The organism is Plantactinospora sp. KLBMP9567 (genome assembly GCF_033446045.1).
Classification (GTDB): domain Bacteria; phylum Actinomycetota; class Actinomycetes; order Mycobacteriales; family Micromonosporaceae; genus Plantactinospora.
The window spans coordinates 115,344-172,869 of record NZ_JAWQRR010000022.1; the positions used below are offsets into that span (position 1 = coordinate 115,344).

45 protein-coding genes and 2 riboswitches (2 of these 47 only partly in view) are annotated in these 57,526 nt (G+C 72.2%); of the genes, 20 read left to right on the forward strand and 25 right to left on the reverse strand.

Annotation, left to right across the window (positions count from 1 at the left end; genetic code table 11):
• The 9 genes from R6Y94_RS18230 to R6Y94_RS18270 all read left to right on the forward strand — a co-directional run.
• Positions 1-81: the end of a MerR family transcriptional regulator gene (locus tag R6Y94_RS18230; RefSeq protein ID WP_318397066.1), read on the forward strand. It extends 627 nt beyond the left edge of the window; only the last 81 of its 708 coding nucleotides appear in the window; its start codon lies off the left edge, out of view; it ends in the stop codon at positions 79-81.
• Between the two features lie 272 nt (positions 82-353).
• Positions 354-818, forward strand: coding sequence for a bifunctional nuclease family protein (locus tag R6Y94_RS18235; RefSeq protein WP_318397067.1), 465 nt, complete (start codon positions 354-356; stop codon positions 816-818).
• A 216-nt stretch (positions 819-1,034) separates the two neighbouring features.
• The gene (locus R6Y94_RS18240) at positions 1,035-1,673 is read left to right on the forward strand and encodes a MerR family transcriptional regulator (RefSeq protein WP_412102800.1); all 639 of its coding nucleotides are present in this window, start codon (positions 1,035-1,037) and stop codon (positions 1,671-1,673) included.
• A gap of 117 nt (positions 1,674-1,790) precedes the next feature.
• Entirely contained in the window at positions 1,791-2,510 is a 720-nt protein-coding gene (locus R6Y94_RS18245; protein WP_318397069.1) for a vancomycin high temperature exclusion protein, read from the forward strand.
• Between the two features lie 349 nt (positions 2,511-2,859).
• A complete protein-coding gene (locus tag R6Y94_RS18250; protein WP_318397070.1) occupies positions 2,860-3,231 on the forward strand; it encodes a group 1 truncated hemoglobin in 372 nt (123 codons plus the stop codon).
• A 2-nt stretch (positions 3,232-3,233) separates the two neighbouring features.
• Positions 3,234-4,412, forward strand: a complete 1,179-nt coding sequence (locus tag R6Y94_RS18255; protein ID WP_318397071.1) for a globin domain-containing protein — start codon at positions 3,234-3,236, stop codon at positions 4,410-4,412.
• A complete protein-coding gene (locus tag R6Y94_RS18260; protein ID WP_318397072.1) occupies positions 4,409-5,128 on the forward strand; it encodes a DivIVA domain-containing protein in 720 nt (239 codons plus the stop codon). The genes R6Y94_RS18255 and R6Y94_RS18260 overlap by 4 nt, the downstream gene beginning before the upstream one ends.
• Positions 5,129-5,325: 197 nt before the next feature.
• A complete protein-coding gene (locus R6Y94_RS18265) occupies positions 5,326-5,910 on the forward strand; it encodes a hypothetical protein (protein ID WP_318397073.1) in 585 nt (194 codons plus the stop codon).
• Between the two features lie 222 nt (positions 5,911-6,132).
• Positions 6,133-6,474, forward strand: a complete 342-nt coding sequence (locus tag R6Y94_RS18270) for a hypothetical protein (protein ID WP_318397074.1) — start codon at positions 6,133-6,135, stop codon at positions 6,472-6,474.
• 131 nt (positions 6,475-6,605) lie between these two features.
• Here R6Y94_RS18270 and R6Y94_RS18275 read toward each other — a convergent pair whose 3' ends face one another.
• The 7 genes from R6Y94_RS18275 to R6Y94_RS18305 all read right to left on the reverse strand — a co-directional run bounded on the left by R6Y94_RS18275 (position 6,606) and on the right by R6Y94_RS18305 (position 19,281).
• Positions 6,606-8,708, reverse strand: coding sequence for a hypothetical protein (locus tag R6Y94_RS18275; protein WP_318397075.1), 2,103 nt, complete (start codon positions 8,706-8,708; stop codon positions 6,606-6,608).
• A 112-nt stretch (positions 8,709-8,820) separates the two neighbouring features.
• Positions 8,821-9,729, reverse strand: coding sequence for a carbohydrate ABC transporter permease (locus R6Y94_RS18280; RefSeq protein ID WP_318397076.1), 909 nt, complete (start codon positions 9,727-9,729; stop codon positions 8,821-8,823).
• The gene (locus R6Y94_RS18285; RefSeq protein WP_318397077.1) at positions 9,723-10,733 is read right to left on the reverse strand and encodes an ABC transporter permease; all 1,011 of its coding nucleotides are present in this window, start codon (positions 10,731-10,733) and stop codon (positions 9,723-9,725) included. The genes R6Y94_RS18280 and R6Y94_RS18285 overlap by 7 nt, the downstream gene beginning before the upstream one ends.
• 31 nt (positions 10,734-10,764) lie before the next feature.
• Positions 10,765-12,378: an extracellular solute-binding protein gene (locus R6Y94_RS18290; protein ID WP_318397078.1), complete on the reverse strand. Its 1,614-nt coding sequence runs from the start codon at positions 12,376-12,378 to the stop codon at positions 10,765-10,767.
• Positions 12,379-12,380: 2 nt separating this feature from the next.
• Positions 12,381-15,962: a hypothetical protein gene (locus tag R6Y94_RS18295; RefSeq protein WP_318397079.1), complete on the reverse strand. Its 3,582-nt coding sequence runs from the start codon at positions 15,960-15,962 to the stop codon at positions 12,381-12,383.
• Positions 15,950-17,518 (reverse strand): FAD-dependent oxidoreductase, encoded by a 1,569-nt coding sequence (locus R6Y94_RS18300; protein ID WP_318397080.1) that lies wholly within the window; start codon positions 17,516-17,518, stop codon positions 15,950-15,952. Before R6Y94_RS18300 ends, R6Y94_RS18295 begins: the two co-directional genes overlap by 13 nt.
• Positions 17,519-17,523: 5 nt before the next feature.
• The gene (locus R6Y94_RS18305) at positions 17,524-19,281 is read right to left on the reverse strand and encodes an FAD-dependent oxidoreductase (protein WP_318397081.1); all 1,758 of its coding nucleotides are present in this window, start codon (positions 19,279-19,281) and stop codon (positions 17,524-17,526) included.
• Between the two features lie 216 nt (positions 19,282-19,497).
• On the opposite strand from R6Y94_RS18305, the gene R6Y94_RS18310 reads away from it, so the two are divergent.
• Positions 19,498-21,060, forward strand: coding sequence for an FAD-dependent oxidoreductase (locus R6Y94_RS18310; RefSeq protein WP_318397082.1), 1,563 nt, complete (start codon positions 19,498-19,500; stop codon positions 21,058-21,060).
• The gene (locus R6Y94_RS18315; protein ID WP_318397083.1) at positions 21,057-22,103 is read left to right on the forward strand and encodes a LacI family DNA-binding transcriptional regulator; all 1,047 of its coding nucleotides are present in this window, start codon (positions 21,057-21,059) and stop codon (positions 22,101-22,103) included. The genes R6Y94_RS18310 and R6Y94_RS18315 overlap by 4 nt, the downstream gene beginning before the upstream one ends.
• 161 nt (positions 22,104-22,264) lie before the next feature.
• Here the strand turns inward: R6Y94_RS18315 and mgrA are convergent, their stop codons facing one another.
• A complete protein-coding gene (gene mgrA / locus R6Y94_RS18320) occupies positions 22,265-23,260 on the reverse strand; it encodes an L-glyceraldehyde 3-phosphate reductase (protein ID WP_318397084.1) in 996 nt (331 codons plus the stop codon).
• Positions 23,261-23,567: 307 nt separating this feature from the next.
• Here mgrA and R6Y94_RS18325 point away from each other — a divergent pair, with 307 nt between their 5' ends.
• Positions 23,568-24,203 carry a carbonic anhydrase gene (locus tag R6Y94_RS18325; protein ID WP_318397085.1) on the forward strand — a complete coding sequence of 212 codons (636 nt, stop codon included), beginning with the start codon at positions 23,568-23,570 and terminating at the stop codon, positions 24,201-24,203.
• Positions 24,204-24,215: 12 nt separating this feature from the next.
• Here R6Y94_RS18325 and R6Y94_RS18330 read toward each other — a convergent pair whose 3' ends face one another.
• The 5 genes from R6Y94_RS18330 to R6Y94_RS18350 are packed head-to-tail and all read right to left on the reverse strand — an operon-like array spanning position 24,216 to position 29,977.
• Positions 24,216-25,190: an ABC transporter ATP-binding protein gene (locus R6Y94_RS18330; protein ID WP_318397086.1), complete on the reverse strand. Its 975-nt coding sequence runs from the start codon at positions 25,188-25,190 to the stop codon at positions 24,216-24,218.
• Positions 25,187-26,392, reverse strand: a complete 1,206-nt coding sequence (locus R6Y94_RS18335; RefSeq protein WP_318397087.1) for an ABC transporter ATP-binding protein — start codon at positions 26,390-26,392, stop codon at positions 25,187-25,189. Before R6Y94_RS18335 ends, R6Y94_RS18330 begins: the two co-directional genes overlap by 4 nt.
• A complete protein-coding gene (locus tag R6Y94_RS18340) occupies positions 26,389-27,312 on the reverse strand; it encodes an ABC transporter permease (protein ID WP_318397088.1) in 924 nt (307 codons plus the stop codon). Before R6Y94_RS18340 ends, R6Y94_RS18335 begins: the two co-directional genes overlap by 4 nt.
• Positions 27,312-28,295: an ABC transporter permease gene (locus R6Y94_RS18345; RefSeq protein WP_318397089.1), complete on the reverse strand. Its 984-nt coding sequence runs from the start codon at positions 28,293-28,295 to the stop codon at positions 27,312-27,314. Before R6Y94_RS18345 ends, R6Y94_RS18340 begins: the two co-directional genes overlap by 1 nt.
• An 8-nt stretch (positions 28,296-28,303) precedes the next feature.
• Positions 28,304-29,977, reverse strand: a complete 1,674-nt coding sequence (locus R6Y94_RS18350) for an ABC transporter substrate-binding protein (RefSeq protein WP_318397090.1) — start codon at positions 29,975-29,977, stop codon at positions 28,304-28,306.
• A 327-nt stretch (positions 29,978-30,304) separates the two neighbouring features.
• A riboswitch (glycine riboswitch) is annotated at positions 30,305-30,401 on the forward strand.
• A gap of 80 nt (positions 30,402-30,481) precedes the next feature.
• On the opposite strand from R6Y94_RS18350, the gene gcvP reads away from it, so the two are divergent.
• Positions 30,482-33,349: an aminomethyl-transferring glycine dehydrogenase gene (gene gcvP / locus R6Y94_RS18355; protein ID WP_318397091.1), complete on the forward strand. Its 2,868-nt coding sequence runs from the start codon at positions 30,482-30,484 to the stop codon at positions 33,347-33,349.
• A gap of 54 nt (positions 33,350-33,403) precedes the next feature.
• Here gcvP and R6Y94_RS18360 read toward each other — a convergent pair whose 3' ends face one another.
• Positions 33,404-33,604 carry a DUF5999 family protein gene (locus R6Y94_RS18360; protein ID WP_101365960.1) on the reverse strand — a complete coding sequence of 67 codons (201 nt, stop codon included), beginning with the start codon at positions 33,602-33,604 and terminating at the stop codon, positions 33,404-33,406.
• A gap of 123 nt (positions 33,605-33,727) precedes the next feature.
• Here R6Y94_RS18360 and R6Y94_RS18365 point away from each other — a divergent pair, with 123 nt between their 5' ends.
• Positions 33,728-34,942, forward strand: coding sequence for a chorismate-binding protein (locus tag R6Y94_RS18365; protein ID WP_318397092.1), 1,215 nt, complete (start codon positions 33,728-33,730; stop codon positions 34,940-34,942).
• 179 nt (positions 34,943-35,121) lie between these two features.
• Here the strand turns inward: R6Y94_RS18365 and R6Y94_RS18370 are convergent, their stop codons facing one another.
• Positions 35,122-36,357 (reverse strand): SWIM zinc finger family protein, encoded by a 1,236-nt coding sequence (locus tag R6Y94_RS18370; protein ID WP_318397093.1) that lies wholly within the window; start codon positions 36,355-36,357, stop codon positions 35,122-35,124.
• A 61-nt stretch (positions 36,358-36,418) separates the two neighbouring features.
• Positions 36,419-39,268, reverse strand: a complete 2,850-nt coding sequence (locus R6Y94_RS18375; protein WP_318397094.1) for a DEAD/DEAH box helicase — start codon at positions 39,266-39,268, stop codon at positions 36,419-36,421.
• Positions 39,269-39,513: 245 nt separating this feature from the next.
• Between R6Y94_RS18375 and def the strand changes: the two genes are divergently transcribed.
• The 3 genes from def (at position 39,514) to R6Y94_RS18390 (ending at position 41,566) form a co-directional block, all read left to right on the forward strand.
• Positions 39,514-40,017 (forward strand): peptide deformylase, encoded by a 504-nt coding sequence (def, locus tag R6Y94_RS18380; protein ID WP_318397095.1) that lies wholly within the window; start codon positions 39,514-39,516, stop codon positions 40,015-40,017.
• A 130-nt stretch (positions 40,018-40,147) separates the two neighbouring features.
• Positions 40,148-40,927, forward strand: coding sequence for an endonuclease/exonuclease/phosphatase family protein (locus tag R6Y94_RS18385; protein ID WP_318397096.1), 780 nt, complete (start codon positions 40,148-40,150; stop codon positions 40,925-40,927).
• 216 nt (positions 40,928-41,143) lie between these two features.
• Positions 41,144-41,566 (forward strand): DUF6223 family protein, encoded by a 423-nt coding sequence (locus R6Y94_RS18390; RefSeq protein ID WP_318397097.1) that lies wholly within the window; start codon positions 41,144-41,146, stop codon positions 41,564-41,566.
• A 139-nt stretch (positions 41,567-41,705) separates the two neighbouring features.
• On the opposite strand, the gene R6Y94_RS18395 is transcribed toward R6Y94_RS18390, so the two are convergent.
• Complete coding sequence (locus R6Y94_RS18395; protein WP_318397098.1) at positions 41,706-42,368, reverse strand: response regulator transcription factor; 663 nt, start codon at positions 42,366-42,368, stop codon at positions 41,706-41,708.
• A complete protein-coding gene (locus R6Y94_RS18400; RefSeq protein WP_318397099.1) occupies positions 42,365-43,531 on the reverse strand; it encodes a sensor histidine kinase in 1,167 nt (388 codons plus the stop codon). The genes R6Y94_RS18395 and R6Y94_RS18400 overlap by 4 nt, the downstream gene beginning before the upstream one ends.
• A 295-nt stretch (positions 43,532-43,826) precedes the next feature.
• Between R6Y94_RS18400 and R6Y94_RS18405 the strand changes: the two genes are divergently transcribed.
• Positions 43,827-46,514: an Hsp70 family protein gene (locus R6Y94_RS18405; protein WP_318397100.1), complete on the forward strand. Its 2,688-nt coding sequence runs from the start codon at positions 43,827-43,829 to the stop codon at positions 46,512-46,514.
• Here the strand turns inward: R6Y94_RS18405 and R6Y94_RS18410 are convergent.
• The 5 genes from R6Y94_RS18410 to R6Y94_RS18430 form a co-directional block, all read right to left on the reverse strand.
• Positions 46,511-47,527: a tyrosine-type recombinase/integrase gene (locus tag R6Y94_RS18410; protein WP_318397101.1), complete on the reverse strand. Its 1,017-nt coding sequence runs from the start codon at positions 47,525-47,527 to the stop codon at positions 46,511-46,513. The genes R6Y94_RS18405 and R6Y94_RS18410 overlap by 4 nt on opposite strands.
• 782 nt (positions 47,528-48,309) lie before the next feature.
• Positions 48,310-50,685 (reverse strand): excinuclease ABC subunit UvrA, encoded by a 2,376-nt coding sequence (locus R6Y94_RS18415; RefSeq protein ID WP_318397102.1) that lies wholly within the window; start codon positions 50,683-50,685, stop codon positions 48,310-48,312.
• Between the two features lie 241 nt (positions 50,686-50,926).
• On the reverse strand, positions 50,927-51,337 hold the full coding sequence (locus R6Y94_RS18420; protein WP_318397103.1) for a VOC family protein: 411 nt from the start codon (positions 51,335-51,337) through the stop codon (positions 50,927-50,929).
• Entirely contained in the window at positions 51,334-51,792 is a 459-nt protein-coding gene (locus tag R6Y94_RS18425; protein ID WP_318397104.1) for a helix-turn-helix transcriptional regulator, read from the reverse strand. Before R6Y94_RS18425 ends, R6Y94_RS18420 begins: the two co-directional genes overlap by 4 nt.
• Positions 51,793-51,894: 102 nt before the next feature.
• The gene (locus R6Y94_RS18430; RefSeq protein ID WP_318397105.1) at positions 51,895-52,623 is read right to left on the reverse strand and encodes an SDR family oxidoreductase; all 729 of its coding nucleotides are present in this window, start codon (positions 52,621-52,623) and stop codon (positions 51,895-51,897) included.
• Between the two features lie 256 nt (positions 52,624-52,879).
• On the opposite strand from R6Y94_RS18430, the gene R6Y94_RS18435 reads away from it, so the two are divergent.
• Positions 52,880-53,611 carry a hypothetical protein gene (locus tag R6Y94_RS18435; RefSeq protein ID WP_318397106.1) on the forward strand — a complete coding sequence of 244 codons (732 nt, stop codon included), beginning with the start codon at positions 52,880-52,882 and terminating at the stop codon, positions 53,609-53,611.
• Positions 53,612-53,764: 153 nt separating this feature from the next.
• A riboswitch (ZMP/ZTP riboswitch) is annotated at positions 53,765-53,855 on the forward strand.
• A 19-nt stretch (positions 53,856-53,874) separates the two neighbouring features.
• The gene (locus R6Y94_RS18440) at positions 53,875-55,335 is read left to right on the forward strand and encodes a glycine hydroxymethyltransferase (RefSeq protein ID WP_318397107.1); all 1,461 of its coding nucleotides are present in this window, start codon (positions 53,875-53,877) and stop codon (positions 55,333-55,335) included.
• A 228-nt stretch (positions 55,336-55,563) separates the two neighbouring features.
• Here R6Y94_RS18440 and R6Y94_RS18445 read toward each other — a convergent pair whose 3' ends face one another.
• Together R6Y94_RS18445 and cydB are read right to left on the reverse strand one after the other, a co-directional pair.
• Positions 55,564-56,433 (reverse strand): siderophore-interacting protein, encoded by an 870-nt coding sequence (locus tag R6Y94_RS18445; protein WP_318397108.1) that lies wholly within the window; start codon positions 56,431-56,433, stop codon positions 55,564-55,566.
• A gap of 171 nt (positions 56,434-56,604) precedes the next feature.
• Positions 56,605-57,526 carry the 3' portion of a cytochrome d ubiquinol oxidase subunit II gene (gene cydB, locus R6Y94_RS18450; protein ID WP_318397109.1) on the reverse strand. 74 nt of this gene lie beyond the right edge of the window, so the window shows 922 of its 996 coding nt (coding positions 75-996); its start codon lies beyond the right edge, outside the window — the gene reads right to left on this strand; the stop codon is at positions 56,605-56,607.

A 57,526-nucleotide genomic window follows, 5' to 3' on the forward strand; every position in this document is an offset into this window, starting at 1 on the left:
GCGCGGGAGCTGGTTGGCCTGTCGCAGCGGCTGCACGCGGCGCTGGTCCGGGTGGGGCTGCGCGGAACGTTGGGCAGGTGACTCCCCAGGGCGGCGGATGTGCCGCCCTGGGGTGGTTGTCCGGTGGCTTGCCGGGTGTGGCCTGGCGCACTCGGCCGGTAGGAAAGATCTGCGGCGGCGGGCGTGGCGTACGCTTCCCGGGGTAACCGGTGCGGTGCGGCGGTTGCGGGTGGGGCGGTGTTATCCGAGCCCGTGTACCGTGCAGGGAAGGGGCATACCGGCCCCGGCGGCGGGTAGCATCGGCCGCCGCAGGACGGTGGTGGGGAAGAGACGACGGCGACACGGAGGCGGCGGTGCGCGAGCTGAGCGTGGTCGGGGTTCGGGTGGAGCTGCCCACCAACCAGCCGATCGTCCTGCTCAGAGAGGTCGAGGGCGACCGCTATCTGCCGATCTGGATCGGGGCGGTGGAGGCTACCGCGATCGCCTACGAGCAGCAGGGGGTCAAGCCGGCCCGGCCGCTGACCCACGACCTGCTGCGGGACATCCTCTCCGCGTTGCAGGCGCCGCTGCGGGCGGTGGAGATCGTGGAGTTGAAGGAGAACGTCTTCTACGCCGACCTGCTGATCGGGGACGGTCTGCGGGTGTCGGCCCGGCCGTCGGACTCGATCGCGTTGGCGTTGCGGGTGGGTGCGCCGATCCGCTGTGCGGAGCAGGTGCTCACCGAGGCCGGGATCATCATCCCGGATGAGCAGGAGGACGAGGTGGAGAAGTTCCGGGAGTTCCTGGAGCAGGTCCGCCCGGAGGACTTCGCCGGCTGACTGCGGCGCCGTGGTGACGGCGCGGACGGCGGGTCGTGCTTCTGCCGGTCGGGTAACGATCGATTCGTCCTGGGGTAACCCTGCGGTGATCCCCGTGTGCGGCGTGTCGCGGCATTTCCTGCGGGGCAACCCTCCAGCCGGGCTATAGGGTTGGGCCTGTCGAGGGGTGCACGTCCCGGAAACGACGTGTCACCGCACGGGCGGGGAGGTTGTCCGATGCATGAGCCACAGGACCCTGATCCGGGTAGGTCGAATCCCCAGGGTATGGATCAGCGGCACGTCGAGGGGCCTCCTGGGGTGGCGGAGGATCACCCGGCCGGCGGGGCGTCGGTGGAGGACGGTTCGGTCGGCTATCGGGGTGTGACGGCGTGCCACGCCGTCGGGATCAGCTACCGGCAGTTGGACTACTGGGCGCGTACGGCGCTGGTGGTACCGAGCGTGCGGGATGCCTCGGGGTCGGGGACGCAGCGGCTCTACTCGTTCCGGGACCTGGTGGTGCTGAAGGTGGTCAAGCGGCTGCTGGACGCGGGGGTCTCGTTGCAGAACATCCGGCGGGCGATCGACGCGCTGCGTTCGCGCGGGGTGGCGGACCTGGCCGGTATCACGCTGATCTCGGATGGGACGACGGTCTACGAGTGTCGGTCTCCGGAGGAGGTCGTGGACCTGTTGCAGGGTGGGCAGGGGGTGTTCGGGATCGCCATCGGTGGGGCGTTCAAGGAGGTCCAGGGCTCGCTGTCGCATCTGCCGGCGGAGCCGGCCGGGGAGACGCCGTTGGCGGGGGAGACGCCGGAGCCGGCCGTGGTGGAGGCCGGCGACGAGTTGGCGGCCCGCCGGGCCCGGCGGCGCGCGGGCTGACCCGGCGCCGGTCCGTCCGGGTCGGGGTTGTCGGGGTGTACCGGCCCAGCGCCGGCAAGGTGCGTGGCTCGGGTCGCCGCCGTCCGTCCCCTTGATCGTTATCGCATACTTGGCGGTATGCCGTCTGCTTCGTCGCCGGAGTCGTCTGGATCCGACCGTCCGCGTCGGGTCGCCGGGCGCGGCTGGCGTCGCCGGTTGGTGCTCGGGGCCCTGGTCGTGCTGCTGCTGGTGCCGGTCTCGGTGGTCGGCAGCGTGGTGTGGGTGCGGCAGTCGGCGCGGGAGCACGTGTACGCGCTGGCCGACGTGCCGGCGGCACCGGTCGCGTTGGTGCTGGGTGCCCGGGTGTATCCGGACGGCACCCCGGCGCCGTTCCTGGCCGCGCGTCTGGAGTTGGCGAAGGAGCTGCTGGCGGCGGGCAAGGTCCGGGCGATCCTGGTCTCCGGCGACCACCGGAGCGGGGTGTACGACGAGCCGGGCGCGATGAGCCGCTGGCTGGTGGAGCGGGGCGTGCCGGCCCGGTTGGTGGTGCAGGACCATGCCGGTTTTGACACCTACGACTCGTGTTCGCGGGCCCGTCGGGTTTTCGGGGTCGATCGGACCATTGTGGTCACCCAGAGCTTCCACATCGAGCGGGCGGTCACGGTGTGCCGGCGGGTCGGTCTGGACGCGGTCGGTGTCGGCGACGACTCGGTACGCCGGTTCGAGCGGGCCTGGCGGTGGGGCGGGTTCCGGGAGCACTTCGCGGCGGTGAAGGCGGTCTACGACGTGGTCAGCGGGCGGGATCCGGTGTTCCTGGGTCCGGCTGAGCCGGGGGTCCGGGACGCGTTGGCCGGCTGACGGTGCGTGCGGTGGAGTGGTTCGTCGCGCAGCGTGACCGGGGTGGCCGGGTCGGCGTCCGATGGGGATGATGGTCCGGATTGGATCGAGCTCGATGATTGCCCAGCCGGTTGGGTATGGATGACACCGATTCGGGTTGGATGACACAGAACGGGTGGGCGCGGTAGTGTCCCCACCCAGTGTCACCCGTCGGCCATCCGCCCGACGGCCGGCACTGTTGGTGTTTCGCCCCCACACGCCGCGCGATCCCCCTCGCGCCGGAAGGAAGACCGTGACGGATCCACATGACAGCGCCGTGTCGTCCCCCGCGGACGGCGCCACGACCACCGGTAACGGTGCAGCAGCCCGCGTGACGCACTACGACCGGATCGGCGGGGCGGAGTCGGTCAAGGCGGCCGTGCGGCTGTTCTACGACCGGGTGCTCGCCGACCCGGAGCTGGCCGGCTATTTCACCTCGGTGAACATGGAGGAGCAGCGGCGGCACATGGTGTTGATGCTGACCGTGGTGCTCGGCGGGCCGAACAACTACGCCGGCCGGGGCCTGGCCGAGGCGCACCAGCCGCTGAAGATCCCGGACGAGCACTACGCCCTCGTCGGTGTGCACCTGATCGACACCCTGACCGGGCTCGGCGTGCCGGACGACATCCTGGACGACGTGCGGGCGACGCTGGGTTCGGTGCGCGACCAGGTGGTGGCGAGCGGCACCTCCGCGGGCGTCTGACCGTGGACGTCGCTCGTCTCAAGCAGAGCTGGCACCTGGTCGCCGGACATGGCGACCAGGTGCCGCTCTACTTCTACTCGACCCTGTTCCTGGCGCATCCCGACGTCCGGCAGATGTTCCCGACGAACATGGCCGGCCAGCGGGATCGGCTGGTCACCGCGCTGGGCCACATTGTGTCCAACGTGGACCAGGTGGACCAGCTCGTCGGCTTCCTCTCCTCCCTCGGCGCCGACCACCGCAAGTTCGCGGTCCGGCCGGAGCACTATCCGGCGGTCGGGGAGGCGCTGCTGGCCACCCTGGCGCACTTCCTCGGCGAGCACTGGACCGAGGATCTGGCCAAGGACTGGACGGCGGCGTACGGGCTGGTCGCGAAGGTGATGACCGACGGCGCGACGGCGGCGGAGAACGTCAGCCCGCCGTGGTGGGTCGGCGAGGTCGTCGCGCACGAGCCGCGGACGTTCGACATCGCGGTGCTGACGCTGCGGCCGCAGTATTTGCTGCCGTTCGAGGCGGGCCAGTCGGTCGGGGTGTCGAGTCCGGCGACCCGGGCGTGGCGGTACTACTCGCCCGGCAACGCGCCCCGCACCGACGGCACGATCGAGCTGCACGTGCGGGCGGCGCCGGGTGGGGCGGTGAGTTCCCGGCTGGTGTACGGCACCAGCGTCGGTGACCAGGTGCATCTGGCGGCCCCGGTGGGGGAGCGGCTGACGTTGCGCCGGGCGGCCGGCGGTGGCGACCTGCTGCTGCTGGCGAACGGCACCGGCTGGGCGCCGTTGAAGGCGCTGGTGGAGCAGGTGGCGGCCGAGGGCGGTGGTCGGCGGGTCGACGCGTACGTCGGCGCCCGGTCCCGTACCGAGTTCTACGACGTCGACGCGACCGAGAAGCTGGTGGCGTCGTATCCATGGTTGCGGGTGACGTACGTGGTCAACGCCGACCCGTCACGGCCCGGAGAGTTCGTCCAGGTGGTGGACCGCGCCCTCGCCGACGGCGACTGGCGCAACCGGCACGTTTTCGTCTGCGGGTCCGATCCGATGGTGTCGGGCGCGGTCACCGGACTGGCGCAGGCGGGTTACCACGCCGGGCAGCTGCACTACGAGGCGCTGGGTGGGCAGTGGTATGCGCCCGGGCGGCGGATCGGCGAGGTGCAGGAGCATAGGCCGGCAGACGGAGGTACGCAGTGAGCGCCAGCCCGATCAGCGAGTACGACCGCGCCACGGCGCTGTCGGGTCCGAGTCCCCGGGTGCGGATGACCGCGGACCGGGTCCGGCGGTGGGAGTTCAGCACGTCGTCGTTCACCCGGCGCGGCTACGACGACCGGGACGTCGACCGGTTCCGGCACCAGGTGGCCGACGAGTTGGACCTGTTGGCGACCCAGTTGGCGGATCTGCGGGCGGAGAACCAGCGGCTGCACGACCATGTGGAGCTGCACCGGCACGGGGTGCTGCCGAGTGCCAGCAACCGGCCGCAGTTGCCGGGGGCGAAGGAGGTCAACCTGCTGTCGGCGGCGCAGCGGGAGGCCGAGCAGATCATCGCCCAGGCGCACGACTACGCCCGCCGGGTCGCCGAGTACGCCCGGGTGCAGTACGAGAACTATCTGCGGGCGGCGGCCGAGGATGCCCGGAACGAGGCGGAGCGGGCGGTGCAGGACTATCGGGCGTCGGCCGGGTCGAGTTTCGACGACACGGTCGCGACCCGGGAGGCGCTGCGGATCTTCGGCGAGATGATGATCTCGCACATGCAGGCGGCGGCCCGGCATCTCGACGACGGCAGTGAGCATCTGGCCCGCACCATGGACCGGATCGCCCGGGAGTCGGGTGCGGGGATCGGCGGTGCGACGCCGCCGGGTGCCGGCCGGCCGGCGCTGTCGCCGCGTCCGGAGCAGCCGCGGCAGATGTAGGGTGCCGGCCCTGGCCCGGTCCGTCGGCGTGATCGGGTGGAGTGGCCTGCGCGGTGTGCCGGCGACCGTGGGGGGTCGCCGGCCGGGCGCAACCCCACCGGTGACTGTCGTCGAAACTACGGCGACCCGGGAGGGGTCCCGGCGTGGAGGTGGTACACCGAATGAGTTTGACGAGCAAACATTGAGAGGGGCGTCGGATGCTCGGGCGACTCAGATTGGTGAGCCTCACGGTGTCGGTGTCGGTGCTGGTCGGGCTGGTGGCCCTCGCCGGCTGCTCCGAAGGTCCGTTCGGGCCGGATGTGACGGGCTCGCCGAGTTCGGCCGCCGACCCGGCGGTGCTCGACTGGGTCGGCAAGGCCTGCACCGCCCACGATTCGCTGCTGAACCTGCCGGAGACCTCGCTGACCGGAAACAGCGCCTTCTCGCAGCGGGAGCGGCCGGAGCTGGTCCGGCACCTCGCCGCGCTGCGCGACAGGTTCCAGACGGCGCGGAGCATGCTCGACGGCCTGCGGCCGGCGCCGGTCCCCGGCGGTGACGACCTGATCGCCGTCGAACTCGCGCCGCTCGACGAGTCCCTCGGCAAACTGAAGGAGTACGTGGAGAACGCCAAGGTGTTCCCGTCCGAGGGCATGGCGGCGGTGTTCCGCCTGGCGCAGGTCGAGGCCGTGACGTTCAAGCGGGACACGGCCGGCGTGCGCCGGGTACTCGACGCGAACCCCGCCCTGGCCGCCGCGTACGGGCAGCACGACGAGTGCCTCGTTCCCGACCCGACGTCCTCCTGACGGTGCCAGTGCACCCGTGGGCGAGACGCGGCTACCGGAAACGATGGCTGAGCCGTACGAGCCGGGCTTCTACGAGCCGCCAGGTTTCACGGTCGCCTATATCCTCAGTCCGTCACCGCTGCATCGTTGCGATGGGGGAGACTGACTATGCCGGATCCGCAGCAGGATTCTGGCCCACCCACCCGAGTCGCTACCTCGCGCCCGAGTCCCCCGTGGCCGGTCGTGGTCGCCGGACTGCTGGGTTTGACCGCGACGGCAGTGTGGTTGGTGGGCACCTACTTCTTCTGGTACTACGAACCCGCCAAGCCTGCTATGGGGAGCCTGGTCTTCGGCATAGCGATCGTCCTGGCGTGCCGGGGTAGCCGCTTGGCCCGCATCGTGGCCACCATCGCCGGCGTGGTCGAGAGCGTCATGTATGGGCCGGGCGGTCTGGTTGCCGCAGCGCTTTGCCTGGTAAGTCTTGTCATGCTGTACACGCCGCGAAGCAATGTCTACTTCAGACGCCGCGACGGGCTGCCCCGGGTTGGTTGGCGACTCCCGCCCGGGCAGGCCGGGGGGCCTTGATAGCGAACGTCCTGCTGACGATCTTGGCGCTTTGTGCTGATCCGGGGACTCCATACCGAGATCGCGATCCACTCACCTGATGGCACTGGCGGTCTGCTGCCTCCCCGGCCGGGGAGGCAGCAGACCGTGGATCAACTGATCAACTGGTACCCGAACTGCACCTCCAGGCCGCTGGCGGCGGCCGCGTCGAGGACGCGGACCTGTAGCCGCGGCGCGTCGCCGCTGCCGTCGACGGTGAACGGCGCGACGAGTGCGGTGGTCTGTACGGCAGTGGTCACGCCGACGGCGTTACCGCCCGCGGACTCCCCGTCCGCGTCCAGGCGTACGGCGCAGGCGCCGGCGGCGAGCGTACGCGTCACCTTGACCACCCGGATGCGCTGCCCGGCAAGATAGAGCAGGTTGCCGAAGTCGTACAGCCCGTCGCCCACCGGACCGGTCACCCGGGCCGCCAGCCAACCGTCGATCTGCTCGACACCCTTGTTGCCGGTGAACCGGGCCTGGCCGGTGGACGTCCCGGCGAGCAGATACGGGCCGACCAGGTTGCCGTTGAGGTCGTTGTCGGCGACCAGCACGTCAGCGGCCCCGTCGACCACGCCGTAGTCCTGCCGGTTGATGCCGTCGGCGAGCGAGCCGACGGCGTTACCGACGATGACGACCCGGCTGGCGCCGGAGCGGATGTTGATGCCGGCACCGTGCCGGTAGCCGCTGCCGCCGCCGGCGTACCCGTGCTCGACGGTGACCGGCAGGTCGAACTGGGTCGGGCTGACCACCTCGATCCGCCATTTGCCGTTCGCCTCGGTGCTGCCGGTCGCGCCGGAGATGGTGATCCGGTCGCCGGTCTCCCAGCCGTGTTCGACGGCGGTGGTGACCCGGGCCCGGCCTCCGGGGCCTGCCGTGATGCCGCTGATCAGACGGGCGAAGCTGGGGTGTGCGGTACGGCCGTTGTTGCCGATGATGCAGCCGGTGACGGTGACCCGGGTGGCGGCGATGTCCAGGCCGTTGCGCCCGCAGCCCCGGATGACGCACCCGGTGAAGGTGGCCATGCCGGTGAAGCCAGGATTTATCCGGACGTTGTCGTGCTCGTTGTCGGCCGAGATGTAGACGTTGGTGAACTGGGCGTGCGCGCCGGCGTCGAGCAGCACCGGTGTGCCGTGACCGTTCTCGAAACCGCCGCCCTCGAAGTAGACGAACTTCGGGTAGGACCCGCCGGTGGTGTTCTTCAGCCACAACCCGTGCCGGCCGAACAGCACCGCGGTCGCGAAGAACTTGATCGACCCGCCGAGGCCGTCGATGACCAGGTTGTCGGTGGTGGTGTTGCCGGAGCCGGCGGCGATGCCGCACTGTACGAACTCCACCGGGTCGGCCCGGGACGTGTTGCCCACCCCGTTGAGCAGGATCACGTACGGGCCGGTGAACCCGTTCCAGACGCAGTTGCGGAATCGGATGGTGTTGCAGGAGCGCAGGGTCGTACCGGTGTAGCCGTTCTTGAACCGGACGTTGACGAACGACACCATGTAGTTGCGGCCGCCGTCGACCGCCTCGGTGGCGACCAGGCTGCCGCCGGTCAGGCCGTCGCCGCGTACCACGAGGTCGCGCAGCCCGCCGCCGGAGACGTTGGTGAGCAGGAACCCGTGCCCGGTGCCGGTGGCGACGACGTACTGGGTGGCGTACTCGTCGTTGTCGGTCGGGCCGGCGCCGGAGAAGGTGACCGGCACGTCGCGTACCCGGATGGTGCGCTCCAGGCGGATCTTTCCGGGACCGGCCTCGATGACGCCGCCCGTGCGCAGGGTGTCGACGGCGGCCTGTACCCGCGCCGAGTCGTCGTCCACCCCCGCTCCGGTACAGCCGAACCAGGCCAGGTCGAGGCGGGTGGTCTGCGGCCGCTTCCACCGGCCGGTGGCGGTCCCGGCGACGGCGAAGACGGTGCCCCCGTTGTCGGGTTCGGTGCTGTCCGCGTCCCAGTGCAGCAGGCCGCTGCCGACGCCGGGCGCGTCGGCGTGGTAGCCGAGCAGTCGCACCTGCTGGCCGTCGGTCCGGCCGGGCGTGCCGCGCAACTGGTCGACGCTGGCGATGCCGTCGCCGGTGACGGGGGAGGGCTTCGGCGGTGCGGCGTGCGCGGCGGTGGCGACGGCCTGGCCGCCGGTCATGGCGAGACCGGCGAAGCCGAGGGTGGCCAGGGCGCGGCGGCGGGTACCGGCGGATGGCGTGCCGGTCGGGTCGGGACGGTCGGGCATCTCGGGCCTCCTGTTGTCGGCGTGGGTCCCCGGGCGGCGGGCGCGCACCACCGCGTGACCGGCGCCAATGCCGGCCACGGCCGGGGTACGGGTGGGGGACGTGCGGGAGGGGTCAGCCCTTGACGGCTCCGATGACCACTCCCTTGGCGAAATGCTTCTGCAGGAACGGGTAGACGAGCAGGATCGGGACGAGCGAGACGACCAGGATGGCCATCTGCAGGGACTGCTGCGGTGGGACCACCTCGCCCGGCAGGTCGGTGCCGATCGCGGCGTTGTCCACCACGTAGGTACGCAGCACCAGTTGCAGCGGCCACTTCTCGGTGGAGTTGAGGTACAGCAGCGCGTTGAAGAAGGCGCTCCAGTAGGCCACGGCCTGGAACAGCGCCACCACCGCGAGCACCGCCTTGGACAGCGGCAGCATGATCCGGGTGAGGATCTGCAGCTCGCCCGCGCCGTCGATGCGGGCGGCGTCGACGATCTCCTTCGGCACCTCCAGGAAGAACGCGCGCACGATGATCACCTGGAACGCCGAGACCAGTGGCGGCAGGATCAGCGCCCACCACGAGTCGATCAGGCCGAGCTGCTTGATCAGCAGGTAGTTGGGGATCATGCCCGCGTTGAAGAGCAGGGTGACCAGCACGAGCATCAGCACCGGACGGCTGCCGAAGCTGCCCGGCCGGGACAGCGAGTACGCCAGCAGCGCCACCACGGCCACCGACAGCAGCGACCCGACCAGGGTGACACCGATCGAGACGAGGGTGGCGCGGGTGACCACCCCGCCCCGGAAGATCGCGGCGTAGGCGTCGAACGTCGGGTCCTGCGGCCACAGGACGTAGCCGCCGGCCCGGGTGATCTGTTCCTGGTCGGCGAGAGAGGTGGCGACGACACTGAGGAACGGGACGATCACCACGGCGCAGCACAGCGCCAGCACGATGCCCTTGAGGCCGCGTACGGCGGGATGCGGAGGTGCCATGCCGTTGACCATCCGGCGACGGCCGCGGGCGGCGGTTGTGGTCACCATCGGGAGTAGATCCCCCTCTCCCCGAACAGGTGCGCGATCTTGTTGGCGGCGAGCACCAGCGCGAGCCCGACCACGCCCTTGACCAGGCCGACCGCCGCCGCCATGCCGAAGTCACCGTCGATGATGCCGCGGTTGTAGACGTACGTGTCGAGCACCTCGGAAGCGTCCTGGCCGACGGCGGCCTGCTGGAGGATGATCTGCTCGAAGCCGACGGTCAACACGTCACCGAGCCTCAGGATGAGCAGCAGGACGATGACGGACCGGATCGCTGGCAGAGTGACGTGCCAGAGCTGGCGTAGCCGTCCACCGCCGTCGACCGCGACCGACTCGTAGAGTTCCAGGTCCACCCGGGAGATCGCGGCCAGGAAGATGATGGTGCCCCAACCGGCGTCCTTCCAGATCGCCTGCGACGTGATCAGGGTGAGGAACAGGTCGGGGTTGCCGATCAGCTGTAGCAGCGGCAGGTCGTGGGTGCGGGCCCAGGTGTTGTAGAGCCCGGCGTTGCCGAGGAGCTGCTGGAACAGGGCGACGACCACGACCCAGGACATGAAGTGCGGCAGGTACAGCACCGACTGCACGACGCGCTTGAGCCGTTCCGAGAGCAGGCTGTTGAGCAGCAACGCGACGGCGATCGGGATCGGGAAGACCACGATGATCTGGAGCAGCGAGATGATCAGCGTGTTGGTCAGCGCGTTGAGGAACGCCGGATCGGCGGTGTAGATGACCTGGAAGTTGGCCAGGCCGACCCAGGGCGCCTCCCAGATCGTCAGGTACGGCCGGTAGTCCTTGAACGCGATGACGTTGCCGGCGAGCGGGACGTAGTGGAACAGCAGGATCAGCGCCAACCCGGGCAGGCCGAGCAGGAACAGGAAGCCGTCGCGGCGCAGCCGCTGCCGTGCCGACGGCCGCCGGCGTGGCCGGTCCGGCGGCGGCGCCCCGGGTGGACCCGTCGCGCCGGGGGCGGCCGGAGCCGCCGCACCCGGGGCAAGCTCGGTCGATGCCATCGCCTCTCCTCCTCCTGCCGCGACCGGCTGGTCAGCCCTGCTCGGCCAGCGCCTTCTCGTACTCGGCGCGGGCGGCGTCGCCGCCGGCCCGTCGCCACCGGGCAACCGTGTCGTCCCAGGAGCTGACCGGCTTGCGGCCGGCGACGATGTCCAGCTCGGCGTCGTCGATGATCTTGCTCATCGCGCCGGCCTTGTCGACGGCGGTGGCCGAATAGTGGCCCTCGGCGGGGTTGCGCAGGATGCTCGGGACCACCTTCTCCTGGTACGCCCGCTGGGCGTCGATCCGGGTCCGGTCGCCGGGGCCGAGTACGTGCGGGGCGTCCGCGACGTACTCCAGGGGCAGCTTGACCTCGACCTTGCCCTTGTCGGTGAGGACCGGCCTGCCGTCCTGCACCGTGTGGTGGCTGCCCTCGACGCCGAACTTGCGGAACATGTACTCGGTGGTGCCGACCGGCGCGGCCAGCCAGTCGCAGATGCGTAGCAGTTGCTGGATGCGGCCCTTGTCGGCCTGCTTGAAGGCGGTGATCGCGAACGCCGTGGTACCCGCCCGGTGCCGGGCCACGCCGCCGCCGTCGTACCTGGGCGCCGGCACCGAGCCGACCTCGACCCGGTAGGTGTCGGCGAGGGTGTCCCAGGCGGCGTACCCGTCGGGGTTGAAGGCGAGGGTGCCGTTGCCGAACAGGTCCCGCAGTTGCAGTTTCCCGCCCATCGCGTCCGGGTGGAACAGCCCGCCCTTGACCATTTCGGCGGTCCGGGCGAGGGCCTCCTTGCGTTCCTCGGTCTCGTACTCGGAGGTGAACCTGCCGCCCTCCTCGCGCCACACGTTCGGCACGCCGAGCATGGTGCCGACGAAGGTGACGACCTGCTTCGCGGTGCCGAACGCCCAGCGGTTGGCGCGGGCGTCGGTCAGCCCCCGGGCCAGCGCCAGGAACTCCTGGTAGCTCGCCGGATTCGCATTGAGGCCCTTGTCACGGATCAGGTCGGCCCGGGCGAACATGATGGTCCCGACGACGGCGCGCGGGATCGGCACCGCGTAGATCCCGCCGCCGTAGGCGGTGGCCCGCCACGCGTCGGTCGGGATGTTGGCCAGGAACGGGTACTGCTTGATCGCCGGGCCGGAGACGAACTCGGAGATGTCGGCGCAGAGCCGGGTGAGCACGTCGGCCCGGTTCGCCAGCCGGGCGGAGATCAGGGTCATGTCGGGCAGGTCCCCGCCCGCGATGACGGTGGAGAGCTTGCTGAGGTAGTCGACCTGCCGGGTCATCGTGATGTCGAGGGTGGCGCCGAGCCGGTTGTCGAGCTCCTGCCAGTAGGCGTTGGACCCGGCGGCCGGCGGCACCGGCGTCAGGATGTTGGTCAGCACCGACACGGTGCCCGCGCCCTCGCCCGGCTTGCCGGGGAACGCGGTGACGAGGTCGGTCGGGTACCGGTAGAAACCGGCCATCACCCCGTCGGCGGTGGCGGGCAGATCCGCCCGGACGCCGGCATAGGGGAGGTAGTCCGGGAACGTGACACTGCCGGCACCGCCGGTGGTCGGCGTGGTCGAGCTGCCGCAGGCCGCGAGCAGGCCGGACCCGGCCGCCACGGCGGCCGCGCCGCCGGTCATCGCCAGGAACCGGCGCCGGCTCAGCTGGAGGTTGCGCATGGTTACTCCTTCGGGGGTGCAGCGGCGTCGTGGAGGCCGGCGGTCGGGGGAGCACCGCCGGGGAGGGTCAGCGTGGCGACCTGCCACGCATCGAGGCGTACCGCGAAGCGACCGTCGGCATCCGGGGGCAGGGTGGCCACCGGCCGCTCGTCGGCGTGGCAGAGCATGGCCTCGCCGCGCCCACCCGCCGGGTTCCGCAGCCGTACGGTGCGGGCCCGGCCGCTGAGGTCCTGGAGGCGGACCAGCAGCCCGTCGCCGGACCGGGGCTGGGCCACGGTGGCGTGTACGGTCTCCGGCAGGTCCAGGTCGAGCAGCGCACCGGCCGGTTCGGCCAGCGGCCTCGGGTCGAGGTCGAACTTGTCCAGCCAGGTGATCCCGGTGGCGACCGCCGCAGCCCGGACCTCCCGGCCGAACCGGCCGGCGGCAACCGGGTCGAACTCCGGCAGCGGTGTGAAGGCGTACCGCAGGGTCAGGTTTCCCTCCTGCTGCGGTGGTGTGTTGGTGGGCCAGTAGTTGTTCAGCACCCAGGAGAAGATCGCGGCCGAGGCGGGTGCGAAGCGCTCGAACCAGGCGCCCCGGACGATGTCCCCGGCGGTCCAGAGCGGCGCGTCGGCCGAGGACCAGGCAACGGCCGGCCCGGCGCCGTCGGCCACCACGACGCCGTACTGGCTGGTGAACCAGTCGTGGCAGGCGCCCGGCGCATGGTCGACCGCCGGGTTGATCCAGCCCTGCTGCCGGTCGTACCGGAAGACCGGGTCGGCGGCCACGAACGGGAAGGCGACGTAGACCGCCTCCTTGGCCAGCACCGGCTCCTTGTCGAACGAGACGGTGACGTCGACGCGGTCGTCGCCGTCGCGCAGCAGCACGTCGACCTCGACCCGCGGCAGGCTCGGCGCCCGGCCGACGGTCCGCAACCGCCACCCGTCGTAGGTTCGGCGCAGCCCGACCGGCCGCATCTCGGCGGCGTGCACGACCAGCGCCGGCGGATCCGCCTTCGGTCGCCGCCCGAGCAGCGAGCTGCGCGGTTGCGGCTCGTGCCGGTGCGGGCTGCCGCTGTGCCACGGGCCGCTGTCCGGGCTGCCGCTGTGCCACAGGCTGTCCGGGCCGCTGCCCTCAAGCCGCGGCAGCGGTGACCGCTCGCCCGGCCGGTCGACGTCGCCGCGGGTCAGTTCGACCGGACCGTCGAGCGCGTAGAGCACCTGACCCAACCGCCACGGCCCGGCCCGGTCCAGCAGGTCGCGTCCACTGGGCCGGTGGACCAGGCCGAGGACCGCGCCGGTGGCCGGATCGAGGGTGACCAGCCACCGGTCGGCCACCAGCGTGGCCGGTACCGGCCCCCAGTCCGGCGACTCGCCGGTCCCGGCGGTACCACCGGCCGCCGCACCGTCTTCTTCGCCCGGGGCGAGCGTCCGCGCACCGCCCAGCGGCACCGCCCGGTAGCCGAATCCGGGTACCTCCGGCACGGTGACCCGCAGCCGTCGCAGCCCGTTGCAGTCGGCGAGCGGTTCTGCCCCGAGGGGCTCACCGCCGGGCAGCGTCGGCGGCCCGTGCAGGGTTTCCACCTCGACCTCCACGTCGCGCCGCCAGCCCAGCGGGTTGTGCACGAGCAGGGTGGGTCCGCGCGTGCCGACCAGCTCGCCGAGCTGGCTGAGCGCCCGGTTGGCCTCGTCGACGGCGGTGCGGTGGGCGGTGTGCACCTGGTGCCGCTTCCAGTCGAGCTGGTCGCCGACCTGGTGTCCGTGCGGGTGGGCGTTGGCGTGCGCCCAGGTCCAGGTGTGTTCGCAGCCGATCAGTGCGCCCTCCCAGGCGGCGTCCAGCGCCGCCCGGTGCGGCCGGTAGCCGGGGTCGGCGAGCGCGACCAGCGCGGCCAGCCCCTCGGCCGCGGGCAGCGCCGTCTGGGCCCGGCGGTGCTCGGCGCTGACCGTGGCTCCGGTACCGACACCGTCCTCCCAGTAGCTGCCCCCGTCCCCGCGCCACACCGGGAGCCGGTCGGCGAGCGGGCGGACCGCCGCGAGATAGCCGGCCATCGTGGAGACCCGCATCCGGGGGTACGCGTACCGCGCGTTCCAGCGGGCGGCGAAGCCGGCGTCGCCGTCGGCCAGGTCCTCGTTGTCCGCGTGGGTGCCGATCACCGCCAGGTCGTGCGGCAGGTAGTCGGTCCGCTCGTAGCGGGCCAGCAGCCGGCAGAACGCGTGCGCGGCGCCGGGAACCGTCTGCGGATCGCCGGCCATGAACCGGAGCTGGGAGTACGTGTCGGAGAAGTGGGTGAGCACCCGGGATCCGTCGACGCCCTCCCACATCACCGGGCTGGCCAGGTGCTGCTCGTCGCTGGCGGCGTTGCCGCCCCGGTGGTGGTTCTCGATGCCGACGAACGCCTCGATGCGCAGCGCCGTCAGGATCGACGGCAGCGCCGCGCTGTACGAGGGGACGTCGGTGAGGTTGGCGTACCGGACCGGGACGCCGTGCTCGTCGCGCAGCCGTCCGGCGGCGTACGCGGCCCGGTAGATCTCCTCCAAACTGGCCACTCCGGACAGGAACAGGCTGTGGAAGGCGTTCACGGCGAGCCGTTCCGAGCGCAGCGCCGCCAGCACCCGCTGCGCCCGCTGGGGTGAGCGGGTGGCCAGGTACTGCGTCACGATCAGGGAGCCGTCGACGGAGAAGGCGAAGTCGGGGTCCCGGTCCAGCACCTCGACCGCCCGGTCCAGGTTGCGGCTGTGCAGCTCCAGGACCTTGCCCTGCACGTCGGTGTAGCCGACGTCCAGGTGGACGTGCGGAATGAGGTGCAGGGTCCACCTGCGGGCCGGGTGCAGCACGACCCGCGCCTCCGGCCCGTCGTCGACGGCGACCGTGGCCGGTGCGGGACCGGTGAACTCCGGTACCGGGAAGCGCACCCGTACCTGCCCGAAGGTCCGCCCGGCGCGGGTCAGGTCCAGTTCGTGGGTCCGCCCGGCGAGCCGTACCTCGGCCCGGGCCGGCCAGGTCGAGCCGGGCGGGACGGTGACGGTGACGTCGAGCAGCTCGTGCAGGGCGCCGTCGCGCGCGACGTAGAGCGGGGTCGCGTCGAGCGCCACGCCGAGCGCATCGAGTGCGGGCGCCGTGGCCGGGACGAGGGTCAGCTCGTGCCAGGTGATGCCGCTGCCGAAGTGGTTGCCGAACTGCTCGCGATGGCGGGGCCGGTCGGTGTCGGCCGGTACGGGTCCGGTGGCGGCCGGCCCGTCGAGGGTGGTGGTGATCGCCAGGAGGTGGTCGCCGGGGGTGAGCCAGGCCGCCGGCAGCGGCACCTCGAGCAGGACGTCGCCGGCGATCGGGCCGTGCCGGTAGACCTCCGACCGGTCGTCGCGGCGGACCAGGGGGTGGAACAGGCCACGGTGCGTACCGTCGAGTTCCAGCAGGAGGTCGGGGCAGGGCCCGTGGCCGGCGGCGAACGCCAGGCGCAGCACGGCGCCGTACGCCGGAACCTCGCCGGGCTCGATCCGCAGCGGCAGCTCGACCCGGTGCCCCCGCCAGCCGGTCGACGCGTTGAGCGGGCCGGGCTGGAACGCCGGCAGCTCGACGCCGGGGGTGGCGATGGTCAGCGGGAGCATGTTTCCGGCTCCAGTCCGGGCAGGGTCAACACGCTGCCGTGCTCCCGTAGCGCGGCGGCGAGGTCGGAGTGGTCGTAGTCCTGCACCGACCGGCCGGTGCGCAGCGACTGCGCCGCCAGTTCGCCGCTGGCCTCGCCGAGCATGCCGTAGTTCGGTTCCATCCGGGGCGAGGTGTAGCCCACGTGGCTGGCCGAGAAGCAGAGCGGTACGGCGATGTTCTCCAGCCCGCCGCGCGCCGGGAACAGCACCTCCGCCGGCATCTGGTACAGGTCCACCGGCGGGTTGAACTCGGTACCGCTCAGGGTGCCCTCGCCGACGATGGTGTCGTCGCCCTCGGCGTAGTACTGCACGATGTGGCTGTCCATGCCGTACTTCCAGCAGCACACCGGGGTCGCCTTGGTGTTGTTCGGGCTGACCAGGTCGTGCTGGGTCAGCACGTGTGCGCCGACCATCCGGCGCGCCTCGCGGACGTAGAGGGCGTGCGGGAAGCCGGTACCGTGCGGGCTGTCGGTGAACTCGTCCGGCGGCAGGCCGAAGCGGCGGGCGTCGGCGCGGAAACTCTCCGGCAGCGACGGGTCGTTGGTGAGCCAGTAGAGCATCCCCTGGTGCCAGCGCACCTGCTCGGCGATGATCTCGTCCCGCCGCCGCCAGCTGCCGTCCGGATAGTCCCAGGACGCGCCGGGCAGATCGAAGCCGATGAAGAGCGCCTGGTTGGTCTGGTACTTGCCGCCGGGCAGCAGCGCGGTCTCGGTGACGATCGACGACAGCCCGGGGATGCCGCGCTGGCGCAGCAGTTGCCCCAGGTAGCGGTAGTGCTCGGGGTCGTAGCCGGCGGGCTTCGGGAACGGCAGCCGATCGGCGTTGGTCGACAGCACGCCGCGGAAGTTGTACGCCTGGGTCTTCTCGTCGCCGTCACCGGCGTGCAGCTTCGGCGCCGGGCCGACCGGGTAGCGGTCGTTCGGCCGGAAGCTGCGCCGCCGGTACGCCTGCACCGGCTGGAACCCGGCCAGCGGCTCGTCGTACCGGGCCCTCGGCTCCCGCCCGACGGTGTAGGGCACGCCCGCGGCCGCCATCAGGTCACCCTCGTAGGAGGCGTCGATGAAGAAGTTGGCGCGCTGCCAGCCCTGCGCGGTACGCACCGCCCGCAGTCGCCGGCCGGAGACCTCGACGTCGGCCGGCCCGTGCAGCCGGTGGTGCACCAGGACCGTGGCCCGTGCCTCGGCGAGCAGGTCCCGGGCGACCCGCTCGGCCACCTTCGGCTCGAACCGGTACCGGTACCGGGACCCGTCGTCGCCGTAGGCGGCGCCGATCGCGGCGAAGAACCGGCTCGACGTCAGCCCGCCGAGCGCCTCGGTCACGTTGGGGGCGTCGGTCTTGACCAGGCCGCCGGCGACGATGCCGCCGACGTGCCCGGTCGGTTCGAGGATCACGCTGGACAGGCCCCGCAGGCGCAGCCGCAGGGCGGCCATGACGCCGGCCAGGGTGGCGCCGTAGATCACGATGTCGGCCGGAACCGGAGCGGTGGGGGTAGCGGTGGCGGTGTCGGGTACCCGCATGACCGTCACCGTCCCGCCGGGGTGGCCGACGCGGCGGCCTGGCCCGCCGAACCCGGCCGCTGCGCCGCCACCGGGTCCGCTGCCTGGGTCGCCGCCTTCTTCACCCGGCGTTCGGGTAACGCGAGCAGCGGTGTGGCGCTGCGGGCGGCCTGCGACGGGCGGGTCCGCCGGATGTCGTCCGGCCAGGCGATCGCGATGCCCAGGGTCTGGGTGAGCAGTGCCTGGTAGTCCTCGGTCAGCTCGGTGGAGTCGTGCACGGCGTGCGGCTCGGTGTCCCGGGACAGGCAGTACGCCGCCAGCGCCCCGACCGCCTCGCCGATGCTCCACTCGACCGGGTGCAGCCGGTAGCAGCCGTTGGTGATGTGCGTGGTGCCGATGTTCTTGCAGGCGGGCAGGAGGTTGCGCATCCGGACCGGGACGAGCGCGCCGAGCGGGATCTGGAACGGATAGCACTCCAGGTTGACGTAGTTGACGCCGGCGGTGCTGGGGTGCAGGTCGATGTTGTAGTGCCCTACGCCGACCGCGTCGGCGAACTGGACGGCCCCGGCGTCCTCCGGCCGGTCCACGACCGCGACGTGCTGTTCGAGCACGGTGAACCGGGCCCGGATGCGGCGGGACTCGCGGATGTAGACCGTCTTGGCCAGTCCGTCGGCGGTGCCGGTGAGGTCGGGCCGCAGCTTGAGGCCGGGGTAGCCCTGCCCGCCGTCCGGGCGGGGCGCCTCGGTCTGCATCCAGTGCAGGTAGGACAGGGAGAGTTCCCGGCAGCGTTGCAGGGCCCGCTCGCGGGCGTGCCCGTCGATGCCGGGACCGACCAGCGGCGCCTCCCAGTAGTCGACATTGGGCCAGTTCACCAGGCTGATGTCGGTGTCGACGAGGTCGGGGCGGAACTGGCTGCGGGCCCGGATGCGGCGGAAGTGCCACAGGTCCGGCACGCGTACGGCGTCCAGGTCGCCCTCGAAGATGCGGTTCTCCTTGCCCGCGTTCGTGTGGATGTCGATTTTCATCCAGGAGAGCTGCGGGCCCGGCCAGAACGGGTCGACGTGGGTCTTCCAGTGGTCGTACGAGGCCGGACGGTCGACGACGTGCTCCTCGCCGGGCCGGTATTCGAGCGGAAAGCACCAGGTGATCGCCTGCTGGTCGGTCCAGTCCGCCTCGGGCGCGGCGAACGGCTCGCCGGTCTCGTCCTGTGCCTCGGCGCCCAGCACGTGCTCGACGCCGGCCAGTTCCAGCAGGTCGCCGAGTTCGGTGGCGTCGGCGACCAGGGCGGCGGTGACGGTCCGCAGGTCGCCGCTGCGCCGGTCGCGCAGGGTCACCGCGGTGATCCGGTCGCCGTCGGTGGCCGCCGAGACCGGCTCGTGCTCGTAGAGCACGGTGATCCGGCCGGCGGATCGGTAGCCGGCGAGCAACTCGTCGATGACGGCGACGCCGACCCGGGGCTCGTGGCAGAGCCGGCTCACGTTACCCAGCCCCGGGTTGAGGGTCGGGTCGGCGAGCGCTTCCGGGCGCAGCGGGTAGTTCCGCTTGTAGTAGGCGCGGATGCCGTCGCGCAGCTGTCGGTAGCCGGGCGAGATGTGCCCGGTCTCGATCCACGGATGCTCGTCGGACGGCACGGCCTGCGCCGTGAGCTGTCCGCCCAGCCAGTCCGTCTCCTCGGTGAGGATGACCCGGCGGCCCAGTCGGGCGGCGGTCAGTGCCGCCGCGACGCCGCCGAGGCCGCCGCCGACCACCAGGAGATCGGTTTCCAGCCCGGTCGTCTTGCTCATGCTCGCCCGCTTCCCTTCCGATGGGGTACGCGTCTGCGGCGGCGCTGCTAATATATTTGCGACAATCACCGCCGTGAAGATTGCGGCTACGTTACATCTCTCCGTCAGGTGGATGTCAATCGTTGCTGAGCTGCTGTTTCGATGACGGTTCGGCATCTTCAAATTAGCAAATATTAGCTGTTTGCGATCTCCGATCGAGCTGTTAGAAACCCAGTCATGACAGCAGCACCAGCGCTGCCCGGCCTGCGCTACCACCTGCCCGCGCCGCCCGCCGAGGGCGTGCCGACCGAGGCCGACGTGGTCGTCTACGGTGCGACCTCCGGCGGCGTCACGGCGGCGGTGCGCGCGGCCCGGGACGGCATGACGGTGCTCCTGCTCGCCTTCGACGACCATGTCGGCGGCATGTCCGCCGGTGGCCTCGGCGAGACCGACGTCGGCCGGCCGGAAACCGTCGGCGGGCTGGCCAGGGCCTTCTACGCCGACGTCGCCGACGCCTACCACGCGCCCGACCCGCACTGGCGGGTCGAGGCCCGGGTGGCCGAGGAGATCTTCGAACGCTGGCTCGCCGACACCGGCGTGCGGATCCGCCGCCGCCAGCACCTGCGCGACGTCGTCGTGGGATCCGGCCGGATCGTCGAACTGCGTACCGACGACGGTGGGCGGCACCGCGCCCGGATCTACGTCGACGCCTCCTACGAGGGCGACCTGATGGCGGCCGCCCAGGTCACCCACACCATCGGCCGCGAGGCGTGGACCGCCTACCGCGAACCCCTCGCCGGCGTGCAGCCCAGCACCAACCACCAGTTCAGCCGCCCCGTCGACCCCTACCTGCGGCCGGGCCACCCGGACAGCGGGCTGCTGCCCGGCATCAGCCAGGACGACCACGGCGAGATCGGCGCCGGCGACCGGCGCCTCCAGGCGTACAACTTCCGGCTGCACGTGACGACCAGCGCCGGCCGGGTCCGCTACCCCCGCCCCGACGGCTACCACCCGGACCGGTACGAACTGCTGCGCCGGTACGTCGAAACCGGCGTCTTCGAGCTCTACGGACGCACCACCCCGGTACGCGGCGACGTCCACGACATGAACAACCACGGTGCGGTCTCCTCGGACCACATCGGCGCCAACACCGACTGGCCGAGTGCGGACTACAGCCGTCGGGAGGAGATCTTCCAGGACCACGTCCGCTACCAGGCCGGCCTGCTGTACTTCCTGGCCAACGACCCGCGACTGCCGGCGCCGATCCGGGCGGCCACCCGGGCGTACGGGCTGTCCCCGGCCGAGTTCACCAGCACCGGACACTGGCCGCACCAGCTCTACATCCGCGAGGCCCGCCGGATGGTCGCCGACTACGTCGTCACCCAGCACGACGCCGCCGGACGGTCCCGGCCCGCCGATCCGATCGCGCTCGCCTCGTACGTGATGGACTCGCACAACGCCAAGCGGGTCGTCGTCGACGGGCAGCCGCGCAACGAGGGCAATGTCCAGCATCCACTCACCGCGCCGTTCGGCATCCCGTACCGGTCGATCGTGCCGAGGGCCGGCGAGTGCGAGAATCTCCTCGTCGCCTCGGCGGTCTCCGCGTCGCACGTGGCCTTCGCCTCGGTCCGGATGGAGCCGGTCCTCATGATGATCGGCGAGGCCGCCGGCTGCGCCGCCGCCCAGGCGGTCGGCGCGCGGGGCGGCGTACGGGACGTCGACTACGAGGCACTGCGCAAGGAACTCGTGCGGACCGGCTCGGTGCTCACCTGGCCACCCGAGCAGGAGGTACGGGCATGAGACGCGGACAGGGCTCGCGGCAGGCCGACATCGCCCGCGAGGCCGGTGTCTCCCAGTCCACCGTCTCCCAGGTGCTGCGCGGCGCGGGTGACCTGAGCCGCATTTCTCCGGAAACGCAGCGCCGGGTGCTGACCGCCGCCCGCCGGCTGCGCTACACCACCAGCCCGCAGCAGCGCGTCGCCGCACAGAGCCGCAACGCCCCGCTACTGCTGGGCGTACACACCTTCGAACCGATCTTCCCCACCAGCATCGGCGACTACTACTTCGAGTTCCTCCAGGGCATCGAGGAGCAGGCCGGCATCGAGAGCTGCAACCTGGTGCTCTTCACCGCGGCCCGGGACGAGGGCGGGATCCGCCGGATCTACCGCAACGGGGTGAACGGACTCGGCCAGGCGGCCGGCAGCCTGATCCTCGGCCACCGGGCACACCTCGACGACCTCGCCCGGCTCGCCGCCGACGGCCACCAGTTCGTCTACATCGGACACCGGGAGGTCCCCGGCGTCGAGATCTGTTACGTCGGTGGCGACTACCGCGCCGCGACCGGCCGGATCGTCGACGACCTGGTCGCCCTCGGCCACCGGTCGTTCGGGTACCTCGGCGAAAGCTCCCGGTACGAACCGCAGGCCGACCGGTGGGACGGCTTCGCCGCCGCCCTGGACCGGTTCGGGCTGCCCGTGCCCACCCCGGCATACGTCAACCCGGACGAGCTCACCGCGCAGTGGCTCGACGACTCCCTCGCCGCCGCCACCACCGCCATCCTCGTCGAATCGGTCAGCCTGCTGCGGGTGCTGCACGCCATCATCAGCCTCCGCGGCCTGCGCATCCCCGAGGACGTCTCGGTCGTCCTGCTGGTCGACGATCCCAACGGCGAGGTGGGCGGCCAGCCGTGGGCCGCCATGCACATCCCACGGAACGCGATGGGTGCCTGGGCCGTACGCCTGCTCACCGCACTGCTCACCGATCCGGCCGGTGAGTACGAGCGGCAGGTCCTGCTGCCGTGCAGCCACACCCTCGACCGGACGGTCGGTCCGCCGCGCACATGACTCCCGAGCGGTTGTCGGTGTACGGGGTGTCCGGGGGCCGGGCCGGATCCGGTTGACACAACACTGCCGGCGGGGACCCCGATGTCGTAGATCGGTCCGGTCCGGGGGCGACCGTTGGGTAGTTCCCGCCGTCCCCGGCCGGACTGTGCCGTGAGGTGCGCTCAACCGACGGTCAGGTGACCGCCGATCTCGGCGAGTTCGCTGTCGGTGAGGGTCAGGTTGTCCAGCGCGGCCACGTTCGTCTCGAGCTGGCCGACGCTGCTCGCGCCGATGATCAGGCTGGTCATCCGGGGATCCCGCAGCGCCCAGGCGAGCGCGAGCTGGGCCAGGGACTGGTCGCGCCGCTCGGCGATGGCGTGCAGCCCCCGTACGGTCGCCATCGTGGTGTCGTCCAGGTCGCTCTCGTTGAGGAAGACGCTGGTGCGGATCCGTGAGTCGGCCGGGATGCCGTCCAGGTAGCGGTCGGTGAGTACGCCCTGGGCGAGCGGGCTGTAGGCGATGCAGCCGGCGCCGGCCTCCTCCAGGGTGTCGAGCAGCCGGTCGGCCTCGATCCACCGGTTGATCATCGAGTACGACGGCTGGGAGATCAGCAGCGGCGTACCGAGCCGTTCCAGGATCGCGGCGGCCTGCCGGGTCTGCTCGGAGGTGTAGTTCGACAGCCCGACGTAGAGGGCCTTGCCGGCCCGGACGACGGCGTCCAGCGCCGCCATCGTCTCCTCCAGCGGGGTGTCCGGGTCAGGCCGGTGGTGGTAGAAGATGTCGACGTAGTCGAGGCCCATCCGGCGCAGCGACTGGTCCAGTGACGAGACCAGGTACTTGCGGGAGCCCCATTCGCCGTACGGGCCGGGCCACATGTGGTAGCCGGCCTTGGTGGAGATGACCAACTCGTCGCGGTACGGGGCGAGGTCGGCGGCGAGGGTCCGGCCGAAGTTCTCCTCGGCGGAGCCGGGTGGCGGGCCGTAGTTGTTGGCCAGGTCGAAGTGGGTCACCCCGAGGTCGAACGCCCGGCGGCAGATCTCCCGCTGCTGCTGCCACGGCCGTTCGTCACCGAAGTTGTGCCAGAGGCCGAGCGAGATGGCGGGCAGTCGCAGGCCGCTGCGGCCGGTCCGGCGGTAGGTCATCGAGTCGTAGCGGTCGTCCGCGGCAAGGTAGGTCACGCCTGCCACCCTATTGAACCTGGGTCCGGCTGGACCGCGCGGAGGTCACGCCCGGCGCCTCACCCGTGGCCGAGAGGGACCGCGCGCGGGCCGCGTGGCGGCCGGTCGGGGCGGGGGACGGGCCGTAGCCTGTTCGTACCCGGGCTTGCCCGGTACGGAACACCGGCCGTTGTTCCGTAGATCACCGTTTGGCCAGGTTCGGGTGGGCCGGTGAGGTGCTCCGTGATATCTGATCGGTACGCATCAGGTCGCCGAAGGCGCCGACCTCGCTTCACCACCTGTGGTGGTGCCGTCGAAAGGGGACGTCATGGCATACCTGGACCACCGGCCGGCCACTCCCGGTGAGGCGCTCGACGAGCTGCTCGCCGGTAACGAGCGGTTCGTCGCGGGTACCCGGATCCATCCGCACCAGGACGCCGAGCACCGGGCGGTGGTCGCGGCGGCGCAGCGGCCGTTCGCGGTGGTGTTCGGCTGTTCCGACTCCCGCCTCGCCGCCGAGATCATCTTCGACCGGGGGCTCGGCGACCTGTTCGTGGTCCGCACCGCCGGGCACATCGTCGGCCCGGAGGTGACCGCCAGCATCGAGTACGGGGTGGTGGTGCTCGGGGCGCCGCTGGTCGTCGTCCTGGGCCACGACTCGTGCGGGGCGATCCAGGCCACCCGGGCAGCCCGGGACGGTGCCCGGCTGCCGGGCCGGGAGCTGGGCGCCATCGTCGAACGGGTCACCCCGAGCATCGAGGCCGCCCAGGCGCGACAAATCACCGACGACGCCGGGATCGCCGCGTTGCACACCCGGCACACCGTCGAGCTGATCACCCGTTCGGGTACCGAACTCTCCGACGCGGTCGCCGCCGGCCGGTGCGACGTGGTCGGCATGTTCTACCAGCTCGCCGACGGCCGGGTGTCGGTGACGGTGCCCGGCGCCGCCCCGACCGGCGGCTAGGAACCGTCGGCCCTAACCCGCGTCGGGCCGGCGCAGCCAGCACCGGGCCATGTGCCCGGCGGCGACCGGGAACTCCGGCACCCCGGTGCGGCAGACCTCCATCGCGGCCGGGCAGCGGTCCCGGAACAGGCAGCCGCCGCGGTCGGTGGCGGTCTGCTGCCCGCCGCGCAGCGCCCGCATCCCGCCCGGGGCGGCGGTACGCGGGCGGCCCGGGTCCGGCGCCGCCGACGCCAGCAGTTGGGTGTACGGGTGCGCGGGGCGCAGGATCACCTCGTCGCTGGGGCCGGACTCCACCACCTGCCCCCGGTACAACACCATGATCGACGAGGCGAAGTAGCGGGCGGTGGCGAGGTCGTGGGTGACGTACAGGACGGCCAGTTCCTCCTCCCGCTTGAGCCGGTCGATCAGATTGAGGATCTCCAGCCGGATCGACACGTCGAGCATCGACACCGGCTCGTCGGCGAGCAGGATCCGGGGCCGGGGCGCCAGGGCGCGGGCGATCGCGACCCGCTGCCGCTGCCCGCCGGACAGTTCGTGCGGCAGCCGGCGGGCGACCTGGTCGGCCGGGGTGAGGTTGACCCGGGTGAGCAGATCGCGCACGGCCGCCCGGACGTCGCCGCCGGACCGGGCGACCCCGTGCAGCCGCAGCGGCCGGCCCAGGTGGTATCCGACGGTGTGTGCCGGGTTCAGCGACCCGAACGGGTCCTGGAACACCATCTGCACGTCCCGACGGTAGCGGCGCACCGCCCGGCGGTCGGCGGCCAGCGGGGTGCCGTCGAGGCGGATCTCCCCGGCGGTCGGCCGGGTCAGCCGGACCAGCATCCGGGCGATCGTCGACTTGCCGCTGCCGCTCTCGCCGACCAGCGCCACCGTCTGCCCGGAGCGCAGTTCGAAGGAGACGTCGTCGACCGCCCGCAGGGTGCGGCGGTGCCGCCCGTCCCGCAGCGGGAAGTGCTTGCTCAGGTGGCTGACCGTCAGCGTGGTCACCGGCCGCCCCCTCCGGTCGACGGCTCCGGTCCGGTCCCCGGCGTCCCGTCCTCCTCGACCGGCGGCAGCGCACCGCGATTCTCGACCGGCGCCGGGGCGTCGGGGTGGGACGGCGGCCCGGGGTCCGGCGCCGGGGCGTCGGGGTCGAACCGGCCGGCCCGCAGCGCCGCCGGTGGGCCGGCCGGGCGCAGTACCGGGTCGTAGTGCAGGCAGGCGGCCCGGGTGGTGCCGGCGACCTTCAGCGGCGGGTCGGTGCGGTGGCAGGCGTCGAAGACGTACGGGCAGCGGGCGGTGAACGCGCAGCCGGCGAGCGGGCGGGACAGGTCGGGCGGGCTGCCGGGGATGCCGTGCAGCACCGCCCGGTCGCCCCGCAGGCTCGGGAAGGAGCGCAGCAGCCCGACCGTGTACGGGTGGGCCGGCGCGGCGTGCAGGTCGGCGGCGGGGCCGTACTCGACGATCCGGCCGCCGTACATGACGGCGAGCCGGTCGCTGATCTCCAGCAGCAGGGAGAGGTCGTGGGTGATGAAGACGACCGCGAAGCCGAACCGGGCCCGTAGCCGGTCGATCTCCTCCAGGATGTCGCGCTGCACCACCACGTCCAGCGCGGTGGTCGGCTCGTCCATCACCACCACGTCCGGGCGCAACGCCATCGCCATCGCGATCAGCACCCGCTGGCGCATCCCGCCGGAGAGTTCGTGCGGGTACGCCGAGAGCCGTTCCGGGCCGATCCCGACCAGGTCGAGCAGTTCCCGGCAGCGCTGTTCCCGGTCGGCGCGGCGCAGTTCGGGGCGGTGCGCGGTGAAGACGTCGGCGAGTTGCCGGCGTACCGACAGCACCGGGTTGAGTGCGTTCATCGCCCCCTGGAACACCATCGCGACCCGGTTCCAGCGGAACCGGCGCAGCGCCTCGCCGTGCAGCGTCGACAGGTCGACCGGCGGGCCGTCGGCGGGGTGGAAGACGACCTCGCCGGAGGCGAGTCGGCCAGGTGGCTTCAGCAGCCGGGTGATCGCGTACGCGAGGGTGGACTTGCCGCAGCCGCTCTCGCCGGCGATGCCGAGCACTTCGCCGCGGGCGAGGTCGAAGCTGACGTCGCGGACCGCCCGGACCGGGTCGGCGCCGTCGTAGACGACGCTCAGGTCGCGGACCGAGAGCACCACGTCGGTGCCGGTGACCGCCGGTGGGTCTGTGGTGTCGAGGGTCATGCCGGTCCGGTCCGTCGGGGGCGGCGGGTGACCCGCAGCCTCGGGTTGATCAGTTCGTCGAGACTGAAGTTGATCAGTGCGAGTCCGGCGCCGACCAGTGCGATGCAGAGCCCGGGCGGCACGAACCACCACCAGGCGCCCTGGGACAGCGCCTGCGAGTTCTGCGCGAAGTAGAGCATCGTGCCCCACGAGCCGGCGCCGCCGAGGCCGAGGAAGGCCAGCGCGGCCTCGGTGAGGATGCCGCCGATGACCGCGAAGACGAACTGGGCGGCGATCAGCGGCAGCAGGTTGGGCAGGATCTCGAAGGTGACGATCCGCCAGCCGGGTTCGCCGCTGACCCGGGCGGCGTCGACGTAGTCGCGGGAGCGCAGCGACAGGGTCTGCGCCCGCAGCACCCTGGCGGAGCCGGCCCAGGCGGTGATCGAGACGATCAGGGCGATCGCGAGGGCGCCCCGGGTCTGCACGTAGTCGGTGATCAGGACCACCAGTGGCAGGCCGGGCAGCACCAGGAAGACGTTGCTGACCAGCGAGAGGCTCTCGTCGGCGTGCCCGCCGGTGTAACCGCCGAGGACGCCGACCAGCACCGAGACGACGGTGGCGAGCAGCCCGACGACCAGGCCGACCAGCATCGAGCCGCGGGTGGCGGCGACGAGTTGCCGGAACACGTCCTGGCCGGTGGTGGTGGTGCCGAGCAGGTGTTCGGCGGAGGGGGCGAGCAGCCGGTCGTCGCTGACCAGGTTCGGGTCGTCGACCAGCAGCGGGCCGACCACGGCGACCAGGGCGAAGAAGCCGACGATGGCCAGCCCGGCGGCGAGTTTGCGGGACCGCAGCAGGCCACGCCAGCGGGGCCGCCGGGTCGGCACCACCACCCCGGGGACGACCTCGCCGGTCACGTCGCGCTGGGTTTCGATGGTCGCCATCAGCCGGCCTGCCGGGTACGGGGGTCGATCACCGCGTAGAGCAGGTCGACGACGAAGTTGGCGCCGAGCACCGCCAGCGAGATGACCAGGAAGATGCCCTGCAGCAGTGGATAGTCGGCGTTGGCGACCGCGGCGACCAGGCTCATCCCGACGCCGGGATAGGAGAAGACGATCTCGGTGGCGATGGAGCCGCTGACCACGAAGCCGAGGGTGATGGCGAACCCGGCGACGCTGGGCAGTACGGCGTTGCGTGCCGCGTACTGGATCATGATCCGGCGCGGACGCAGCCCCTTGGCCTCGGCGGTCAGCACGTAGTCCTCGGCCATGGTGGAGACCATCATGTTGCGCATCCCGAGCAGCCAGCCGGCGACCGAGGCGAGCACGATCGAGGCTGCCGGCAGGATGCCGTGGTAGATCGCGCTGCGCAGGAACGGCCAGTTGAACCCGATGGTGGTCTCGTAGCTGTAGCCGCTGTTGAGTGGAAACCAGCCGAGGACCCCGCCGAGCAGGTAGAGCAGCACCAGGGCGAGCCAGAAGTACGGGATGGCGGCCAGGAAGGTGGTGGTCGGCACCAGCGCGTCCAGCCAGGTGCCGCGGCGCCAGCCGGCGAGGGTGCCGAGGGTGATCCCGAGCAGCACGCTGAGCACGGTGGCGATGCCGACCATCACCACCGTCCACGGCAGGCTCTGGCTGAGCACCTTGGACACCGGGGTCGGGTAGTAGGCGACGGAGAGCCCGAACTCGCCACGCAGCAGGTTGCCGAGATAGCCGAGGTACTGCTGCCACAGCGGGTCGTCGGAGACCCCGAACTGCAACTCCAGGGCGCGGCGGGCCTCCGGCGACATCGGGGTCATGTTCTGGGTTTTGGCCAGTACGGCGTCGACCGGGTTGCCCTTGATCAGCCGGGGGATCAGGAAGTTGAGGGTGACCGCCGCCCAGACCGCGACCAGATAGAACAGCGCCTTGCGCCGCAGGTAGCGCATCGGGCGGCTCAGCCGGCCGGGGTGAGGTTCTTGGCCACGATCCCCATGTCCGGCCCGTTGTACGGGGTGGTCAGCGCGTAGTGGTTCTGCTCGGTGGGGAAGTTGCCGAGGTTCTCGGTGCGGTATTCGATCAGCGAGGCGGACTGCTGGATCGGGATGTACGGCAGCTCCTCGACGATCACATCCTGGATCTTGAACAGTTGTTCCCTGATCGCGTCCCGCTGGTCCGGCGGGGTGGTCTCCATCACCAGCAGGGCGGCGTCGACCGCCGCGTTGCGGAACCGGCCGTAGTTGGAGCCGGCCTGCTGGCCCAACGGGGCGGTCCGCTTGCTGGAGAACGCCCGGCTGTACCAGGAGTACGCGGTGCCCTCGCTGTAGAGATTGGTGATGATCACGTCGAAGTCGCCGGTCTGCTGGTCGGTGGAGAAGGCGGTGAACGACACCTCCTGGGTCTTCATCTCGATCCCGACCGACTTCAGCGACTGGGTCATGATCTGGAGCGCGGAGATGTAGTCGTTGTAGCCCTGCACCACCTTGACGGTGAAGGACAGTCGCCGGCCGGCCTTGGCGTAGACCCCGTCGGCGCCCTTGGCCCAGCCGTCGGCCTGGAGGGTCTGCTCGGCCCGGGCCGGGTCGAACTCCAGCTTGCGGTCCTTGTACTCCGGTTTGATGTAGTCGTCCCAGAGCGGCCGGGGCAGCTGGGCCGGGCTGGCCTGCTTGCCGTACCCGGAGAAGGCCAGCCGGATGATCTGGTCGCGGTCCAGGGCCAGGCTGACCGCCTTGCGCACCGCGGCGCTGTCGAACGGTGCCCGGTCCAGGTTCGGGATCAGGTTGGTCAGGTAGAGCTGCGACTCGTTGAGGTACTTGTTGTGCTCCGGGTCCTTGCTCACGTACTGCTTCTCGATGTCGGCGATGAACGACCCGGCCCAGTCGAGCTGCCCGGCGGCGAGCGCCGCGATCGCGCTGTCCGCGCTGGCGAACTGGTGGAACCGCATCCCCTTGATCTTCGGCTTGCCGGCCTCCCAGTAGCTGGGGTTACGCTCGAAGACGTAGTTCTGCTGGCTGAACGAGGCCAGCGTGAACGCGCCGGTGCCGACCGGCTTCTCGTTGGTGAAGGCGGACGGGTCGGCGATGCTCGACCAGAGGTGCTTGGGCACGATCCAGGTCCGGCCGGCGATCAGGTTGAGCCGGGTGTAGACGCCCTGGCTGAACGTGACCGAGACGTGCGTGGGGTCGGCGGCGACCGCCTCGACGATCGGCAGGCCGTTCTGGTTGAGCTTCGGGTTGTCCCGGATCAGGTTGAAGGTGAACGCCACGTCCTCGGCCGAGAACGGCTTCCCGTCGCTCCACGTCACCCCCTCCCGGATGGTGAAGTTCAGCCGCCGGCCGTCGTCGGCGAACTCGTAGCCGGTGGCGAGCTGTGGTTGCACGTCGTCGGCGCGGGCGGCGTTGAAGTAGAGCAGCGACTCGTAGAGCACGCTCATCGTGCCGGCGACGCTGTTCTGGGAGAACGGGTTGAAGTTGGGCACGAACCCGGCGTTCGCCCCGGAGAAGACATTGATGATCTTGCCCTCAGTGTCGGTGGACCGGTCGCCGTCGTCGCCGCAACCGGCGGTCACACCGACGGCCAGCGTCGCCGTGGCCAGCGCGGCGAGCAGCCGGCGCGCGAGGATGGGGCGCATCGTTGCCTCCCGGGTCGAGGGATTTCGGACGGGTTGCCACCTGGTGTCCGGGGCAGGTGAGATCGATGACAACACCGAACCGGTTCAGAGTCAATAGATGGAAAGCGATTCCATCGGGTACCGGAACGGCGGGCCGGGCATGCACGGCGAGAGCTGAAAGCGGCCGGAACGGTGGGCGGTGCAGCGCCACTTAACCGGTTCTGCCGATGCCGGCGGACCGGAAGAGCGGCGACCGCCCCGCCAGGTCGGCCGGCGCTGACGGTGGTCAACGAGGAACGGCCGAAACCCGGAGGAAATCCGGTCACTGGTACCGTTGCCAACGCCGACAACACTCGCGAGCGAGAGACCGCCCGGCAGGCTGGGGCGGCGCCGAAGGGGCAAATCCTCCCCGGAACCTCTCAGGCAAAAGGAGCCCGCGGGCAGGCGACTGTGGAGCGCCCGCGACGTCGCGGAGCGTGACAGAGGGGGAGGTTGCAGCGTCGACCTCGCCCGGGAGTGTCCCCCATGACCACAGCGCAGTACCCCACCCGTGACGGCGGGCAGTTCGCCGACCGGCACATCGGCCCCGACGCCGACGCCGAGCGCCGGATGCTGGAGACCGTCGGCTACCACTCGGTCGACGACCTGATGGACGCCGCGATCCCCGAGGTGATCCGCTGGACCGGCAACCTCGACCTGCCGCCGGCCGCCACCGAGGAGGAGGTGGCCGCCGAACTGCGCGCGCTGGCCGCCCGGAACACCGCCGCCGTCTCCATGATCGGCCTGGGCTACTCCGGCACCCACACCCCGGCGGTGATCCGCCGCAACGTGCTGGAGAACCCGGCCTGGTACACCGCGTACACGCCGTACCAGCCGGAGATCAGCCAGGGCCGCCTCGAAGCGCTGCTGAACTTCCAGACCATGGTCACCGACCTGACCGGGCTGGCCACCGCGAACGCCTCCATGCTCGACGAGGGCACCGCCGCGGCCGAGGCGATGACCCTCGCCCGCCGCGCCGGCAAGAACAAGAGCCAGGTGTACGTCGTCGACGCCGACACCCTGCCGCAGACCCTCGCCGTACTGGCCACCCGGGCCGAGCCGCTCGGCATCGAGGTACGCGTGCTCGACCTTTCCACCGAGCCGCTGCCGGCGGAGTTCTTCGGCCTGCACCTGCAGTACCCGGGCGCCTCCGGCTCGGTCCGCGAGCACACCGGGCTGGTCGAGGCCGCGCACGGCGCCGGGGCACTGGTGACGGTCGCCGCCGACCTGCTCGCGCTGACCCTGCTCCGCGCACCCGGCGAGATCGGCGCCGACATCGCCGCCGGCACCACCCAGCGGTTCGGCGTACCGATGGGCTTCGGTGGCCCGCACGCCGGCTACCTGGCGGTCCGGGCCGGCCTGGAGCGGATGCTGCCCGGCCGGCTGGTCGGAGTCTCCCGGGACGCGGCCGGCGACCCCGCCTACCGGCTGGCGTTGCAGACCCGGGAACAGCACATCCGCCGGGAGAAGGCGACCAGCAACATCTGCACCGCACAGGTGCTGCTCGCCGTGATGGCCAGCATGTACGCCGTCTACCACGGCCCGGCCGGACTGCGGGCGATCGCCGAACGGACCCACCGGCGGGCCGCCACCCTGGCCGCCGGGCTGCGCACCCTCGACGCCGTCGAGGTGGTGCACGAGGCGTTCTTCGACACCGTGCTGGCCCGGTTCCCGGGCCGGGCCGCCGAGGTGGTCGCCGAGGCCCGGCGCCGCGGGGTCAACCTGCGGCTGGTCGACGCCGACCAGGTCGGGATCGCCTGCGACGAGACCACCACCGAGGCGCACCTGGCGACCGTCCGGGACGCCTTCGGCGCCGTCGCCGGCCAGACCGTGGCCCCGGCCACCGGGCAGCCGGCGTCCGCGTTGCCGGCCGGCCTCACCCGGGCCAGCGAATACCTGACCCACCCGGTCTTCCGGTCGCACCACTCCGAGACGGCGATGCTGCGCTACCTGCGCCGGCTCGCCGACCTCGACTACGCGCTGGACCGGGGCATGATCCCGCTCGGCTCCTGCACCATGAAGCTGAACGCCACCACCGAGATGGAGCCGGTGAGCTGGCCGGAGTTCGCCGATGTGCACCCGTTCGCCCCGGACGAGCAGACCGCCGGCTACCGCGACCTGGTCGCCGCCCTGGAGGGCTGGCTCGCCGAGGTGACCGGCTACGACGCGGTCAGCGTCCAGCCGAACGCCGGCTCGCAGGGCGAACTCGCCGGACTGCTGGCGATCCGCGCCTACCACCGCGACCGGGGCGAGGCGCACCGGGACGTCTGCCTGATCCCGTCCTCGGCGCACGGCACCAACGCGGCCAGCGCGGTGATGGCCGGAATGCGGGTGGTGGTGGTCGGCTGCGACGCCGACGGCGACATCGACCTGGCCGACCTGGACCGCAAGATCGAGGCGCACCGGGACACCCTCGCCGCGATCATGGTCACCTACCCGTCCACCCACGGGGTGTACGAGGGCGGCATCGCCGCGCTCTGCGCGAGGGTGCACGACGCCGGCGGCCAGGTGTACGTCGACGGCGCCAACCTCAACGCCCTGCTCGGGTACGCCAAGCCGGGCCGATTCGGCGCCGACGTGTCACACCTGAACCTGCACAAGACGTTCTGCATTCCGCACGGCGGCGGCGGGCCCGGGGTCGGCCCGGTGGCGGTCCGGGCACACCTGGCGGCGTACCTGCCCGGCGACCCGCTCGGCTCCGCCGGGGCGGGCCGGCCGGCGGTCTCGGCGGCCCGGTACGGCTCGGCCGGGATTCTGCCGATCCCGTGGGCGTACCTGCGGCTGATGGGGCCGGACGGGCTGCGCCGGGCCACCGGGGTGGCGGTACTGGCCGCCAACTACGTCGCGGCCCGGCTGCGCGGGCACTACCCGGTGCTGTACGCCGGCAACAAGGGCCTGGTCGCGCACGAGTGCATCCTCGACCTGCGGCCGCTGACCAAGGCGACCGGGGTCAGCGTGGACGACGTGGCGAAGCGGCTGATCGACTACGGCTTCCACGCCCCGACGATGTCGTTCCCGGTCGCCGGCACCCTGATGGTGGAGCCGACCGAGAGCGAGGACCTGGCCGAACTCGACCGGTTCTGCGATGCGATGATCGCGATCCGGGCGGAGATCGACAAGGTCGGTGCGGGGGACTGGCCGAAGGGGGACAACCCGCTCGCCAACGCGCCGCACACCGCGGCGATGGTGACCGGCGACGAGTGGCCGCATCCGTACCCGCGGTCGGTGGCCAGCTATCCGGGCGGGGTCGACCGGCGGGCGAAGTACTGGCCGCCGGTACGCCGGATCGACGGCGCCTACGGAGACCGCAATCTGGTCTGCGCCTGCCCCCCGCCGGACGCGTTCGAGAACTGACAACGGGTGATCGGCCGGCGAATCCGGCGCCGGCCGATCACTGTAAGTGATAGATCAGCCGACCAGGGCGTGCCGGGCCGGACCGCGGTGCGGCGCTATGGTGCTGCCGTCGGGCAGCAGTTCGCCGGTGTCCTCGAAGAGGATGACGCCATTGCAGAGCAGGCTCCACCCCTGCTCACGGAAGCAGGCGAGGACGCGGGCCGCTTCCCGGTCGGTTGCTTCAGCGGAGGGGCAGGTCGGTTCGTGCTGGCACATCGGGTTCTCCGGACTATGGGGGCGCTGTGGCATGGTTCACATGACCAGTGACGGACGGTACCCCCTTACGCCCAGTGATGACGAGCGGGTATCCGTCTCTGACCGAGGAAATCCACTTTTCGGATGAGGCAGATCCACCCGTACGTCGTGGAAGCGCTCCCATTCGCGCCGCCGGGAGCGCCGGCGGGCTGCGTACCCCGGCTCGTAGAGCACGACCGGTTTCAATGCCGGGCCGACGGCCCGGACGACCCCGCCACACTGCTGGAGGAGTTCCTCGCCGGACACGGCCTCCCGGTCCGCGACCTGACCCGCCCCGGCGTCCATCCGCCGGAGGGCCCGGCCGGCACCGTCTGCGGCGCCGCCGTCTTCGTCTCCGCCGCCGCCGGAGCCCGGATGGTCGGCGCGGCGACCGGCCCGGCCAGCCCGGCACCCGCCGTCCCCGACCTGGTCGCGGTGGTCTACCGGCACGGCACCGTCCCGGCCGGCGGTCCGCTCCGGCGGCACCGGGCCGACGACTGGCAGCTCGGCCCGTGGACCGAGAGCTGGACCCCGCAGCGGCACGCCGACGCGGTACGGCAGGCCCGGGAAGCCATCGCGGCCGGCGACATCTACCAGGTCAACGTCGTCGGACACGGCTGGGCCCGGTACGCCGGAGACCCGCTGCCGGCGTTGCACCGGTTGGCCCGGCTGCCCGGCGCCCGGTACGGCGGCGTGCTCACCGGCGCCGGCTGGGCGATCGGCTGCGCCTCACCGGAAACCCTGGTCGAGGTGACCGACGGTACGGTGCACACCCGGCCGATCAAGGGCACCCGGCCGGCGACCGGCCCCGGGCGGCGGGAGCTGCTGGAGTCCGCCAAGGAACGCGCCGAGCACGTGATGATCGTCGACCTGGAGCGCAACGACCTGGCCCGGATCGCCCGTACCGGCACCGTTCGGGTCGACCAGCTCTACGCCATCCGGCGCTGGTCCGACCTGTGGCAGGCCGAGTCGACCGTCTCGGCCACCCTTGCCGACGGGCGGGGCCTGGCCGACCTGCTCCGCGCGGTCTGCCCCGGCGGGTCGGTCACCGGCGCGCCCAAGCTCGCCGCGCTGGCCCAGATCGCCGCCCTCGAACCGGTCGGCCGGGGCGCCGGCATGGGCGGGTTGGGCTGGATCGGCCCGGACCGGATCGACCTGGGGCTGACCATCCGGACCGTCGCGGTCGACGCCGACCGGGTGCACGTCTGGGCCGGCGGCGGCATCACCTGGGGCAGCGACCCGGCGGCCGAGGTCGCCGAGGCGGCCGCCAAGTCCGGCCCGGTCCGGGCCATCCTGGCCGGCCACCACCGGCCCCGCTGACCACCCCGGCACGGGCGCCCACGACGGGGCCGGCGAGGTCCCCGTCCCGCGTCGGCTCCGCCGACCGCCGCCGTCCGAGGTCGTCAGCACCGGTGGCATCCCCCGTCCTGCCTCGCCGGAGGCGGCGGCGTCCCCCCGTCCGGCGGCGGCAGGCCGATCCCGGGCGACCGGCGGGTCGGTCAGTCGCCGAGCAGGTCGGCCAGCGCGTCGGCCGGGTCGTCGCGGGGTACCCCGGCCGGCCACCAGTCGCCGTCGGCCCGCTCCCGGTACGGGTACCAGCGGCCGTCGCGGCCGTACCGCAACTGGGCCCGGTGCCGGGGAAACGTCCACCGGTTGCGCCACACCTGCGGCTCCGGCGGGTCGTCACCGGCCCAGCCTGCGGTCAGGTCGGCCCGGGCCCGGGCCACCCGTACCGGCGGCGGGGTCCACGGCTCGTCCAGCACCGAAAGACCGGCGTGGCCGCCGTACTCCCAGGCCCGTACCGCCCGGCTGAACTCCCGGGCGGTACGGGCGCCGGCCTGCCGCAGCCGGGCCAGCACCGGACCGCCGGCCCCGACGGCGAGCCGGACGGCGTCCACCCGCTCCGGCAGCGGCCCGTCGCCGTCCGGGGCGGCCCGAAGCAGCGCGGCGGCCCGGACGGCGGCGTTGTCGACCAGCCCGCGCAGCACCTCCGCCGCGATCCCCGGCCCGTCCGGCAGCGCGGGCCCGGACACCCCGGACTCCGGCGGTGGCGGCGGGGCGGGCAGCGGCGGATCCGGCCGGGCGTACGCCCGCACGGCCGGCACCCCGGCGCCGGGTCGACCGGCCGGCACCGCCGACGGCGCCTCCGCGGCCGGCCGGTGGACCCGGCGGCGCAGCTCGGCGAGAACCTCCCGGGCGCCCCGGCCCCGGATCAGCAGCAGCAGGAACGGGTCGGCGTCGAGCAGCCAGGCCACCTGGTAGCAGAGCGCGGCGGCGTGCCGGCACGCCGCCGCGGCCCACTCCGGGCAGTCGCACTCCGGCTGCAGGTCGCCGAGTCCGGGCAGCAGGGCGATCCCGGCATCGTCGGCCGCCGACGCCAGGTCGCGCGGCATCTCCCCGTCCAGCAGCGCGGCGATGTGCCCGGCCTTCGCCGCCACCTGGTCGGAGAACCGGGACCACTGCGCGTCGGTCATCGGCTCCACGAAGACCCGGGTCCGGTACGGCAGGTCCCGCACCCCGTCGTGCACCTCGGCCGCGATCCGGCCCGGGCTGACGGTGATCGAGCCGACGTGCCCGGCCGACGCCGACCGCCGCCCCCGGCGCAGCAGGGTCTGGTCCAGCGAGGTGTCCTCCAGGGCGCGGATCCAGGCATCCCCCCACCAGGAGCGGCTGCTCCGGGCACGCCGCCCCGGCGGGAACGCCGGAAAGCCCCGGACCCGGTCGTCGCCGCTCATCGGCCCCCACCCTTCCCAGCCGGCCCGAAGCCGTCGTACCGCGCCCGGTCGACGATCCCGGTCATGCCGGCCCGCGCAACTCGACCAGGGACGCCAGTTCGGCGTCGGAGAGTTCGGTCAACGCCGCCTCGCCACCGGTGAGCACCGCGTCGGCGAGGTTCCGCTTGACGGCGAGCAGGGCGGCGATCCGGTCCTCGACCGTCCCCTCGGTGACCAGCCGGTGCACCTGCACCGGCCGGGTCTGCCCGATCCGGTACGCCCGGTCGGTGGCCTGCTCCTCGACGGCCGGGTTCCACCACCGGTCGTAGTGCACCACGTGGTCGGCCCGGGTCAGGTTCAGCCCCGTCCCGGCCGCCCGCAGCGACAGCAGGAAGACCGGCACCTCGCCGGCCTGGAACCGGCGTACCTGCTCGTCGCGGCGGGTCACCGGGGTGCCGCCGTGCAGTAGTTGGGCCGGTACGCCCCGGGCGGCGAGGTGCCGCTCGATCAGCCGGGCCATCGCAACGTACTGGGTGAAGACCAGCACCGCGCCGTGCTCGGCGAGGATCGTGTCGACCAGCTCGTCGAGCAGCTCCAGCTTGCCGGAGCGGCCGGCCAGCCGGGGCCGTGTCTCCCGCAGGTAGTGCGCCGGATGGTTGCAGACCTGCTTCAACGAGGTCAGCAGCTCCAGCACCAGGCCCCGGCGCGCCATCCCGGTGCTGTCCCGGATCCGCGCCAACGTCTCGCGGACGACCGCCTCGTAGAGGCCGGCCTGCTCGCCGGTCAACCCGACCGGATGGTCGGTCTCGGTCTTCGGCGGCAGCTCCGGCGCGATCCCCGGATCCGACTTGCGGCGGCGCAGCAGGAACGGCGCGATCAGCCGGGCCAGCCGTCCCGCCGCCGCCGGATCCCGACCGGACTCGATCGGCGCCGCCCACCGGGCCCGGAACCGGGGCAGCGGGCCGAGCAGCCCGGGGGTGGTCCAGTCCAGGATCGCCCACAGCTCGGTCAGGTTGTTCTCCACCGGGGTACCGGTGAGGGCGACCCGGGCGGCGGCCGGGATCCGGCGCAGCGCCCGGGCGGTACCCGAGGCGCGGTTCTTCACGTGCTGCGCCTCGTCGGCGACGACCAGGCCCCACCGCACGGCGGCGAGCCGGTCGACGTCGGAGCGCATCGTCCCGTACGTGGTGAGCAGGAACCCGTCGGTCAGCGCGTCCAGGCTGCGCCGGCCGCCGTGGAAACGGCGTACCGGGGTGCCGGGGGCGAACCGGCCGATCTCGCGCTCCCAGTTGCCCAGCAGCGAGGCGGGGCAGACCACCAGGGTCGGGCCGGCGGTCGCCGGATCCACCTGCCGGTGCAGGTGCAGCGCGATCAGCGTGACCGTCTTGCCGAGCCCCATGTCGTCGGCGAGACAGCCGCCCAGCCCCAGCTCCGTCATCCGGGCCAGCCAGCGCAGCCCGCGCAACTGGTAGTCCCGGAGCGTGCCGGTCAGCCCGGCCGGCACCCCGACCCGCGCCGGGTCGGCCCCGGCGGCCGGCTCCGGGTCGGCGATCCGGAGCCGCAGCCCGGCCAGCCAGCCGGTGGCGTCGACCTCCACCGGCCGCCCGTCGACCTCGACCGTCCCGGTCAGCGCGGCGCCGAGCGCCTCGATCGCGCCGACCGGCGGCAGTCCCGGCTTGCGGGCCCGGGCGGCCAGCTCCGGGTCGACGAGTACCCACTGGTCGCGCAGCCGGACCACCGGCCGGTGCGCCTCGGCGAGCAGGTCCAGCTCGTCGGCGGTCAGTGGCCGCCCGCCGAGGGCGAGCTGCCAGTCGACCTGGAGCAGCCCGTCACCGCCGAAGAAGGCGGCCAGGTCCGACGGCGGCTCGTCGGCGGCGCCGAGCACCGCCCGGGAGGTCAGCCCGGCGGTCAGCTCCCGGGGCCAGTGCACCGCCACCCCGACCGCGCCGAGCCGACCGGCGGCGTCGACCAGTTCGGTGACCTCCTCGTCGGTGAGCAGGAGTTCGTCCGGGACGGCGGTGTCGAGCAGGTGCCGCAGCGGCGGCCAGACTCCGGCGGCGCGGCGGATCGCCAGCGTGGTGTCGAGCCGGGCCCGGGGCCCGAACCCGGCGACGTCGCCCTGCCACAGCACGGCGGCGTCGACCACCAGCGCCGGGTCGACGAGGCTGTGCACCTGCACCACCGCCCGCAGTCCGGGCCGGGTGAAGTCGCCGTCGATCGGCTCCAGGCGCACCGCGACGCGTACCCCGGAGTCGAGACCGGCGCGGACCTCCTCCGCCCAGCCGCGCAGCCGGGGTACCGGCTGCGGCGCCGTCGCGGCGAACGCGTCGGTGCCGGCGGCGTGCCGGGCGGCGGGGGACCGGGGCAGGGTGTCGGCGACCGCGTCGAGGAACCCGCGCAGCAGGCCGGCCGCGTCCGGCAGGATCGGGCCGTCCGGTGTCGCCCCGTCCGCCAGGGCCGGATTCGCCCGCGCCCGGGCGGGCATCGCCGCCGCGAGTTCCCCGATCCGGCCCGCGTCGGCCGCGTCCAGCGCCCCGACCGTCCAGGCGTCGAAACCGGCCGGTGACACCGTCGGCAGGATCCGGCGCCGGGCCACCAGGTGCAGGGCCAGCACGGTCGCCGCCGCCCAGTACGCCAGGGCTGGATCGGCCGGGGCAGGATCGGCCAGCAGCAGCGGCAGCGCGTCGCCGACCGGCAGCCGGCGCGCCGGCACCACCCGGGCCCGCACTCCGGCCCCGTCCGACACGGCGACCGTCAGCTCACCGCCCCGACCCGGGCAGTCGTCCGGCAGCGGACCGCCGTCCGGCCGCCAGAACGCCAGCACACCGGTGCGGGGCGGATCGGCCGGCTCGAACACCACCGCGCAGCCCGCCGGCCACCGGTCGTCCGTGCCCGCGAGACGCGTGTCCCGGGACCGCTGGGTGCGGGACACGCTCCCGGATTCCGACGTCGCGTTCGGCCGCATCTCCGGTCCTGCCCCCTCGTCCGCCAGCCGCCCCGACCCGGAACCACCGCCCCCTGGCGGGGCGCCTCCCGCTCACGAGGCCCGGCCATTATACCGTATGGCGTACGGGAAACCCTTCGGGCCGCATCCGCCCGCACCCCGGACCGCCCGGCCACGCCGCCGCAGAGCGCGCCGAGCGGCCGGGCGGGTAACGAACCGATAGGGTTCCGGTCATGACGATGCGGCCCATCCGGATCATCGGAGACCCCGTGCTCCGCACCCCGTCCGAACCGGTCACCAGCTTCGACGCCGAACTACGCGACCTGGTCACCGACCTGATGGACACCCTCCTCGGCGCACCCGGCCGAGCCGGAGTCGCCGCACCGCAGATCGGCATCAGCGCCCAGGTCTTCGTCTACGACGCCGACGCGCACCGCGGCCACCTGGTCAACCCCACCCTCGAACTCTCCGCCGAAACGCAGAACGACGACGAGGGCTGCCTCTCCGTCCCCGGCCTCTACTTCCCGACCCCGCGCGCCATGCACGCCACCGCACACGGCTTCGACCAGTACGGCGAACCCGTCACCATCACCGGCAGCGGCTTCCTCGCCCGGGCCCTCCAGCACGAGACCGACCACCTCGCCGGCCGCCTCTACGTCGACACCCTGCGCGGCGACACCCGACGCCGCGCCCTCCGGGAAATCCGCGCCGGACGGTTCGCCACCCCCGACCGGTGACCGTCAGCGGTCCCGCCGCCGCCGCAACCAGATGCCGGCCGCGCCCAGCGCCACGAACACCAGCGCGGAACAACACAGCGCTTTGAAGATCACGCCGAAACTGTCGCACATCCCGCCGTAAGGTGTGCAGGTGCGCCTGGCAACCTTCAACGTGCTGCATGGCCGATCCCCACACGACGGCCTCGTCGACGAGACCCGGCTCGCCACCGCGGTCGCCACCCTCGACGCCGACATCCTGGCCCTCCAGGAGGTCGACCGGGACCAGTCCCGCAGCAACCACCTCGACCTCACCGCCATCGCCGCGAGCGCGATGAACGCCCCCGAACACCGGTTTGCCGCCGCCATCGTCGGCACCCCCGGCGAACAACTCCGGCCACTGACCCACGACGACGACGGCCACGGTGAGCCCCTCTACGGCATCGGGCTGATCAGCCGCTACCCGGTCCGCTCCTGGCAGGTCACCCGCCTCGCCCCGATACCCCTACGCTCCCCGGTGATCGACCCAGGCCCACACGGCCGCATCGTCCTGCTCCGCGACGAACCCCGAGTCGTCCTCACCGCCATCCTCGACACCCCGTACGGGCCGATCACCGCCGCCGCCACCCACCTCTCCTTCGTACCCGGCTGGAACATCCGGCAACTGCGCCAGGTCGTCCGCGCCCTGCGTACCCTGCCCCCGCCCCGGATCCTGCTCGGCGACCTCAACCTGCCGGCCGGACTCGCCACCCTCGCCTCCGGCTGGCGCTCACTGGCCCGCCGCCCCACCTACCCGGCCAGGCAACCGCGGGTCCAACTCGACCACATCCTCGCCGACCCGCGCGGCGGGCACCCGCTGCCCGCGGTCACCGCCGTCAACGCCCCGATCACCACCATCTCCGACCACCGGCCGCTCGTCGTCGACCTCGCCTGACAGAGACCCCGACCGGCCCGGCCATCCGGTAGACCCGTCCCCCGAGCCGACCCGGAGCACCCCGGACGCCGGTGCATACCGCCCCGGCGGCACGACCCCGGACGCACGTACGACCCGGGTGGTACGCCCACCGGCAACCCCGGCATGACGACCCGTGACCACGCCGGTACCTACGCTGCCGGCAGGTACCCGTCGTGCGAGGGAAGGAAATCCCCGATGTCCGTCCGTCACCTGCTTGCCACCGCCACAGCCGCCCTGCTCGGAGGGCTCTGGCTCGCCGCACCGGCGGCCGCGCACGTCGCCGGCCAGCCCGCCGCCGCCACCGTCTACACCATCAGCTCCGGCCGGATCGGTTCCATCGTGGCCGGACTGCTGGGGCTGGCCGGCGTCGTCGTCGGCGGACTCGCCCGGGCCCGCGCCGCCGGACGCATCGGCACCGGCTCCGGGCGCCGCGGGGCCATGGTCGCCCTGGCGCTCGGAATCGTCGGGGTGGTCATCGGCGGGGTGGTGGCGGCCACCTCCAACGGGAACATCGGCACCGGCAACGGGCTCGGCGGGGCCATCGTCGCCGTGGCGCTCGGACTGGTCAGCATGGCCCTCGGCGGGCTGGCGCTGACCCGCTCCCGCCGCACCGGCTGACTCCCGAGACCCACTGACCCGGCCGCCGTGCCGGGTCAGTGCCGTGCGCCGGCCCCATCCCAGCCACACGCGTCCCGGCGAGCAGAGCCCACTTGGCCGGTACAGGCCCGCTCGGCGGCGGCGTACCCCGAGGCTGCGGTCAGGAGCGGGCGAGCCAGCCGGGGATGCTCAGCCCGGACTCGTACGCGAGGATCACCAACTGGGCCCGGTCCCGGACCTGGGTCTTGGTCATGATCCGGCTGACGTGCGTCTTCGCGGTCGCCGGGCTCACCACCAGCCGCGCCGCGATCTCGTCATTGGACAGGCCGGCGGCGACCAGCACCATCACCTCCCGCTCCCGCTCGGTCAGCGCACGCAGCCGCGGCCCCGGATCCGGATGCCTGACCCGGGCGGCGAACTCGGAGATCAGCCGACGGGTGATCGACGGCGCGATCAGCGCGTCACCCCGGGCCACCACCCGCACCCCGTGGATCAGCTCCGCCGGCTCGGTGTCCTTCACCAGAAAACCGCTCGCACCGGCCCGCAACGCGCCATAGACGTAGTCGTCCAGATCGAACGTGGTCAGGATGATCACCCGGACATCGGAACTCCCGACGATCTCCCGGGTCGCCGCCAGCCCGTCCAACCCGGGCATCCGGATATCCATCAGGGCGACATCCGGCCGCAACTGCCGGGCGAGCCGCACCGCCCCAGCACCGTCGGCGGCCTCACCGACCACCTCGAAACCGTCCTCGCCGTCCAAGATGGACCGGAACCCGGCGCGTACCAGGGTCTGGTCGTCGGCGAGCAGCAACCGGATCATGCCGCAGCTCCCGGACCCGACCCCAGCCCGGGCGGGCCCGCCGGCACCGGACCGGGCCGCAACGGCAGCCGGGCGCACACCCGGAAGCCGCCGTCCGGCCCACGGCCGGCGGTCAGCGACCCGCCCAACGCCCGAGCCCGCTCACCCATGCCCAGAATCCCGTTACCGGGCACCCCCGGCCCACCGGTGCCGTCGTCCTCCACCTCCACCAGCACCCCGTCGCGGTCGGACCGCACCCGCACCACCGCAGCGGTCGCGCCCGCGTGCCGGGTCACGTTGGTGAGCGCCTCCTGCACGATCCGGTACGCCGCCAGATCGACCTCCGGCGGCAGCGGCCGGACCGCAGCCAGCTCGGTACGAACCGCCAACCCGGACCGCCCGGCCGTCAGCACCAGATCGCCGAGACGGTCCAGACCGGGCACGGACGGCGCCCCGCCCTCCTGCCGCAGAACCCCCAGCGTCGTACGCAACTCACCCAACATCTCCCTGCTCGTCTGCTTGATCGCAGCGAGCGCCTCGGTGGACCGCGCGGGATCCGGGCGGTGCAGCGCCGCACTGGCCTGCACGTTGATCAGCGACAGATGGTGGCCCAGCACGTCGTGCAACTCCCGGGCGATACGCAACCGCTCCTCGGTGGCCCGACGCCGAGCCTCCTCCTCCTTGCCCTGCTCGGCGGCGAGCACCCGGGCCCGCGCCTCCGCGACATAGGCCCGACGGTTACGAGTCACCCCGACGATGACCGCGACCAGCCAACCGGCGTGCAGCAACGTCGCCCCGTTACCACCGCCGGCCGACCGGTGGTAACTGTCCGCCACGGCGAAAGCAACCACCGAGGCGAGACCGAGCCCGATCGCAACCGCGAGATGCCCCTCGTCGACGACGGTGTAGAGCGCCACGACGAACACCAACATGATCGGACCGGGCCGCTGCAGCAACTCCCCGTACACACCGACCGCGAACAGCGCCACCACGGCCACCGGCACCGGATAGCGGCGGCGGACGTACAACGCACCGGAGGAGGCCAGCACCGCCAGCAGCGCCACCCAGTCGACGGCGGCGTCGACACCCGCCGACTGCACCGCCAGACCGACGACGCCGACCAGGGCGACCACCAGCGGCAGGGCCGCGCCCGCCGCCCGGCCGTGCCATCGCCACCTCGGCATGCGCCGAAGCCTAACCCTGCACGACAAGGCTCCAGAAGGCCCGCCCTCCCAACCCGGCCGCGTCGACGACGGTGACCGTGGTATCCGTCCTGCCGGCGACACCCACCCGCGCGCCCGGGGGCGGGTTCCGGCCGCCCGCCCCGACACCGTCGGCCCCGGACACACCGAACCGGCCGAACGCCTCCCACACCCCCGGACCGGCGACACCCCCGCCCCGCCAGCAGCACGGCGGGAAGTAGCATCCGCACGCGGCGCGCCCACCCCGCCGCACCCGCCGCACCCGGAGGTGACCTCGGTGGACCAGCCGGTCCGGCTCGCCATAGACCTCGGCACCACCCACACCGTCGCCGTGGTCCGCCGCGACCACCACCAACCGGCCCGGGCCCTCATCTTCGACGGCACCCCGCTACTCGCCTCCGCCGGCCACCTCACCCCCGACGGCACCGTACACACCGGACGCGACGCCGTCCGGCTCGGCGGCACCGACCCACAACGGTACGAACCACACCCGAAACGCCGGGTCGACGACGGCACCCTGCTGCTCGGCACCGACGAGGTACCCGTCGAACGACTCCTCACCGCCACCCTGCGCCGGGTCGCCGACGAAGCCCGTACGGCCGGAATCGACCCCACCGGCGCCACCGTCCTCACCTGTCCCGCCGACTGGGGCCAACCCCGCCGCACCCTGCTACGCACCGCCGCCGCCGACGCCGGCCTCGGCACCGTCCGACTCCTCGACGAACCCGTCGCCGCCGCCACCTACTGCGCCCAGATCCTCCACCAGCAGATCCCCGTCGGCGGCAGCATCGGCATCTTCGACTTCGGCGGCGGCACCCTCGACGTCGCCGTCGTCCGCCGCGACCCCACCGGCCTGCGCGTCCTCGCCACCGGCGGCCTCGACGACCTCGGCGGCCTCGACATCGACGACGCCCTCGTCGCCCACCTCGGCCAGCTCGTCGAACTCCGCGACCCCGAACAGTGGCGACGACTACGCCACCCCGAAACCCCCGCCGAACGCCGCGACCGGCAGGCATTCTGGGCCGAGGTCCGCGCCGCCAAGGAGATGCTCTCCCGCACCGCCAGCGCCCCCGTCCAGGTGCCCGGCCGCGACGACCCACTGCACCTCACCCGCGACGAACTCGACCGGATCGCCGGACCACTCGTCGCCCGCGCCGTCGACGAGACCCGCCGTACCCTCGACCGGGCCGGCATCGAGGCCCGACACCTCAACAGCCTGCTGCTCGTCGGCGGATCCAGCCGGCTGCCCCTGGTCGCCAGCCGCCTGCACGCCCGGCTCGGCATCGCCCCCACCGTCCCCGAACAACCCGAACTCCCCGTCGCGTACGGGGCCGTCCACCACACCGGACCCGAACCGCGACACCCGGCCACCCCACCCGGACACCCGACCAGCGGTCCACCCGGATATCCGACCAGCGGCGCCCCCGTCCCACCGCGCCCCGTTCCGTCACCCGTGCCGCCCGCGGGGCGACTCGCACAGCCACCCGCCCCGGCACCGCGACCGGCCACCCCCCGACCCGCGCCGCCGGCCAACCCGCGCCGCCGACGGATCCGCCGCCTCCTGGTCACCACCACCGCCTTCCTCGCCGTCGCCGGCTGCGTCAGCACCGTCGTCGTCGGCGGTGAATGGCTGAACAACCAGATCACCGGCCTCGGCATCCTCGGCCCCAGCTCCACACCCGCCGGAACCCTCGACCAGGTCAACGCACACGCCAGCACCCGCCGGGGCACGGCCGCCGTCACCGTACGCGGCACCGACGTGATCTCCGCCGTCGCCGGCAACCGCAGCACCGAAGTCGTGGCCCTGACAGCCTCCGCCGGCCCACCCCGGTGGACGACAACCCTGCCGATCGAACCCACCGACCTGCGACTCACCGCCGTCGAAGACCTGATCATCGTCGACGGCGAGGACTCCGTCACCAACGGTGGCGAGAACGTCCGCGCCGTACTCTCCGGCAAAGACGGCAAAGTGCTCTGGCAACGTGTCTGGCCCGACCGCATCGACGTCGCCTACTACGGCACCGACGCCGTCGTCGAAACCCTCGGCAGTTCCGACGACGTCGCGATCAGCCGCATCAACCTGCGTACCGGCCGGCAACTGTGGAGCAAGGCCGGTGAACCCGACCTGCTCACCTCCGGCGAACACCGGGCCGAACCGGTACGGCAGTGGACCACACCCGGCACACCCGCCCCGGGCGCCCTGCCCGCCGTCGCCGGCACCCTCAACGACGCACCCGGCGGCAGCAGCACCATCGTCGAACTCGACTCCGCCAACGACCGCGGCTACGTACTCGACGCCAAGACCGGAAAAGTCCGGGGGAGCGGCAAACTACCACTCGAAGCCGACCTCTGGACCGCCCACGACAACGCGGTCATCGGCAAGACCACCGGTGACGACCACGTCCTCGCCGCCTACGCCGTACCCACCCTCAGGTTCAAATGGAAGGTGCCGCTCGCCGCCGGCGACCGCGTCGAACGGATCAAACCCTGCGCGTCCAAGCTCGTCTGCGTCGCCATCACCAACAGCGTCGACCACCGGGTCATCGCCCTCGACACCGGCACCGGCAAACAGCGCTGGAGCGCCACCGTCGAGCACTCCGACGAGAACTGGTACGCCCACGGCGACATGCTGGTCACCGGACGCGGCACCTTCGATACGATCAGCGACCCCCGACTCGTCAACGGCACCAGCGGCGACGCACAGAAACCTGAACTCCCCGAGTCTGCCAGCCTCGAGGCCACCGCCGACGGCCGACTGCTGCTCAGCACCGTCGGCGGCTCACCACCGCGCTGGCACCTACAGGTCGAGGACACCACCGTCGGGCAGGGCACCAACCGGTTCGCCGTCGGCGAGAAGAGACCCGAACAGGTGGCGATTGACGACCACCTGGTCGGAGTCGTCACCGCCGACCGCCGGACCCTCGTCCTCAACGTCTCCGGCCTGCCCACCGCCGCACCCCGCTAAGCGGAACCGCCCACGCCCGACCACTCCGACAACAGCGTGCCCAGCGAACGGTTGGTCCGGTTCGACCGCACCGCCGCCCGCTCCTGCTCGGCGGTCACCTCGATGTAACTCTGACTCGTCGCCAGGCTCGCGTGCCCCAGCAGCCGCATGATCTCCGGGGCACTCGCCCCGTCCTCGGCCAACCGGGTCGCGAAGGTGTGCCGCAGCGCGTGCAGTCGCGCTCCCGGCGGCACCCGGTCGGCGATCCCCGCCCGCCGGTAGCAGGACTCCACCAGATACTGCAGGCCACCCCGGCGCAGCGGCGCACCCTGCCGGTCGACCAGCAGCGCCGAGTCCGGCCCGACCGTACGGGAGCCGAACCGGCGGCGTCGACTCTCCAGATAGTCCACGATCACCCGGTCGAGCTCCGGCTCCACCGGAATCAACCGGGACCGGCTGCCCTTGCCGTTCACCTCGACCCGGCGCTCACCGTCCCGGCCGACCAGCGAACCCGCCCGCAGCGCCAGCAACTCGGCCAGGCGTAGCCCCGCACAGAGCGCCAGGGCCAGTACCGCGAGGTCCCGCTCCGGCCACGGATCACGCTGCCGCTGGTCTGGCCGGACGACTCCGGCCAGCAACTGCTCCGGCGTACGCTCGCCGCGCAGCGGCTTCGGCGGGGCGGGAGGCACCCGAGGCTTGTCCACGGCGGGCATCGGATTGCCGGCCACCACCTGCTCGGCGACCAGGAAGTCGAAGAAGCCGTTCCAGGTCGACCAGGCCCGGTAGATCGAGGCGGCGGCCCGGGGAGCGGCGAACCGGGCGAAGGCCGCCCGCAGCGACCGCGCGGTCAGGGCACGGATCGGCAGGGCCGCCAGGGGGAGGGGAGTGGTGTGGTGGTCGGCGACCAGCCGGGCGATTGCCAGCAGGTCCCGGCGGTACGCCGCCAGCGTGTGCGGGGAGGGCTTGCGGGTGGCGCGGGAGGTCAGGAACTGCTCGACCAGGGGGAGTAGCAGAAAGTCCTCTTTGTCCTGCATAACGAATATTATGCATGATTTCTGACAATCCGGCCAGTCGGCGATCTTGGCAGACGCTGCTCCCGAGCCGCTCGAAGTCGGCGCACCGAACTGGGAGAGGGGACGAGGAGCGGCACGTTCGGCCCGGACATGTTCTGCTGCCGTCTTATGCCGGATCGAGACGTGGTCGCGGCTCTCGCCGTCGACGGAAGTACGTCGCCAGTCGCTCCAGCGCCTGGCCAGCCGCAGCCCAGCCAACCTCGCGTCAAGGCGAGTTCGGCTGGGCTGGGTTCGTGATCGGGTCGCGTACCAGGTAGCCAGCGGCGCCCGGCGCCCGCATGCCGGATTTCCAGGCTCCGCCACTCCCGGCGGAGGGGCCCGGAAACGATTAGTTGACATAATGTATCTTATCGACCTCGACCAGGGGCGGGAGAAGTGGGCCTTTGAACTCGTCCCTGGGCCCGCGCGCAGGCCTCTCAGCCAAACCGTTCGGCGTACGGCCGATTGGTCGCCTGGCCGTGCGCCGCCCCGGGCCACGTGGGTCCGGCTCGCCGGTCGAGCGCACGACCAGCGTCGAGCAGTCGACCACCAGCAGCGCCGGCCGCACCCAGCCGCAGGCGTCCCCGACCGTTGTCGCCGAGACGTCCGAGGTCCCTCCCCTGCGGATCGCGCCTCACGCGTCGACGGCCGGTGCGGAGTCTCCGGGCCGGCGTCGCCGTAGGCATCGACGCCGGCCCATTCCAGAGATTGCGCAGCTCCGGAGCTTGTCCCCGCTCCGCTCGCGGTGTCCGCAGGGGGTTCGGTCAGCGGCCGACGTAGGCCGCGAGGTGCTGTCCGGTGAGGGTGGAGCGGGCGGTGACGAGGTCGGCGGGTGTGCCCTCGAAGACGATCCGGCCGCCGTCGTGGCCGGCTCCGGGGCCGAGGTCGATGATCCAGTCGGCGTGTGCCATGACCGCCTGGTGGTGCTCCACGACGATGACCGACTTGCCGGAGTCGACGAGCCGGTCGAGCAGGCCGAGCAGTTGCTCGACGTCGGCGAGGTGGAGGCCGGCGGTCGGCTCGTCGAGGACGTAGACGCCGCCCTTCTCCGCCATGTGGGTGGCCAGCTTGAGCCGCTGCCGCTCGCCACCGGAGAGCGTGGTGAGCGGCTGGCCGAGGCTGAGGTAGCCGAGCCCGACGTCGGCGAGCCGGTGCAGGATGGCGTGCGCGGCCGGGGTACGCGCCTCGCCGGTGCCGAAGAACTCCTCGGCCTCGGTCACCGACATCGCGAGCACCTCGCTGATGTCGCGGCCGCCGAGGTGGTATTCGAGTACCGATGCCTCGAACCGCTTTCCTTCGCACTCCTCGCAGGTGGTGGCGACGCCGGCCATCATGGCCAGGTCGGTGTAGATGACGCCGGCGCCGTTGCAGTTGGGGCAGGCGCCTTCGGAGTTGGCGCTGAACAGCGCCGGCTTCACCCCGTTGGCCTTCGCGAACGCTTTGCGGATCGGGTCGAGCAGCCCGGTGTAGGTCGCCGGGTTGCTCCGTCGCGAACCGCGGATCGCCCCCTGGTCGATCGAGACCACGCCCGCGCCGGCCGGGATCGACCCGTGTACGAGGGTGCTCTTGCCGGAGCCGGCGACGCCGGTGACGACGACCAGCACTCCGAGCGGGATGTCGACGTCGATGTCGCGCAGGTTGTTGGCGGTGGCGCCGCGGATCGGAAGTTGGCCGGTGGGCTTCCGGACCGTCTCCTTGAGGGCGGCCCGGTCGTCGAGATGGCGGCCGGTGATGGTGCCGCTGGCCCGTAGTCCCTCGACGGTGCCCTCGAAGCAGACGGCGCCGCCCGCCGTTCCGGCGCCGGGGCCGAGGTCGACGACGTGGTCGGCGATGGCGATGGTCTCCGGCTTGTGTTCCACGACGAGTACGGTGTTGCCCTTGTCACGTAGCCGTAGCAGCAGGTTGTTCATCCGCTGGATGTCGTGCGGGTGCAGACCGATGGTGGGCTCGTCGAAGACGTAGGTGACGTCGGTGAGCGAGGAGCCGAGGTGGCGGATCATCTTGGTGCGCTGCGCCTCGCCGCCGGACAGGGTGCCGGACGGCCGGTCGAGCGAGAGGTAGCCGAGCCCGATCTCCACGAACGAGTCGAGGGTCTGCCGTAGCGAGGCGAGCAGCGGCGCCACCGACGGTTCGTCGAGGTCGCGGATCCACTGGGCCAGGTCGCTGATCTGCATCGCGCACGCCTCGGCGATGTTCACGCCCTTGATCCGGGACGACCGGGCGGCCTCGCTGAGCCGGGTGCCGCTGCATTCGGGGCAGGTGGTGAAGGTGACGGCGCGGTCCACGAACGCCCGGATGTGCGGTTGCATCCCCTCCCGGTCCTTGGAGAGGAAGGATTTCTGGATTTTGGGGATCAGCCCCTCGTAGGTGAGGTTGGCGCCTTCGACCTTCACCTTGGTCGGCTCCCGGTAGAGGAAGTCCTGCATTTCCCGCTTGGTGAACTCGCGGATTGGTTTGTGCGGGTCGAGGAAGCCTGACTCGGCGTAGGTGCGTACGGTCCACCAGCTGTCCGACTTCCAGCCGGGGATGGTGAAGGCGCCCTCGGCGATCGACTTGGAGTCGTCGTAGAGCTGGGTGAGGTCGATGTCGGAGACCCTGCCTCGGCCTTCGCAGCGGGGACACATGCCGCCGGTGCGGGTGTAGGTCTGTTTCGTGGTCTTGCCGGCGACCGTGATCGCACCGCTTGCACGGACGGAGGCGACGTTGAAGGAGAAGGCGCTGGGCGAGCCGATGTGCGGCTCCCCCAGCCGGCTGAAGAGGATTCGGAGCATGGCGTTGGCGTCGGTGGCGGTGCCGACGGTGGAGCGGGGGTCGGCGCCCATCCGTTCCTGGTCGACGATGATCGCGGTGGTCAGCCCGTCGAGTACGTCGACCTCGGGCCGGGCCAGTGTGGGCATGAAGCCCTGCACGAAGGCGCTGTACGTCTCGTTGATCATGCGCTGCGACTCTGCGGCGATGGTGCTGAACACCAGTGAGCTCTTGCCGGAGCCGGAGACGCCGGTGAAGACCGTCAGCCGGCGTTTCGGGATCTCGACGCTGACGTCCTTGAGGTTGTTCTCGCGGGCACCGTGCACGCGGATCAGGTCGTGGCTGTCGGCGATGTGTGGCGCGGGCGGTGGGGTGTCCGTGCTCGTGGCCATGCTTCCGTGTCTTCCCTTCGTGGGCGGGCCGCCTCGCGGTCTTCGGCGGCGTCGCCTGGCACCGTCTGACCGGTTTGGAGTCGTCTGTCTGGTTCTCTCTGATCCGTGGTCGCGACAACGTTACGTGGTCCGCCCCGGCCGGAGGCACCGCCGGGGCGCCGGCCCGGGGCTGGCCACCTGACCCGTGACCTGACCGGTGCTCAGGTGCGGGGCTGACCCGGCCGAGCGACGGCCGGCCGGGTCAGCGGAGCTGGTTGATCCGGATCAGGTTGCCGGCGGGGTCGCGGAAGGCGCAGTCACGGACCCCGTACGGCTGCTCGGTCGGCTCCTGGACGACGTCGGCACCGCTGGCCTGGAGTCTGTCGAAGACGCCGTCGAGGTCGTCGGTGGCGAGGGTGATGGCGGTGTAGGTGCCCTTGGCGATCATCTCGAGGACGGTGCGCCGCTCGTCGTCGGTGATGCCGGGGTCGGCGGCCGGCGGGTGCAGGACGATGGAGGTCTCGGGCTGTTTGACGGGGCCGACCGTGATCCAGCGCATCCCCTGGTATCCGACGTCGTTGCGGACCTCGAAGCCGAGGGTGTCGCGGTAGAAGGCCAGCGCGGCGTCCGGGTCGGTGTGCGGGAGGAAGGCCGCGTGAATGCTGATGTTCATGGCCAGCACGCTAGTTGCGGCTGCCCGGCCCGCGCTTCTCGATTCCTGATCGGTCTGGTCACCTGTTTCGCGATGCACGGTGGCATCTCCGCGGTCGCTTGAGCCGTCTGGGCCCGGTAGGTGCTCGGCGGTACACCGACCAGCTCGGTGAACCGGGTGCTGAAGGTGCCCAGCGACTGGCAGCCGACCGCGAAACAGACTTCGGTGACGGTGAGGTCGCCGCGACGCAGCAGTGCCATGGCGCGCTCGATGCGCCGGGTCATCAGATAGGCGTACGGCGACTCGCCGTAGGCGAGCCGGAACTGTCGGCTGAGGTGCCCGGCGGACATGTTCACGCCGCGGGCGAGCGCCTCGACGTCCAGCGGCTGCGCGTGCTCCCGGTCGATCCTGTCGCGGACCCGACGCAGCCGCACCAGGTCGCGGAGGTGCTGTGCCTCGGCGGGTGTGCTGCTCACCTGCGAAATCGTGCCATAAGCGGCCGACTTTGCCCAGCACGGCTGGCGCCCCACCAGGACGTCTTGCCGAGACGGCCCTCCCGGAGGGGGCGGGACGGGGAGCTACATGCCGCCGGCGACCCGGAGTACCGCGCCGGTGGTGTAGGAGGCGGCGTCGCCGAGCAGCCAGACGATCGCGGCGGCGACCTCGTCGGCGCGGCCGGCGCGGCCGAGCGGTACCCGGCCGGCAGCCTGCTGGGCCCGGTCGGGTACTCCGGAGATGGTGTGGATCTCGGTGTCGATGATGCCGGGTGAGACGGCGTTGACCCGGATGCCTCGCGGGGCGAGTTCCTTGGCGAGCCCGACGGTGAGGGTGTCGGTGGCGGCTTTGACGGCGGCGTAGTGCACGTATTCGCCGGGGCTGCCGAGGGTGGCCGCCGCCGAGGAGACGTTGACGATCGCCCCGCCGGTGCCGAACCGGCGGGCGGCCTGCTGGGCGCAGAGGACGTAGCCGATGAGGTTGACGTCGACGACGCGGCGCAGGTCGGTGACGGTCAGGTCCTGGAACGGGCCGATCGGGCTGGTCACTCCGGCGTTGTTGACCAGGCCGGTGGGTTCGCCGAGTTTCCCGGCCTCGTCGAAGAGTCGTAGCACCTGGTCGGGGTCGGTGGTGTCGGCGCGGACGGCCAGGCCCTGGCGTCCGGCGGCGGTGATGTCCCGGAGTACGGCGTCGGCGGCTTCGGTGTCGCGGCGGTAGCAGAAGACGACGTCGTGTCCGGCGGTGGCGAGTTGTCGTACGGTCGCGGCGCCGATGCCCCGGCTGCCGCCGGTCACCACCGTCAGCGGCGTCATGGGCCTCTCCCCTCGGTTGTCGCCGTTCCCGGCTGCCGGGTCGGGGCCGGGGGTGTGCCGGGGCGCGGGGGTGTGGTTGTCGCGGGTTGGCCGCGCGGGTCCGGTAGTCGGCGATCCTGCCAGGTGTGGGCGCGGCGGAGGTGGCCGGGACCGGGCGGCGGTTTTGTTGATCTCGGACCGGTGTGTCCGTCTCGACGTTGTCGGGCCGGCCTGGTAGTAAGTCATGAATCAAACAGGTGTACGGAAGAGGGATCCGATGGCTGCCGCGCGTACCGCCGAACAGGGGTTGTCCACCGAGGAGTTGCAGCAGATCAGGGACGCGTTGGCGGGTGGTCGCAAGCCGAAGGTGGTGTTCACCGAGGCGGCGGGGCAGATCGCCGGTCAGCTCGGTCAGGTGGTGGAGTTGACCGATCCGGAGGTGTCCGAGGAGTGGGTGGTGGTCCGGTTCGGCCGGGACGAGTTGCCCTTCTCCCCCACCGATCTGGCCGTTGCTCCGAAGGGCGCGACCCGACGGACAGCGGTGAAGCCGGAGCCGGAGCCCGAGCCGGCCACCGAACCAGAGTTCAAGATTGTCAGGGAGCCGGTCCCGGCACCCCGCAAGGAGGCGACAGTGACCGCAGTGGACACTCCCCCGGCCCGTCCGGCGGACGGCGAGGGCGAGGGTGAGGGTGAGGCGAAGCCGACCCGTCGGGCGACGAAGGCGGTGAAGCCGAAGGGTCCGGCGGGGTTGACGGTCACCCTGACGTACGCGGACGGCGAGTGGACGCTGGCGGCGACGCAGGGCACGAAGTCGCTGGCGAAGCCGTACGTGATCAAGCCGGCCGAGGCGTTGAAGATGGTGGCGCTGATCGATGTCCCCGGGGTGCACGAGGCGGTGGAGCAGATCATGGCGGTGGAGCGGCGGGAGGCCGAGCAGCAGGCGGAGAAGTTGCGGGCCGAGCTGGCGGAGATCGAGGCGCGGTTGGCGGAGCTGCGCGACGCGGGCTGAGCCGTCGCGTCGCGTCCACGCGTCCACCCTGGAGATCTGGGCGACGCGGAGCCCCGGCTGGTCGTGCTCGCGGCGCCGGCCGGGGCTGGCGGTCGGATCGGGTCGGCGGGTCGGCGTGGTTGGTCGATGCGGGCCGGGCGGGTTGGTACGCTCGACCCGGACCGTGACTGGCGTGCTGGGATGGGGTCAACCATCGGGAAGCGGTCCCGTCGAGTGACGTGTGCCGTGCGCCTGGGCCAATCTTCCCTGCCCAGGAGGTTTTCATGGCCAACCAGGTGTCCCCACTCGGCACGAGGTCCACGGAGTCTGTCGCGTTCGGCGCGGCGTTGGACGTGGTGCGTGCGGTCGAGCCCCGGATCGCCGACGCGATCGGAGCGGAGCTGGCCGACCAGCGCGAGTCGTTGAAGTTGATCGCCTCGGAGAACTACGCGTCCCCGGCGGTGCTGCTGGCGATGGGTAACTGGCTCAGCGACAAGTACGCGGAGGGCACGATCGGCCGCCGGTTCTACGCCGGCTGCCGCAACGTCGACACGGTGGAGTCGGTCGCGGCGGAGCATGCCCGGGAGTTGTTCGGGGCGGCGCACGCGTACGTGCAGCCGCATTCGGGGATCGACGCGAACCTGGTGGCGTTCTGGGCGGTGCTGGCCGACCGGGTGGAGTCGCCGGCGTTGCGGCGGGCCGGGGTCCGGCACGTGAACGAGCTGACCGACCAGGACTGGGCGGTGTTGCGGCGGGAGCTGGGTGACCAGCGGATGTTGGGCATGTCGTTGGACGCGGGTGGGCATCTGACGCACGGTTTCCGGCCGAACATCTCCGGCAAGATGTTCGACCAGCGTAGTTACGGCACAGATCCGGAGACCGGGCTGCTGGATTACGACGAGCTGCGCCGGGTCGCCCGGGAGTTCCGGCCGCTGATCCTGATGGCCGGCTATTCGGCGTACCCGCGGCGGGTGAACTTCCGGCTGATGCGGGAGATCGCCGACGAGGTCGGTGCGACGCTGCTGGTCGACATGGCGCACTTCGCCGGGCTGGTCGCCGGGAAGGTGTTCACCGGTGACTTCGATCCGGTCCCGTACGCGCATCTGGTGACCACGACGACGCACAAGTCGTTGCGGGGCCCGCGCGGCGGCATGGTGCTGTGCGGGCCGGAGCTGGCCGACCAGGTGGACCGGGGCTGCCCGATGGTGCTCGGCGGCCCGCTGCCGCATGTGATGGCCGGGAAGGCGGTCGCGTTGGCGGAGGCGCGGCGGCCGGAGTTCGCGGCCTACGCGGGCCGGGTGGTGGAGAACGCGGTGGCGCTGGCGGAGGGGTTGGTGCGGCGGGGGGCCAAGCTGGTGACCGGTGGTACGGACAATCATCTGCTGCTGGTGGACGTGTCGGGGTACGGGTTGACGGGGCGGCAGGCCGAGGCGGCGTTGTTGGATGCCGGCATCGTGACGAACCGGAATTCGGTGCCGCGTGATCCGTTCGGCGCCTGGTACACGTCGGGGGTGCGGCTCGGTACGCCGGCGTTGACCAGTCGGGGGCTGGGGGTGGCCGAGATGGACGAGGTCGCCGGGTTGCTGCACACCGTGTTGACGCAGACCCGGCCGGGGGTCGGGCCGGACGGTGCGCCGTCGAAGGCCCGGTACGTGTTGGATCGGGCGGTTGCCGAGCGGGTGGCGGGGCAGGCCGCGGAGCTGCTGGCAGGTTATCCGCTGTATCCGGTGGTCGATCTCGGCTGACGGTGGCCGGTCCGGGCCGAGCATGGTGGGTGGCGGGGTCGGAGCCGGGTCGAGTTCGGTGGTGGTGGCGGTAACCCTCGCGGCTTCCCGCGGCGTCTATGGAGGCGACGGGACCGGGAGGGTGGATGCGAGACTCGCGTGGCGCCGCCCGGACGGGTGCCGGTTCCGCCCAGCGGGTCGGGTCTGCCGGGCGGGCGCCGGGGTGGCTGCCGGCGCCCGCCGTGCGGGTCACCGGGTCCGGGTGGTGTCCTCGGCGTCGGCGCGGCGTTCGCGTGCCTCGGCGAGGTCCTCGTCGGTCGGGTCGTCGTCCTGGGTGAGGTTGCGCCGCCAGTAGCCGGTGAAGTCGATCGACTGTTTCGGTAGGCCACGGTCGTCGACGAGGTGTCGCCGCAGGGCGCGTACGGTGCCGGCCTCGCCGGCCAGCCAGGCGAAGACCGAGCCGGCCGGGAAGGTCGCGGCGCGTACGGCGTCGAGCAGGCGGCTGCCGTGTGCGGCCAGCGGGTCGCCGCGGTGCAGCCAGTGCAGGGTGAGGTCGGCCGGGGTGTCGAGGTGCTGCTCCTCGGCCCGGTCGGGGATCTCGACGAAGGCGTGCGCGCGGGTGCCGGCGGGGAGCGCCTCGACGATGGTGCCGATCGCCGGCAGCGCCGACTCGTCGCCGGCGAGCAGCATCCAGTCGGTGCTGCCGATCGGGACAGGCCGGGCGAAGACCGGTGATGGGCCGAACATGCCGAGGGTGTCGCCGGGGGTGGCGGATTCGGCCCATCGGGTGGCGGGCCCGGCGTGCTCGTGCAGGGTGAAGTCGATGTCGATCAGGTTGCCGTGCGGGTGGTGGGATCGGATGGTGTAGCTGCGGGTCCAGGGGCGAACGGGTGCGGGGATGTCGGCGAAGCCGGCGTACCAGCGCCAGAGGTCGGGGTCGGGGTCGGGTAGTCGGGGGCGGTGCTGGCCCGGTCTCGGGAAGTAGAGCTTCACCTGCTGGTCGGGGCCGTCGAGGTGCAGGTCGGCGAGGTCGTCGCCGGTGAAGGTGATCCGGGCCATTTTCGGGGTGATCCGGGTGACGTCGGCGACCCGGATGTACCGGATCGGGAGTTGTGCCATCGGGGGCCTCCGGAGTTGCGGAAGGTCGATGCCCTGTACGAGCCTTTCGCTTCAATTGTTTCATTGAAGTCCTCTTTGAGGCTTGGCGTGCGTGTGGGCGCGGGGTGTGCCGGTTGGCGGCCGTTCAAGTCTCAAATCGCCGGTACAACTCCGGATGGCGGGGCGGGATGGTCAGCGGGGGATGTTGGCGACCCCGATCCGCTTGCGGAAGACCCAGTAGGTCCAGCCCTGGTAGGCGACGACGACGGGGGCGAAGAGGGCGGCCACCCAGGTCATCACCTTCAGGGTGTAGGCGCTGGAGGCGGCGTTGTCGACGGTGAGGGTGCCGGCCGGGTCGGTGGTGGACGGCAGCACGGTCGGGAACAGCGCGGCGAACAGGGCGGCGACGGTCAGCCCGATCGCGGCGGCGGTGCCGACGAAGGCCCAGCCCTCCCGCCGTGCCCGGGTGGCGGCCAGCGCCCCGGCCAGGGCGAGCGCGGCGGCCACGGCGAGCCCGACAGCGGCCGGGGTGTGCCGGATGGTCAGGCCGACGGCCAGGAACACGGCCGTGACCGCGGCGGTGGCCGTGGCCGCCCGGGCGGCGAGCCGGCCGGCCCGGGCCCGGATCTCGCCGGTGGTCTTGAGCGCCAGGAAGACGGCGCCGTGCGTGACGAACAGCGCCGTCGTGGTCACCCCGCCGAGCAGCGCGTACGGGTTGAGCAGGTCGAGCAGTCCGCCGGTGTAGTCGTGCCGGGCGTCCAGCGGTACGCCGCGCAGCAGGTTGCCGAGGACGACTCCCCACAGCGCGGCGGGGATCAGCGAGCCGAGGAAGATGGCGAGATCCCAGCGGGCCTTCCAGGCTGCCTCCGGGCGCTTGTGCCGGTACTCGAAGGCGACGCCTCGGAAGATCAGGGCGAGCAGCACGAGCAGGAACGGCAGGTAGAAGCCGGAGAAGAGGCTGGCGTACCAGCCGGGGAAGGCGGCGAAGAGGCCACCGGCGGCGGTGATCAGCCAGACCTCGTTGCCGTCCCAGACCGGCCCGATGGTGTTGATCAGCACCCGGCGTTCCCGGTCGTCGCGGCCGAGCACGGGCAGCAGGATGCCGACGCCGAAG

What these genes read in the sequence shown, in the direction of transcription:
- R6Y94_RS18315 (WP_318397083.1), top strand. Translation starts at nt 21,057, where the DNA reads ATGAGACGCGGACAGGGCTCGCGGCAGGCCGACATCGCCCGCGAGGCC.
- R6Y94_RS18350 (WP_318397090.1), bottom strand. Translation starts at nt 29,977, where the DNA reads ATGCGCCCCATCCTCGCGCGCCGGCTGCTCGCCGCGCTGGCCACGGCG.
- R6Y94_RS18290 (WP_318397078.1), bottom strand. Translation starts at nt 12,378, where the DNA reads ATGCGCAACCTCCAGCTGAGCCGGCGCCGGTTCCTGGCGATGACCGGC.
- R6Y94_RS18415 (WP_318397102.1), bottom strand. Translation starts at nt 50,685, where the DNA reads ATGGCCACGAGCACGGACACCCCACCGCCCGCGCCACACATCGCCGAC.
- R6Y94_RS18300 (WP_318397080.1), bottom strand. Translation starts at nt 17,518, where the DNA reads ATGCGGGTACCCGACACCGCCACCGCTACCCCCACCGCTCCGGTTCCG.
- R6Y94_RS18275 (WP_318397075.1), bottom strand. Translation starts at nt 8,708, where the DNA reads ATGCCCGACCGTCCCGACCCGACCGGCACGCCATCCGCCGGTACCCGC.
- R6Y94_RS18325 (WP_318397085.1), top strand. Translation starts at nt 23,568, where the DNA reads ATGGCATACCTGGACCACCGGCCGGCCACTCCCGGTGAGGCGCTCGAC.
- def (WP_318397095.1), top strand. Translation starts at nt 39,514, where the DNA reads ATGACGATGCGGCCCATCCGGATCATCGGAGACCCCGTGCTCCGCACC.
- R6Y94_RS18305 (WP_318397081.1), bottom strand. Translation starts at nt 19,281, where the DNA reads ATGAGCAAGACGACCGGGCTGGAAACCGATCTCCTGGTGGTCGGCGGC.
- gcvP (WP_318397091.1), top strand. Translation starts at nt 30,482, where the DNA reads ATGACCACAGCGCAGTACCCCACCCGTGACGGCGGGCAGTTCGCCGAC.
- R6Y94_RS18240 (WP_412102800.1), top strand. Translation starts at nt 1,035, where the DNA reads ATGCATGAGCCACAGGACCCTGATCCGGGTAGGTCGAATCCCCAGGGT.
- R6Y94_RS18265 (WP_318397073.1), top strand. Translation starts at nt 5,326, where the DNA reads ATGCTCGGGCGACTCAGATTGGTGAGCCTCACGGTGTCGGTGTCGGTG.
- R6Y94_RS18430 (WP_318397105.1), bottom strand. Translation starts at nt 52,623, where the DNA reads ATGACGCCGCTGACGGTGGTGACCGGCGGCAGCCGGGGCATCGGCGCC.
- R6Y94_RS18360 (WP_101365960.1), bottom strand. Translation starts at nt 33,604, where the DNA reads ATGTGCCAGCACGAACCGACCTGCCCCTCCGCTGAAGCAACCGACCGG.
- R6Y94_RS18395 (WP_318397098.1), bottom strand. Translation starts at nt 42,368, where the DNA reads ATGATCCGGTTGCTGCTCGCCGACGACCAGACCCTGGTACGCGCCGGG.
- R6Y94_RS18445 (WP_318397108.1), bottom strand. Translation starts at nt 56,433, where the DNA reads ATGGCACAACTCCCGATCCGGTACATCCGGGTCGCCGACGTCACCCGG.
- R6Y94_RS18420 (WP_318397103.1), bottom strand. Translation starts at nt 51,337, where the DNA reads ATGAACATCAGCATTCACGCGGCCTTCCTCCCGCACACCGACCCGGAC.
- R6Y94_RS18310 (WP_318397082.1), top strand. Translation starts at nt 19,498, where the DNA reads ATGACAGCAGCACCAGCGCTGCCCGGCCTGCGCTACCACCTGCCCGCG.
- R6Y94_RS18345 (WP_318397089.1), bottom strand. Translation starts at nt 28,295, where the DNA reads ATGCGCTACCTGCGGCGCAAGGCGCTGTTCTATCTGGTCGCGGTCTGG.
- R6Y94_RS18340 (WP_318397088.1), bottom strand. Translation starts at nt 27,312, where the DNA reads ATGGCGACCATCGAAACCCAGCGCGACGTGACCGGCGAGGTCGTCCCC.
- R6Y94_RS18370 (WP_318397093.1), bottom strand. Translation starts at nt 36,357, where the DNA reads ATGAGCGGCGACGACCGGGTCCGGGGCTTTCCGGCGTTCCCGCCGGGG.
- R6Y94_RS18410 (WP_318397101.1), bottom strand. Translation starts at nt 47,527, where the DNA reads ATGCAGGACAAAGAGGACTTTCTGCTACTCCCCCTGGTCGAGCAGTTC.
- R6Y94_RS18335 (WP_318397087.1), bottom strand. Translation starts at nt 26,392, where the DNA reads ATGACCCTCGACACCACAGACCCACCGGCGGTCACCGGCACCGACGTG.
- R6Y94_RS18435 (WP_318397106.1), top strand. Translation starts at nt 52,880, where the DNA reads ATGGCTGCCGCGCGTACCGCCGAACAGGGGTTGTCCACCGAGGAGTTG.
- R6Y94_RS18245 (WP_318397069.1), top strand. Translation starts at nt 1,791, where the DNA reads ATGCCGTCTGCTTCGTCGCCGGAGTCGTCTGGATCCGACCGTCCGCGT.
- R6Y94_RS18285 (WP_318397077.1), bottom strand. Translation starts at nt 10,733, where the DNA reads ATGGCATCGACCGAGCTTGCCCCGGGTGCGGCGGCTCCGGCCGCCCCC.
- R6Y94_RS18365 (WP_318397092.1), top strand. Translation starts at nt 33,728, where the DNA reads ATGAGGCAGATCCACCCGTACGTCGTGGAAGCGCTCCCATTCGCGCCG.
- R6Y94_RS18440 (WP_318397107.1), top strand. Translation starts at nt 53,875, where the DNA reads ATGGCCAACCAGGTGTCCCCACTCGGCACGAGGTCCACGGAGTCTGTC.
- R6Y94_RS18400 (WP_318397099.1), bottom strand. Translation starts at nt 43,531, where the DNA reads ATGCCGAGGTGGCGATGGCACGGCCGGGCGGCGGGCGCGGCCCTGCCG.
- R6Y94_RS18280 (WP_318397076.1), bottom strand. Translation starts at nt 9,729, where the DNA reads ATGGTGACCACAACCGCCGCCCGCGGCCGTCGCCGGATGGTCAACGGC.
- R6Y94_RS18295 (WP_318397079.1), bottom strand. Translation starts at nt 15,962, where the DNA reads ATGCTCCCGCTGACCATCGCCACCCCCGGCGTCGAGCTGCCGGCGTTC.
- R6Y94_RS18390 (WP_318397097.1), top strand. Translation starts at nt 41,144, where the DNA reads ATGTCCGTCCGTCACCTGCTTGCCACCGCCACAGCCGCCCTGCTCGGA.